Raw genomic sequence first — 57671 nt, 5'->3', positions numbered from 1 at the left:
GAAAATTTGCCCGTGCTGCTAGTACCTTTTGACTTTAAAAATGCCACTCAGCGACCTTTGTCAGAGTGGAAAAAAGCAGAAGCACCGAAAACAGAGAAACCGCAAAAACCCTCTCCCATGCCAAGTCCTGAGAATCAATAGATGGCCGATCGATCTGAGATGTTGCACCATTCTCAATAAGCCTTTGATGAAGAGGCAAGATGCCTGTTCCACAAAGAGTGCATTTTCTTGTGGAACAGGCTAGGGAAGCCTGTTGCTGACAATGGTGCGCTCTGGGATAGAATTTAAAGAACAAATCCCAAAACCTGTTACATCCAACATTCCTCACCTAAAATACAGAAAAGTCTAAACTTAAACTGTATTTAAGTGGCGTGCATTACCCCCAGGAAAGGGCGAATATGTTTCAGACAGCACTCAACCAAGGTACGACAGCAACGGATACAGCGCTTGACGTTGAACTCCGCAAGGTCTTTAAGGTATTTAACGGCGAAACCGCAGTCCGCGGAGTTGACCTCAACATCCGCCGAGGAGAATTTTTTAGCATCCTCGGGCCCAGTGGCTGCGGCAAGACTACGACGCTGCGCTTAATCGCTGGGTTCGAGACTCCCTCAGCGGGCGAATTGATGATTCGGGGCCAGTCGATGACCAACACTCCAGCTTACCGCCGTCCGGTAAATACTGTTTTTCAAAGCTACGCTTTGTTCGGACACATGAATGTCTGGGACAATATAGCTTTTGGATTGCGGATCAAAAAGCTGGGGAAAGCAGAAATTGAAGAACGGGTACGGGAAGTTTTGCAATTGGTGAAAATGGAATCTTTCGCCAACAGGTTTCCCGGTCAAATGTCGGGCGGTCAGCAGCAGCGGGTGGCTTTGGCGAGAGCTCTGGTCAATCGACCGGCGGTTTTACTGCTGGACGAGCCGTTGGGTGCTCTGGATTTGAAGTTGCGGAAGCAGATGCAGTTGGAACTGTCGAATTTGCATCAAGAATTGGGTTTGACTTTTGTGATGGTGACTCACGACCAAGAAGAGGCGATGAGTCTGTCTGACCGGATTGCGGTGATGCACGAGGGGAGGATTGAGCAAATTGGCTCTCCTGAAGAAATTTATGAGTGCCCGCAGACGGCTTTTGTGGCCGATTTTATTGGCGATACGAATTTGTTTGGGGGTACGGTAGAATCGATCGACCGATCGACTATCACAGTTCGCACATCAGCCAATCTGAAAATAGTCGTTCAGCAGTCGGATATGTGGAGTGGCGTCACAGGCGACTCTGTGGTGGTCAGCGTCCGGCCCGAAAAAGTATATTTGAATCTCTACCAGCCGGAAGTGTCGGTCAACTGTTTTGAAGGGCGGCTCAAAAATACTATGTACATGGGCACGCACGTTCATTACGTGGTTGAGTTGGCGTCGGGCGATAAAATTACTGTACGCCAGCCAAATACCGGTGGCTCTTTCCCAGACCCGCACACGCCGATTTACGCTTATTGGGGAACTACTGATTGTCTCGCTTTGACCGATCGAGCATAATTACGAAGGAAGTTCGGCAACGAACCCGCGAGATTTAACGGATGTCACTGAGGTCGGGAAGTTCGGCAACGAGCAGTGTACGGGATTTAAGAGATTTAACGGATGGATGTTGCAGGGAAGTTCGGCAACGAGCAGTGTAGGGATTTAACGGATTTAATCGAATTTCCCCATCCCTAATTCCCCAATCTAAAATCTAAAATCGAATTTCCCCATCCCCAATCTAAAATCTAAAATCTAAAATCTAAAATCTAACTGTGCCTCCGACTAACTTACCAATTTCCAGGATTTTCCCGGCTAATTCTACACGCCGTCAGTTCCTAAAAAATTCGGCGGCCACAATTTCCGGTTTAGCTCTTTCGAGTTGTGGCTGGCGACTTGCAGACGTACAATCTGCTCCTCCCGTCAAAGGTGCGGCAGACAAACTTTTCATCTATACTTGGGCAGGCTATACCGATGAAGCTTTGCTCGATCGCTTTGCCGAAAAAACCGGCATTCGCGTAGTGGCCGACGTGTTTAGTTCCAACGAAGAGATGCTGGCGAGAGTTCAAGCCGGTGGCGCCCGCGCCTACAGTATCATTTACCCATCTGATTACATGGTGGTTCAAATGACGGAACTCGGGCTGTTGAGCCCATTAGACCATTCGGTTTTGGGCGGGCTCGATCGGCTAAAAAAACAGTTCCAAAACCCTGTCTATGACCCAGGAAACCGCTACAGCGTGCCTTTGAGTTGGGGAACCACAGGCTTGATTTACAACACCGAACAACTCAAAGAAGCTCCTGAAGATTGGGACTATTTGTGGCAGCACAAACAGGAGTTAGCAAAGCGAATGACGCTGGCGAGTGATGTTCGAGAAGTCATGGGCGCTGCGTTGCGGATGCTGGGCTATTCTCTGAATTCTACAAATCAAGAGCAAGTGAAACAAGCTTACCAAAAGTTGGTGGAACTCAAACCGGCGATCGCATCTTTTACTACTGATGCTTGGCGGCCTCAAATGCTGACGGGGGATTTGAAGGTAGCTATGTGTTATTCTTCTGATGCTAATGAAGTAATTTCAGATAACGATAAATTGAAGTATATCGTCCCTAAAAGCGGTTCTTCTCTATGGACTGACACTTTAGTAATTCCTCAAGGTGCTCCCAATCCCGAAGCAGCTTATAAATGGATTAACTTTCTCCTGCAAGCCGATGTCGCTGCTTCTTTAGTAGAGCGGCTCAGTTTTTCAACTCCTTCGGAAGATGCTTTTAGTTTGTTGACGCCGGAAGTCCGCGAAAACGAGATTCTTTTCCCTTCGGAAGATATTTTGAAAAAGTGCGAAGGTGTGGCTCCTGTAGGGAAATTTATGGAAGTTTACGATCGCTATTGGACTCAATTAACCAGCGGCTAATCATCAAACCGAGGGCGGGTTTTACACGCAATCTCTAATTATAACCCAATATTTACACAAACTCGCCCCCGCACAGCAGATCGCCCAGTCTATCCGTATTATATCCGCGTTAATCCGCGGTTAAAAACTCAAAAAAATTGATCTATGGCTGTTTCAACTAGAACTCCCCCTCCTATTCCTCCCAATTCTCCATTGAAGGCTGAAACTGTTTCCCCGTGGTCTGCTTGGGCGGGGCCACTGGCATTGTTGGGCCCTTCTGGCTTGTTGCTGCTTTTATTATTAGTCATACCAACCCTGGTGATTTTTCAGCTTAGTTTGGTGCCGAATATTAAGCCAGGAGATTTGGTGAATCCTTCGGGAATCGGCAATTACCTGCGAGTGTTTGAGCCGCTAAATTTGCAGGTGATGGGTCGATCGCTCTTTTTCGCCACGGGGACTACTATTCTGTGTTTGCTGCTGGGATTTCCCGTCGCTTACTGGATCGCCCTCAATGTCCCGAAAAAGTGGCGGAATTTAACTTTGTTAGGCTTTGTGTTGCCGCTGTGGACTTCTTCACTGTTGCGATCGTATGCTTGGATTACAATTCTGCGTCCTACAGGGGTTCTCAACTCGCTGCTGGCACTTGTAGGCATTCCTCCTCTGGAATTACTCAATCAAAGTTCCGCAGTTTTAATCGGCATGGCTTACAGTTATTTGCCTTATATCGTGACAATTCTCTACGCTTCTTTGGAAAAGTTAGACCGTAGGTTGCTAGAAGCATCTCAGGATTTGGGCGCCAATCCAGTGGAAACTTTCTGGAAAGTGACAGTACCTCAGACGATGCCAGGAATTGCTGCGGGTTCTTTGCTAGTATTTATTAGCTGTTTGGGCGATTTTGTCGATCCGGAGTTGCTCGGTGGAGCTTCTAGTATGACGGCGGCTCGTTTAATTTACAATCAGTTTTTGGGGGCGACTCAAAATTGGGGTCTGGGTTCGGCTCTGAGTATGGTATTAATCTTTGTAGTGAGTATAGGAATTGCCCTTTTGCTGAAATATGGCGATCGTAATGCAATTTAAGTTAGTTGACTGTTAACTGTTGACTGTTGACTGTTGACTGTTCCATAACCAATTACTAATTACCAATTACCGATTACCGACAAATGGAAAATACCGCCGACAATCCACAGGAGGAAATACAAGCCGATATGTACTTAAAACCTAAATTTAAGATTTCTTGGCAGGTAATATTTGCCGTTTTGATGTTTTTTTATATGTACCTGCCTATCCTGGTACTCACATTTTACAGCTTTAACAAATCGCGTTTTAGCGCCGGTTGGGAAGGATTTACTTTAGATTGGTACGTTAAATTATTTAGCGATACGCGGATTTTAGTTGCCCTGAGAAACAGTTTAACTGTTGCTGTTTGTGCAGTTGCAATCTCGGCTGTACTCGGCACTTTGATGGCCGTTGGTTTAGCCCGCTACCGCTTTCCTGGCAAGAGTTTATATCAGGGAGTTTCCTACTTGCCGATTATTATTCCAGATATTGCGACCGCAGTTGCTACTCTGGTATTTTTAGCTGCGCTGGCTATTCCTCTGAGTTTGTGGACAATAGTCGCCGCTCACATTGTGTTTTGTCTGGCTTACATCGCCCTAGCTGTTTCTACTAGATTGGCTGATTTAAACCCGTATTTAGAAGAGGCTGCCTTGGATTTGGGCGCAACGCCTGTTGAAGCTTTTATTCAGGTTTTGCTCCCTCAATTAATACCCGGAATTGTTTCGGGTTGTCTGCTGTCTTTTGTCCTCAGCATGGACGATTTTTTAATTGCGAGTTTTACCGCAGGTAGCGGGACTACAACTCTGCCGATGGAAATTTTTAGCCGGATTCGGACTGGGGTAAAACCGGATATTAATGCTTTGAGCGTGCTCTTAATAGTAGGTTCGGGAGGATTGGCATTTTTAGCGGAATATTTGCGCGGCCGGGGCGAGCAAAAACGGACTCATTAGTCCTTAGTCCTTAGTTCTTATTCCTTGGTGATTGGTTATTAGTCAATACGGTTCAGTTAGTGCTAAAAAAACAGATGGTGCGTAGTGCGTAGGTTGGGCCCGGAGGGAACGAACCCTCCGTTTCACTCCGCCCAACATTTTCGCTACAATTTTCCTTAACCCAAGCGTATTGGTCTAGGAATAGACCGAATCAGGATTGTAGACCTTCTTCCCTGTTGATAAAAACGACGTTTATTTCGAGTTAACTTCATTAATTCTTGTACGAGTTCAGAATGTCGATCGAGATAATTTATCCACTGCTCTCCATCTCAGCTAACGCCAAATGTACTCTGTCTACGGTATCTTGCTCTTCCTGCGGGGGAGATATTTTACCATCTTGAATATCCTGTTTTGGATACTTGTCATGGCTCCACTCAGCAAAAATCTTAAGTGCTTAAAGTTTTTTGTCGTTCCTCAAATAACTGTTTTGCAAACTGATAAAGCTCTATATCTAGCAGATTTTGTTCGGCAATTAAATGTAAAGTTTGCTGATTAATATTAGAAGTTTTCGGTTTGTTTATCCCCACATTTTCTGCAACCATTTGAATTTGCGACCAACCCAGATGTCTGCTGAAAGTTCCTAAACTTTCAGCAAACCGCTCTTGAATGCCAAAATTATAGTAGTGAAGTAGGTTGTGTTTAGCTTGTTCTAGCATATTACAGGAACAATGACCGTAAGGTACTTTCCAGCCAGCTCCGGATAGCATTCTCACCTGCAAATTGTCAAATTCTATTGATTGTTTCCAAGAGATTAAACTTTCAAGGGTGTGTTCCGTTCTGCCGAATACGTGGTAGTAAAAAGAGATGACTCGCTCTATTGGTTCGCGCAAGAGCGTGATATAATGAAAAGTATCGACAGGCAATAAATTATGAATCCCAAAAGGTTTATGTCCGCTAATGGCTCTCAGCTTCACCAAGCCATTAAAGTTTTGATCGTTTACGTCAGGAAGATACTGAAAATAACTTCTCAGTTCATTAAGTAATTCATCTGCATTTTTTGTCGTTACCGTTGGATCATCATAAAACATAAATACAGCATCTTTACCATACTGTTGCATGAGAATATGACGCAATGATGTCCCTGCTGTTTTGGGAATATGCGTAAAAATAATTAAACCTTTCTGGAGATTTTGAGCAAAATTTTTGGCAGCTTCCATTTTTGATTATCTACTTTCAAGTATCAGATGTCTGGCAACTAAGTCAACGAGTAATTTCAAGAATAAGGGAGTTGCTTATTATCGGACATTAGGAGTATGTTTTTTATGTTTACGGGCTAATAAAATCCCATGAACTTGTTTCATATTTACTGCTATTTTAGATTCCTTGATATTTTTTAATTGATTAAACTTTTCTCAGTACAGTTATGAATTTATTGAGATTTTTTTGAGCTAACTCTTTTTCAAGCTTGATCTGAGCTTGCTCATACCGATAGAGGAAGAATTTTAAAAATTTTTTTGAGTCCACAGGTGAAAGTAAATCCTGTAATCGATAACAAATAATTGCTGAATAAGTTTTTCGAGTTTATTTGTCTAAATTTTTGCTATTAATATACCCTTTCAGTGATTGCCCTGTCAAGAAAAATCCAAATAGCTCTCAAACTCTCTCACAATCAAGTTTTCAGCATTTGTGTGTGCCTCGCATAGGTACAAATCACTGCAAACCCACCCCTAGTAAAGCTTTCAGGCATTAAAATTCACCCCTTCTCTCCCCCACCTATAGCCCACTACGTTTCAGTTAGTGCTAAAAAAACAGATGGTGCGTAGTGCGTAGGTTGGGCCCTTGGAACGAACCCTCCGTTTCACTCCGCCCAACATTTTCGCTACAATTTTCCTTAACCCAAGCGTATTAGGTTATTAGTCATTAGTAATTGGTGGTGAGTCACCAAAAAACCCGGTTTCTTTGAGAAACCGGGTTTCTCAAGCGGTAAGGTGCGTGGCCCGGCGCAGCCTACAGCCTAAAGAGGTTCTGCGTCTAGGACCCAATTGCTGCTATTTTGCTGCTGGTAATTTCACCTTAGTAGCCAAACCTACTGCTTCCAAAAATTGAATTGTCATCCAAGTGAAGTCAATTTCCCACCTTTCCATCCCGTGACGCGCAGAGTATTGATAAGCATGGTGGTTGTTGTGCCAGCCTTCGCCGTAAGTCAAAAGCGCAACCCACCAACAGTTAGTAGAACTATCCTTTGTTTCGTAAGTGCGGTAGCCAAATTTGTGAGTGGCGCTGTTCACAAACCAGGTGCAGTGATAAACGAAAACTAAGCGGACAAAAATTACCCAAACTACAAAAGGCCAGCCTGCTGCTAAGTAAAGCAAGACGCCAAAGGCGATTTGAATTGGCAGAAAGTAATTTTGCAAAAATTGATAAAACGGGTCGCTTGAAATGTCTTTTGTGCAGCGGGAAATTTCAGCGTGAGCTGGACCTTTATATAGCATCCAGCCGATGTGACTCCACCAAAAACCCTTTTGGGCATTGTGAGGGTCGAGGGCATTTTGGTCAGAGTGGGTGTGGTGCAATCGGTGCAGCCCAACCCAATCAATTATTCCTCCTTGGCAGGCAAGGGCTCCGCAAAATGCTAGAAAGTATTCTACGAATTTTGGTGTCTGAAAACTGCGGTGGGTGAGCATACGATGCCATCCGAGAGTTATTCCCAAACCGCCGGTTATCCAGTGCATAAATACTGTTAAACCAACTGCTGTCCAATTGAAGTTACTGGGTAGCAGGGCGAACAAAGCGCCGATATGAAGTCCTGCTAAACTAATAACGTGCTTCCAATTGTAGTGGAGTTTTTCTTGCGTTGCTATTGTCATTCTTTTTTTGATTTCTGATGAGATGCCGACCGGGATTCACGCATAATAGTTTGGATTGAGCAGTGAACTTTTTTTGCTGCACACTTGCCCAAACTAATAAAGAATCAATGATAGATTTGGGATTAGGATTGAAAAAGATTTACGGTTGTATTTTGAAAATAAAAAATTTGGCTGCCAAACAAAATTTTTTGTTCCCAATTATATTATAACGGATTCTGGTTTTGGTTGGGTCGATCGCACTAGAAGATGCGAGGTTACTTCAACCCAACCTGTATTCGATCGCAAAAAACAGGATTAGGCATTGGTCACTAGCCATTAGTCCAGAACTGATGACCTACAACCAATGACTAATTGCCGATCGCTATTTTTCTGCTAATTTCACTTTGGTTGCCAAACCCAGCGATTGCAGCAGTTGAATTGTCATCCAGGTGAAGTCGATTTCCCACCATTGAAGACCGTGGCGAGCTGAGTATTGAAAAGCGTGGTGGTTGTTGTGCCAGCCTTCGCCGTAGGTAAGCAGGGCAACCCACCAGCAGTTGGTCGAGCGATCGCCCGACTCGTAGGTGCGGTAGCCGAATTTGTGGGTAGCGCTGTTAACCAGCCAAGTGCAGTGGAACACCACCACGATCCGCATAAACACTCCCCAAACCACGAAAGACCAGCCGCCTAATAAATAAAGCAACACACCGAAGACAACTTGGATGGGGATAAAATATGCTTGGAGAAACTTGTATACTGGGTCGTCGCCGATGTCTTTAGTAAAGCGGGGGATTTCCACTCTGATCGGAAGATCCGAGAGCATCCAACCCATGTGGCTCCACCAGAAGCCTTGATTGGAATCGTGGGGATCTGTTTCGGTGTCGGAATGTATGTGGTGTAACCGGTGCATTCCTACCCAGTCGATCGGGCCACCTTCACAGGAAAGGGTACCGCAAATAACTAGAAAATACTCTAGCCATTTCGGTGTTTGAAAACTGCGGTGGGTGACTAGGCGGTGAAATCCGAGAGTAATTCCTAAACCACCTGTTACCCAATGCAGGAAGACTGCTAGCCCGACCGCAGACCAGCTAAAATTACCCGGCAGCAAAGCAAATAAAGCACCGATGTGCAGAAAGGCCATAAAGCCTACGACAGGCCAATCAGGAGAAGTTTTTTTGGAAGTTGCAATCGTCATGAATATATTGTGTTTACAAACTAGGGGCCGCATCTACGCCATAATGAACAGCGCGCACGCAAAGGGTGAGCGAGGTATAGATGAATAGCGTTTCACGGCTACAGGAAGCAGAACAGGCACTCTTTCAGATTTTTTCTGGTATTGACACTACAGTCAAGCAAAATCTTCAACGAGTCTTAAAAGCTTTTCGCAGCCACCGGGTTGGAGTCCACCATTTTGCAGGGGTTACGGGTTACGGCCACGATGATTTGGGTCGGGAGACTTTGGACGGGGTGTTTGCCGAAGTGGTAGGGGCCCAGGCTGCGGCTGTCCGGGTACAGTTTGTTTCGGGTACTCACGCGATCGCCTGTGCTCTTTTTGGCATCTTGCGTCCTGGTGACGAAATGTTGGCAGTGGCTGGTTCTCCCTACGATACTTTAGAAGAAGTGATCGGCTTGCGGGGGCAAGGTCAAGGTTCACTGCTTGAGTTTGGCATTAGTTACCGTGAGTTGCCTCTAACTCGCGAAAGAAGTGTGGATTGGCAGGCATTGAGCTCTACTATTTCAGCAAAGACTCGCCTGGTTTTTATCCAGCGCTCTTGCGGCTATTCTTGGCGGTCGAGTTTGTCTATTTCTGAGATCGAAAAAATCGTCGCCATAGTCAAACATCAGAATCCTAACACAATTTGCTTTGTTGATAATTGTTACGGAGAGTTTGTTGATGATTGCGAACCTACTGCTGTGGGTGCGGATCTGATGGCTGGTTCTTTAATCAAAAATCCGGGGGGTACGATCGTCCCTGCTGGAGGTTACGTTGCTGGGAGGGCTGATTTAGTAGAGGCGGCAACTTGTCGCTTGACGGCGCCGGGAATCGGCAGCAGCGGCGGCGCAACTTTTGATTTGAATCGACTGCTGTTTCAGGGTTTATTTATGGCTCCCGGTTTTGTGGGGGAGGCTATGAAGGGAAATCATTTGACCGCTTATGTTTTTTATAAGTTGGGTTATCGAGTGAATCCTATGCCTTTGGCTAGAAGACGAGATGTGATTCAGGCAATCGAATTCGGTTCTGCTGATAAGTTAGTGGCTTTTTGTAAGGCCGTTCAGCAAAATTCTCCCGTGGGTTCTTATTTAGACCCGATCCCAGCTCCGATGCACGGATATGAAAGTCAGTTGGTGATGGCTGGGGGTACTTTTATTGATGGGAGTACGTCGGAGTTTTCGGCTGACGGGCCTCTGCGGGAGCCTTACGTGGCTTTTTGTCAGGGGGGGACTCATTGGACTCATGTATCGATCGCTCTTGAGGATGCGATCGAGGCTGTGGGCCCAGCAGCTAAGTAAGTTGTAGGGACGGTGCGGTATAGGAGATCCCTGGGTTTGCATGGTGATTTTTGGGGATTTTTTGACCACGAATTTCTTGATGGTACCCGCCACGTGATTTATCCGTGGAATCAATCCAAAATCTAAAATCGAAAATCCTCAAGCCCCCCGCATTTATCCGTGGGGTCAATCTAAAATCTAAAATCTAAAATCTAAAATCGATTGACCGCAGATGCAGGCAGATTGACGCTGATGAACGCAGATTAGAAGATGTATCCGGGGTCGGCTGCTGGGAGTGGGTTCGCCTTCGATCGCGCCGGAACCGGTACACAGGATCGGAGTTAAAATTAATATCGCTGTATTTGCGAGTTTACTCAGCATTTTTGAGTGATTGAATATCCCCTTGCATAATTATGCTGACATTGCGCGAAATCTTGTCTATTTCCCAATCCCACCACCTAATTTCTAATAGTTGTGCAACTTCACGATCGCTAAAACGCTGTTTGATTGGATGGGCGGGGTTTCCACCTGCCACGGTATAAGCGGGAATGTCTTTTACTACAACGGATTTGGCAGCAATGACGGCACCATCGCCGATTTTTACTCCGGGCATAATCACGGATTCATAGCCGATCCAAACATCATTGCCAATGACGATATCGCCTTTACTTGGCAGTTCCATTAATAAATTCATCGCTGTTTCCCAACCATTCCCAAAAACCGGAAAAGGATAAGTTGAAATACCGTCTAGTTTATGATTCGCACCGTTCATAATGAATTTGACGTTGGTGGCGATCGCACAAAATTTACCAATAATTAACCGATCGTTTCCGTAGTTATAAAGTACATTTTTTTCAAAGTTTTCTGGATCTATTGGATCGTCGTAATATGAGTAATCGCCGACGATAATGTTGGGGGATTTAATAAAGTTTTTGATGAAGCATACGCGCCGCTGATCGGTCATCGGATAAGGTCGGTTTGGATCGGGCCCAATTTCTGTCATAAATTTCCATCCTTATTCGTTAAGCTGCTGGATTGATGTAGTGTTAATTCGAGTTAGGTTTGCTTATGCTTCATTAACATAGAGTAATAGAGTTTGTCAAGGGGTGGGCGAGAAAATTGGGGTCGATCGCCCTGCAAGAAATGAGACAAAATGGTAAAAGCCAACATCCATCCGCGTTCCGAAGCGGTTAAAAATCCCAAATTAATATTAAAGAAGCGATCGCAGTGAGATAATTTATGAGAATACGAACCTACGAAGTCGGTGATACCCAACAAATTGTAAAACTTTTTTACGACACCGTACACGAAGTAAACATCCGCGATTACACAAAAGCACAAGTAGATGCTTGGGCACCAGCAGATATGGATATCGAAAGTTGGACTAAAAGTTTAAGCAGTAAATTTACTTTCGTAGCAGAAGAGGGCGATCGAATTGCTGGTTTTGGGGAGTTGGAAGCAAGCGGCCATATCGATCGCTTTTACTGTCATCAAGATTTTCAAAGACAAGGAGTCGGTAGGTTAATTTTAAAACAAATTGAGTCAAAAGCCAAAGACTTAGGAATTAACAAGTTATTTACCGAAGCCAGCATTACAGCTCGACCTTTTTTTGAAACCCAGGGATTTATGGTGATTAGAAAACAAGAAGTAGAACGGAGAGGACAAAAATTCATCAACTTTGTCATGGAAAAAAATATATAAACAACGATTTGTGTAAAATTAGATCGAAGAGTTTTACTCAGGAGTTGCGATGGTGACGGAAGCTACAAATGTGCTGGGCGGAAAGTTAGAGACTTGCTGCACTTCGCCAATGACAGGATATTATCGGGACGGCAAATGCAATACAGGTGGTGGCGACTTTGGGGCTCACACTGTTTGTGCTCAACTGACAGAAGAGTTTTTGCAATTCACCAAGTCGAATGGAAATGATTTGAGCACTCCGGTTCCCGAATTTAACTTTCCCGGTTTGAAGCCTGGGGATTGCTGGTGTTTGTGCGCTTCTCGCTGGAAGGAAGCAATGGATGCGGGAGTTGCGCCGCCTGTGGTTTTGGCTGGGACTCACGCCTTGACTTTGGAATACGTTTCTTTGGATGAATTGAAGCAGCACGCTGCTGATTTGTAGGAGGATGTTGGTGTGCGATCGCTTTTAGTCAATAAGGGCGATCGTGCTTTTATGATGAACATCAAGTCAATAAATTTGAGATTGGAGATTTTAGAGCGATCGCCACTCAAATATTTAAGTGCGATCGCTCGTCATTTCGATGTTTTACTATTAGATGAACTTACGGCTTTACTCGATCCTGATTCTCAGTTAGATTTGGTGTCCGCGGTGCAGCGTTTGGTCAAAAATTGCGGGCTGACGGCTTTGTGGGTGACTCACGGTTTGGATGAGTTGAATTATTGCGATGGGGCTTTTTTGTTGGAGAAGTGTGAAGTGGTAGATGGGGGCGATGCACCAAGGTTAAAGCAGCGGTTGATGCAAATTCAGGAAGTTTAGCGGCTGAAGTTTGGCCAGAATTAGCGATCGCATTTCATCGGACGTGATATTAAAGGTAAAACAAGGATGACTAACGGGACTCAGACAAAAACTGAAGCCATTTTGGCTAAAACCCAGATAGAGAAATACTTTTACCTCGAATGGGTATTAATTTAGTTATACCAAGGGTTTCAGACATTTTTAGGTTATGGATTTCTTTTCATTTCCTAGAAGGGGTTTCAGATTTTAAAGGGCTGGAAAAGGTTTAAGTCCCACTAAAAAGCTTGCTGTGTAAGCCTTATTGCTTCTTCCTTGTTCCTTCTTTCTTTTACTTAACGATCGATCGCGATCGCGATACTGTATAATCCTGTGAAGGCTATTTTGAGCCGCCACAGTCATTATTAAACAACAACACTTCATATTTTCCCTTATGTTAGACGCTAAAACTCTATTTCAAGAAAGCTACTATCTGGCTAAAAACTTAGAGGTGGGCGCCGCTGTTACCAAAGGGAACTTCCAAAACGGATTTGAACACTTTAGCAAATTTGGTCAATTTGAGGGCGGCAACCCTAGCGCCCTATTCGATACTAATTATTATCTCCTAAATAACCCTGATGTTGCCACCGCTGTCAACAGCAAAGCTACCACAGCAATACAACACTTCATTAATTTTGGAGAATCAGAAGGCCGCAATCCTAGCCCATTCTATAACAACAGCTATTATCTAGGGAAAAATCCCGATGTTGCTGCGGCTGTCGATCGCGATGAAATTACTGGTATTGGTCACTTCATCCAATTTGGTGAATCGGAAAACCGCAGTCCTAGCCCTTTATATAACGTTAGCTATTATCTGGCAAAAAACCCAGATATTACTGCTGCTGTTGAGCGCGACGAACTTACTGGCATTGAACACTTTATCAAGTTTGGCGCTGCTGAAGGGCGAGATGTCACCCCATTTATTAAGTCTGGTGACTCAACCTTGCCAAATGGTGTTGCTTCTGGAGATACCACCCAAACTTCAACTGTTTTGTGGACTCGCAGCACAGTTCTGGGTAATGTTGTCTTTGAATACTCCACCGATCCAAACTTCAGTAACAGTCTCGGCACTCTCACAGATACCGTCACCGATGTTACCGTACCCGTGAAAGCCGAACTGACGAATTTAAACCCTGGTACTCAATATTTTTATCGAGTGCGCGATGCCGCTGGCACTTCAGCAGTTGGGCAATTCCGCACTGCTGCTGAGTTGGGAAATCGCCAGGGTTTACGATTTGGGGTAGCAGGCGACTGGCAAGGTCAACTTACTCCTTTCCCGGCGATCGCAAATGCGCCGGAACGCAATCTCGACTTTTTTGTTCGCATCGGCGACTCCGCTTATGTAGACGATCTGTCGCCGGATTTGCCGGGAGTCAGACAACCTAAAACTTTTGAAGAGTTTAGCACCAAATATAACGAAGTCTACGGTCAACGTTATGGCCTCAATACCTGGGCTGATTTGCAGGCTTCTACCACAATCTATGCTAGCTGGGATGACCACGAACTCACGAATGATTTTGCCGGGGGTGCAACGCCTGCTGAGTCGCCGCAAAAAGAAGGAATTTTTGGGACGGGGGGAGGCTTTGTCAATGATACGCCTGTATTTGACACGGCTTTACAAGCATTTCAAGCCTACAATCCCGTGCGAAATGATTTTTATGGCAATACGGGCGACTCTCGCACTGCTAATGAGCAGAAACTTTATCGGTCTAATACCTTCGGCAGTGATGCAGCTACATTTGTTTTAGATTTGCGCTCTTTCCGAGATAATTCTTTGAAAAGTATCCCAGAAACTTCCGACCAAGCTACTGTTAATAAGTTTCTCAATGATGCCTTTACGCCGAATCGCACGATGTTAGGGGGGGCGCAACTTCAAGACTTGAAAAATGACTTACTGAAAGCTCAACAAAATGGCATAACTTGGAAGTTTATTATGTCAAGCGATCCGATACAAAATTTTGGTATTGCGGTTGCAGGCGATCGCTGGGAAGGTTATGCTGCTGAACGAACAGATTTGCTGCGTTTCATCAAAGAAAACAACATCAAAAATGTTGTTTTTGCGACCGGAGATTTTCACGGATATGTCGTGAATAATGTCACCTATCAAGAAGCCCCAGGTCAGCCGCAAATCCCTACGGATGTTATTGATGTAATGACCAGTCCTGTTGCTATTCAGTTGAACATCGGGCAAGGGCCGTTTGCCGCCCCCTTTGGCCCCGCAACGGTGGCTTTTACGCCCGCCGCTTTGCTGCCACAATCGGAAAAAGATCGCTATAATTCATTGCCGACAAGGGAACAAAAAGATGCCTTTGTCCGCAATATTCTGGATACTCGGACAGCGCCGCTAGGATACGATCCAGTTGGTTTGGAAGGTTCTGGGATTGACGCTAGACTGATTCAAGGAGAGTATTTAGGAGTGCATACCTACGGCTGGAATGAGTTTGAAATTGCTCCTGAGAGTCAGCAGTTACGGGTAGTAACTTATGGTATTGAACCTTACACGCAGTCGCAACTTGATGCTAATCCCAGTGCGATTATTAATCGAAAGCCGTTTATTGTCAGTGAGTTTGTTGTTAATCCTAAGTGATTAAATAGACTTCTTGCAAAAATATCCAGGCGATTGAAATCGCGGTGACACAAACTAAGTCCGCCTACGCGGACTTTAAAATGATAATTATGGTGATTTATGTCCTAATTTGGTAGCTAGAATTTTCGTAGTTTAAGTTGTGGTTTCCACTTACAGATAGACTCTGGCTTGAGTGGGCAAGTTTTGGGAGCGATCGGATTTCCGCTGAGTTGTAACCAAGTCAGGTTAGTTAAGGATTGCAATGGTTTGATGTCATTGATTTGATTGTTTTCGAGATTGATCGCAGCCAGTTTAGTCAAAGATAGCAATGGTTTGATGTCGCTGATTTTATTATTGTTGAGGTCTAACCAAGTCAGTTTAGTCAATGATGCTAGGGGTTTGATGTCACTAATTTGATTGTTGCTGATGTCTAACCAAGTCAGGTTAGTCCAAGATGCCAGCGGTTTGATGTCGCTGATTTGATTGTTGTTGAGTTGGAGAGTAGTCAGGTTAGTCAAGGATGCTAGCGGTTTGATGTCGCTGATTTGATTGTTGCCGACGGAGAGTGTAATCAGGTTAGGCAAAGATGCTAGCGGTTGGATGTCACTGATTTGATTGTTACTAATGTGGAGTGTAATCAGGTTAGTCAAAGATTCTAAAGGTTTGATGTCGCTGATTTGATTACCCCAGAGGAAGAGTGCGGTGAGACTCGAAAGTTTCTGATTAGCCGCATCGCACTGAGTAGTTCCTGCTTCCTTCAAGAGCACCTCAACAGTATGTTTACTTTCATGACTCAAAGAATCTTTTTCGCGACACCATTCAGCAAATGTTTTGTTTCCCGATCGCACTTCTGCTGCTGCTTTCACCGACTCTCCATTTCCAGATAATGCTAGAAGCACACAACAAGCAAGTGCGATAGACCTGCGTAAATTGATATATTTCTGTGCCACTATAAGGGTCATAATCTTATATATCTAATTGAAAGTTAAAGCCATCTTTCACAAACAAAACCAATAATTAATTCAGTCCTTTTCAAAGGACTTAAGCTTTGAGGCAGGGGTTTAAACCCCTGCCGGACTGAAGGAAAGAGGCAATATCATGTCCCTGCAAAATACCTCTTAAAAACTCTCCGAATCACCTCACTCAGGCAACTTATACTGCCCCACAATCCGCTTAGCATATTCCGGTACATGAGCCTCTAATTTCTCAGGATAATTGCGCTTCACATACAGATAATTGCGAGTGAAATGAGAATCAATCGAAAACCGAGCATATTCCAAACCCTTTGGCCCAATTCTCTCAATAAAAACTCCCATTAACTTCGCCGCCCACATCGGCAAAGTCACTCCTTTTTCGTAAGCGGGAATGCTTTGCTGAACGGCTTCTTTTCGGTTTCCCTTAGACATCACCGGCTGAGTATTTAACTGATCCGTTACCAAGTCTAACATCTCTTGCCCGGTGTCATTTCGCACCACAATCCACTGCCAGCCAAAAGGTGCGCCCATGTAGCCCACAACTAAATCTGCTAAAGAATTCACATAATCAAAACAGCTCAAACAAGAAGGAGCAAAAACATCTTTCAATTCTTTAGTATTCAACCCAAAGAACGGCACTTTTTCTTCCGAACCATCTTCGTGTTTGAAGTGAACGTTAAAGTCTTGCATAAACTCGTAAGAAACCACCGTTTCGGGAGAACGGCTAGTCGTGTCTAGAAATTTCTGCAAGCCTGCACGGCTGACATTATCCACGCACGGAGTTCCCAAAACGTAGAGCTTCTCTAAACCGAGTTTTTTCTCAACTGTTCGCAAAGCTTGAATTTGACAGCCGACGCCAATTACTAACAGCCGCTTCATCCCCGATTTTTCGATTTGTTCTAATACTGAAAGATTGGGAGAGAGAGTTGGTTTGTTTACTTTGGCTGCGAGAATTTCTTCGCGATTTCTAGCAATTATCGGCATCGGTTGAAAACGGTCTTCTTTAGTATTTTGGACGCAAACAACGCCTTCTACAATTCCTTTTTCGAGCATTTCAATGGCAATTGTGCTGACGATTCCCGTCCACTGAGCGCCCTCGATCGGCTCTTTTTTTCGAGCCGCCATCATGTTTTGACTGACTCCGAAATACCAATCGTCGGGATTATCGAGATTGCGCGATCGCCCGTGAATTTCTGCTTCCAGTTCCGCAATGTGCTGTGTTAAGAAAGCACAAGATTCCTTGACATAATGAATGTAATATGTATCGCACAAACCGCACTCGCTGCAAAGTTCTTTAGCGGGGCGGCGGCTACCCGGTTTGAGGGCCTTGGATTTTTGGTGCTTAGTAGAATCTGTTGCGGTCATCTAAATTACTTATTTTATGCAGATATGGCTTTTGTTAGGATATCACAGCAATTTCCCTTGATTTACCTACTTTATTCTTTCTTTCAGTCCTCGCAGGCGGACGCAAGCTTGTGCGGGAGCAAATTCGGTGCGCCCGAAATTGGCGGTTTTCAAAGCTTAAAAAATATTAGTCAGGACTTACCTAGGTGGCGCTACAAACCCGGTTTCTTGCTGAATACGTCGCTGTTAAACCTAAGATTTATGGTAACCGGGTTTCTTTTTGTAGTTTTGGTAAAAAAATTCGGTTTCAGAGCAGCGCAGTGCGTCCAGGAGTGTTGGTGTAAGTCCTATTAGTATCAATCCGGATCGAGCGGGCGATCGCGCGAATACATTGCCAAATAAAGCTATAAAAAAATGGTAAAAATATTTGTGACAACAGCCGTCGCTGGCATCATGATGAATCTCGCAATTTCGAGCTTAGGATTTGCTGCTTTAGTTCGTCCTATTCCTGCTATGAATCAAACTGTTGCGACTCTAGAAAGAATGCTCAGCGCGACACAAAAGCCGACGGCACTGAACTATTCGCGCCTGGGGATTGGCGGCGTTCGGTTGGGGATGCCTGTAGAAGAGGCAAAACGCAAGTTGGGAAAACCGCAGCGCGACGAAACTAAACCTGCTGGACCTGGCATTGGCGGCAAGATTCGCACGCTAACCTACTCAGGATTGACGGTAACTGCATGGGATGGCAAAGTTTATTTGATTTCTGCTACCAAGCCCAAGTTCGTGACAATTGATGGTGTGAAGGTAGGAGATAACAGCCAAAAAGTTGTTAAAACTTACGGTTATGGGTCGCAATCTGTTCAGGGTGGAGTGACTCGGTTGACTTACAGCAATGACCAAAAGCCTTCTAATTTGATTTTGGAAATTAAGGGCGATCGCGTGCAAAAAATTCTTGTGAACACGCAGCTAAACTGAAATATTAAACCACAGTGCAAAAGTCCGGGTTCACAAGTTTGTAATAAGGACTTTATTCCTTATTACTGAGAATTTTTAGCCTTTCGGTGAGTTGACTGGAGGGCTTTTTCCTGATGTGCGTGAAGCGTAGCTATCCCGTAGGGAATCGCCCGCGTCTCCTTAATCCTCTTCATCCTCATCCGACAATTTGGCCATTTCTTCAGCGACTAGCGTCTGAAAATCCTCACCGCAGTGAACGTTCAGATGAATTGCAGCACTGAGGAAGTCTGCTAGAATTTCAGCTTTTTGTCGATCGCTCAAATCAGGTAACTGAAGCTGATGGATTAAAGTAATCACATTTTGACACTCAGTACCCAATTCATCAATTAACGTTCTCAGTGTAGAATTAGTTACAGAAATTGTCCGATCTCTAACTTGCATATTGACTTATGTTGTTTTGGAATAATTAAACCGCAGAGAGCGCAGAGGGCACAGAGGAAGAGAAGAGAGAGATGAATAATTCCGATCTCAACGGATTTGATATTACCCATAAAAAAAAGTAGAGGTGCGATCGCGATCGCATCTCTACAAAAATTCTAAATAAGGTGCACATTGTGCACCCTACCAATTAGCTGTTCTGGGGAACAGGAGCACTCGGTGCTCCAGAAAAAGTCGGCGCTACAGAATTACTTGGCGTAGGAGTCTTAGCGCGTTTCTTGATCAAGATTGGCTTGACGCTGTTTTCTGCACCAATCGGGGGATCTTCTTGTTGAGCGTAATCAGCGCCCATCCAAGCAGGACGGCTTTGATCGAAAGCCATTTGCAAAGCAGCAGCGGCGATCGCGTGGGAGTCGTACTCCTCGGATAACTGAGACACCAGAGGCAAGAAAGATGCCATCCGTTCGCCAGCCAAAGCTTCGCGAACTTTACCCTGCATCTTTTCCAACTGACGAGCTTCAATTTGCGCCCGTGTCGGAATGTTTCGCACCGTCAAGCTCGATCGCACGTGGCGTTCAATCAAGCGCAGTTTGCGGCGATCGACCGGTTGAATCAGCGTAATCGCCGTTCCTTCGCGACCAGCCCGGCCCGTGCGTCCGATCCGGTGAACGTAGCTTTCCACACTGTCGGGCAAATCATAGTTAATTACGTGAGTCAAGTGATCCACGTCCAGACCCCGCGCCGCAATATCAGTCGCCACTACCCAGCGCACCTGACATTGGCGGAACCGATGCAACAAGCGTTCCCGCTGTGCCTGATTCAAATTACCGTGATACTCGTCAACGCTGTGACCTGCTGCTTGAAGTTGGCTGGTGAGTTCTGCAGCCGACTGCCGAGTCCGCACAAAAATCAGTGCAGATTCCGGGTCTTCCATTTCTAAAATTGGCTGTAGGGCTCTTGCCTTCGACCAGCCGCGGGGAATCATGTACACGCCTTGGCTGATGCGCTTTGGCGTTGCTTTTGGCTGTTCTACGGTGACGTTGACTGGGTTACGCAAATGCCGCGCCACCAATTTGCGAATGGAAGCTTCCATCGTCGCCGAGAAAAATGCCGTTTGACGTTCTTTTGGTGCAGCATCCAAGATTTTTTCCACATCTTGGATAAAGCCCATGCTCAGCATTTCGTCAGCTTCATCCAAAACCAGCCACTTTACCTTGTCGAGTTTCAGGCTGCCACGGCTGAGCATATCCAATATGCGTCCGGGTGTACCGACAACGACGTGAACGCCGCGCTTCAAACGCTGCATTTGACGCTCGATCGATTGACCGCCGTACACTGTCAGAACTTGCAGAGAGCGACCCACTTTTACCGGGCCGTCGCTGCTGATGCCGCTCAAATCACGAATGGCTTCAGTTACTTGCATCGCCAATTCGCGAGTCGGCGTCAGCACCAGTGCTTGCACCGCAGTTACATCTAAATCAATCCGCTCCAAGATGGGCAACGAGAATGCTGCCGTTTTGCCTGTCCCTGTTTGGGCTTGACCCACAACGTCGCGACCTGCTAGCAAGTGCGGAATTGCTTGTACTTGGATGGGAGTAGGTTCTGTAAAGCCTAGTGTTTCCAGATGGAGAACGAGTTCTTCCGAAAGACCTAAGCCTTCAAACAATAAATTCATTAATGCTCCTAATAACGAGTCTTAGCCTTCTAAGTTGCCCAACTCGGATGCGGATTTCTGCTCTAGGGCAGGAACTCATAAGAGTTCTTTATGGTGCTGCGCCTGCGCGCACCTTCTTAAATAGCAATCGAGTATAGGGCAGCTCCGTCGATGGTGACTAAATTTACCAATTCGACAGCCGTCTTTGATTTTGTGACATCACCGATACCAACCGCCAGGGGTCGGGTTATAGGCTTCCAACATTCTTAAAACAGGACATTGGACTTCCTTTGAGGTACTTGCAAGCTTTCCCTCTGAGGCATTTTATAGTGAGGATCATGACCAGCCCCACTTCACTACATAGTAGTAACAGGTTGTTTGGTTCAGGCGCTATCCCGCAATCCGTCGCCTGCGGGATTGAGCGGGGGATGGGGCGACCGTTACCGCCTATCCATCTCAACACTCTTTCGGGATACCGTTGTGGTGTAGGGCGGACGGCGAAGCAATCTCAAATTATCCCCGCTTATTTCTGGCTTGTTATCATCATAACTCTTTACATTCAGAAACAAAACATTAAATTCGTTAAAATTTTCCGATGTTCTGTAGAGATTACCGCACCCCGACGGGGAGGGTCGATTGCCAGATAGGGGCTAAAAAAGTTTAGAACCCCTTTGCTACATATCTTTGCACAATTGTGTACTAACCGTTACTTTTGTTGCACAATCCGCTAATCATTTTTGGCTCGTGTCCGGTTTTTGTTCGCCGCACCGTCTCAGGCAACAGTTCCAGCAATACTTACACTTGACCGTAGAGGTCGTAGACATCTGCACCAGTAATTTTCACAGATACGATCGATCCCAGCCGCGCTTCTCCTGTCACATAGACGAGTCCATCTACTTCTGGGGAAAACCGAGCGGATCTACCAATCAACTCGCCTGTCTCTGGTTGTTCTTGTTCTATCAGGACATCAACTACCTGACCGACAGACTCTTGATTCTTTTTCAATGATATAGGTTGTTGTGCCGCCATTACCAAATTGCGCCGCATTTCCATTATTTCTGCAGGTATTTGCTGGGGCAAGCTGAAGGCTGGGGTTCCTTCTTCTGGCGAAAATACAAAAACTCCTACGTGATCGAATTCGTGGCGCTTGACAAATTCCAGCAAGTGTGCTGCGTGTTCGTCGGTTTCGCCGGGGAAGCCAACAATAAAAGTTGTTCGCATCACGGCGCCGGGAAGTGCTGCTTTGAGTCGATCGACTATGGCATCATTGATCCCAGCTTGAAAAGGCCGATTCATCGCCCGCAGAATTTCCGGGTGCGAGTGTTGCAGGGGTAAATCCAAATACGGCAAAACGTTGGGCGTTTCGCGGATGGCTGCGACAACTTGCGGAGTCAAACCTGTAGGATAGGCGTAGTGCATCCGAATCCAAGGTACATCTACTTCACCCAAAGCGCGCAGTAGTTCGGCTAGTTTCGGTTCGCCATAAATATCTTTGCCGTAGTTGGTGGTAATTTGAGAAATTAAGATAATTTCTTTTACCCCTTCGGATGCTAATTGCTTAGCTTCGGCGACGATAGATTCGATCGTCCGCGACCTTTGATTTCCGCGCAAGTGCGGGATAATGCAAAATGCACAGCGATAGTCGCAGCCTTCTGCTATTCGCAGATAAGCGACACCTTCCGATGTCGTGCGGTAGCGGGGAGTAGTTTCGTCAGCGATGTAAGTAGGTTCTGAAGAGACGAGGGAAACTCGATCGCCCTTTTCCACCTGCTGCATAACATTGACGATTTTATGATAGTCGCCAGTGCCGACAATTGCGACTGCTTCTGGCAATTCGTCCAGCAATTCCTGCTGAAAATGCTGTGCCATGCAGCCGGTGATAACTACTTTTTTATTAGCTTCTGCCAATTCTACCAAGGTGCGGACCGACTCTTCTCGCGCAGCTTGGATAAAACTACAAGTATTGACTACAACATAATCGGCTAATTCTTCATTAGAATCGACTTGATAGCCCGCTTGAGCCAGCAAGCCAATCATGTGTTCGGTATCGATGCGATTTTTTTCGCAGCCGAGGTGAGTAAATGCGATCGTTGGCTTCGTTGCCATGCAGTAATAGTTAGTGTTGCGCTATTTCTAAGAACATTTTATGATATCACACTCATTGCCTATTGGCAAGGTAATGGTCTAATTTGTGGCTCGGCGGCGACCAGTGGAATTTTTACCTTGGGGGCGGGCATAATCACCACCCCACAAGAGTCTTAAGATTTTTCCCGATGCAAATCTTGATGTTTTTTGAGCTTAAAAATACTCCTAGCCGAACTTACGAGGGGATTTGATCCGACGATACATCCGGGGCGATCGCCAGATTGGCTTCGCCCGAAAGCACTTGAGCAGCAGATCCACTAGCTAAGTGACCGTAAGAGTGTGTCCCCAAACCCTTAACTTGGCGCATCAAAGTGCCCATTTCCAAAGCACTCATCGCATAATTCCAGCCCAAATTGCTTTTAATTCCAGCCCTTTCCAAAGCTTGCTGCATCGTGTCAGTCGTCACCACCCCAAAAATCACCGGCACCCCTGTCTGAAAAGCAGCAGCAGCAATTCCCTTAGCAACCTCACCAGCCACAAAATCGAAATGAGGAGTTTGGCCCCGAATTACCGCACCCAGACAAATTACCGCATCGTAGCGGTGAGAAAGAGCAGCTTGGCGCGCCACCAAAGGAATCTCAAAACTTCCCGGCACCCAAAAAAAGTCAACCTGAGAGCCATGAGGATTAATATCAACCCCGTGGCGTTTCAAACAATCTTGACATCCCTCCAAAAGTTTGTTAACCACCAAATCGTTAAAACGACCGATGACAATAGCAAATCGCAAAGATTCGGTGTGAGTAAAAGTTCCCTCGAAAACAGTCATAGTGCTCTATTTTAGATTTTAGGTTTTAGATTTTAGTTTTTTTTGTGAGAAGGCAAAAGTCAGAAAGCAGCAGCATCTCATCTGAATCTCAAGTGCAAAAACATACAGGGTCGCGCGGTCTGGAAAATTCCTAGCTTCTGCCGAATGCCTTTCAATCGCTGGTAAATGCCTTCAGCCTTCTATCTTTTACCTTCTTTCTTCGAGAGAGTTGGGTGAAATTAAACGACTAAAAAGTTCAATACACCCACTGCAATAACCAGCAAAAACCAGAGACCCGACCCGACATAAATCAGGGATTTAGACTGATTCCAGTTTTGGGGAGAGGCATAAGCAACTGGTACGCCAACGACCATCACAAAAGACAGCAGTACCAGACCCAGTAAAACCACTTGAAACAGAATTGATAACATCTTTTCTCCTTTCGATATAACCGTGCGTTGATCCGAAATAGTTTCCCAGAACCGAAAAAAATCTTCCAAATTCTAGTTGTTGACAGTTTCTCGATAGTCGATCGAGAGATTGTCGGTTGATTGATAGGAAAGAACCCGTGCAAATTCGGGCATTGCGCGAACAGGCGTCAGCGGCTCTTGAGATTTCGATCAATTTTATCATTGTTCGCTACAGGACAGAAAACTGGAAAGGTTAAGTTAAAGCCCGATCGACACATCCGGTTTCAGAGGGCGAGAAATTGCTACTGTTTGAGTTAGAGATGCGGGATTTTCGGCTATGGACTTAGTTTTGTGCCACACAACAGCAGATTTTGACGCCTTGGGGGCGGCGGTGGGACTTTGCGTGCTGCGCCCCGGTAGCAGGATCGTATTGACGGGCGGGTGTCACCCGACAGTGCGGGATTTTTTGGCGCTACACCGCGACGAGTACCCACTGATTGAACGCCGATCGGTCAATCCCCAACAAATTCGATCGATTACTATAGTTGATGCCTCCGGGCGCGATCGTTTGGGAAAAGCCGCCGAGTGGCTGGATTTGCCACAAGTGAGCGAAATAGCGGTTTTCGACCATCACCTACAGGCCGATTTAGACATTCCCGCTACTGTTACGCAGATCGAAGCAGTCGGAGCCAGCACGACATTAATTGTCGAAAAGCTCAAAAATCAAGCAGAAAACAGCGACATACCCTTCCGCCTTCTGCCTTCGGAAGCAACAGTAATGGCCCTCGGCATCCACGTCGATACAGGTTCCCTCACCTTTGAGGGCGCCACTGCGCGAGATGCAATAGCTTTGGCGTGGTTGATGGAACAGGGAGCGAGTTTGGGGGTAATCGCTGAATATGTAGAACCCGGTTTGTCTCCTCAATTGCAAGATTTGCTTAGAGAAGCGCTGAATAATTTGCGATCGGAAACTTTGCACGGTTACAGCATAGCCTGGGTGCTGCTATCTACTGAATCCTACGTTCCGGGACTTTCTTCGCTGGCTTCTCGCTTGCTCGATTTAACTGAAACTGATGCTCTGCTTTTAGGCAATGTTTATAAATTTGGCGAAAACGAAAACAACCGCAACATCGCTCCCGAATCGCCAGTTTCCAATCGATTAACTATTATCGGTCGATCGCGCATCGAAGGAACAAACCTCAGCGAATTGTTCAAACCCTTCGGTGGCGGAGGCCACGCCCGCGCCGCTTCCCTCGCCACCCGCGATGTTGACCCCCTGCTGACTTTAAATCAGTTAGCTGACGAACTCAAAGCTCAAATTCCCCACCCTCCAACAGCCCGCGAATTAATGTCATCTCCAGTGCGGAGTATTCGCCCGGAAACATCGGTGGGGGAAGCTCACCGTATCCTCCTACGTTACGGACATTCCGGGCTTTCTGTGGTCGATGCGGGCGATCGACTCGCCGGCATTATCTCGCGCCGCGACATTGACATTGCCCTGCACCACGGTTTCAGTCACGCCCCCGTCAAGGGTTACATGAGTCCGCAGTTAAAAACGATCGCCCCGGATACCTTGCTGCCGGAAATTGAATCTTTAATGGTGACATACGATATCGGGCGCTTGCCAGTATTGGAAAACGGTCAACTCGTGGGAATTGTTACCCGGACTGACGTGTTGCGGGAATTGCACCAGCAAAAAGCGCGAGACAGGGGAAGCAATGCAGAATTGTCTTATTGTGCCGTGCCCGAATCGGTTGAGCAGTTGTTGCGATCGCGCATCAGTCCCGAATTATGGCAATTATTGTCGATCGCCGCCAATATTGCCCAAAACCGCGGCTGGCAACTTTATATTGTGGGTGGAGCAGTCCGGGATTTACTCTTAGCCACGGATGATACACTGGCCCTAACAGATATCGATTTGGTTGTGGATGGAAAGTGCGGTTCCGACGATTCCGGTGCTGGTGTCGAGTTAGCTTCATCGCTGCAAAAACTTTACCCGGAATCGCGTTTGGACGTTCACGGTCAATTTCAAACCGCTGCGCTTTTGTGGCACAAAGACTCTGCTTTCGGCTCGCTGTGGGTGGATATCGCTACGGCTCGCACTGAATTTTACCCTTATCCGGCTGCAAATCCTGAAGTTGAAGCGAGTTCAATTCGCCAAGATTTGTACCGCAGGGATTTTACAATTAATGCGCTGGCTGTGCGGTTGGGTATTCCTCGCAGTGGCGAATTGTTAGATTTTTTTTGCGGTTTGCTGGACTTGGAATCGAAGCAAATTCGAGTTTTGCACGCCAATAGTTTTATCGAAGATCCGACGCGAATTTATCGCGCTGTGCGGTTTGCGGTGCGGTTGGGATTTGAAATTGAGCCGCAGACGGAAGGATACATCCGCAACGCTTTGGCCAGCGGGATTTATTACCGAATTCAGGGGGAAAACGGCCGAGCTCCGGCTTTGGAAACTCGGCTCAAAAGCGAATTAAAATACATTTTGCAAGCTCCTTACTGGAAAGTTGCTTTGCAAATGCTGGGAGATTTGCAGGCTTTGCGCTGCATTCATCCTAGTTTGGAGTTGGATCGGGAGTTGTGGCGGCAACTGCGTTTGCTCGATCGGTGTTTGAATGGAAGAAGGAAGGAAGGTTCGGCAACGGATTATGTAACGGATGTAACGGATGTAACGGATGTCAGGAAGAAGGAAAAAGGAAGTTCGGCAACGGATTATGTAACGGATGTAACGGATGTAACGGATGTCAGGAAGAAGGAAAAAGGAAGAAGGAAGAAGGAAGAAGGAAGAGACAATTCCCTATTCCCTATTCCCCATTCCCCATTCCCCATTCCCCATTCCCCATTCCCCATTATCAATATTCCCGATTGGCAGATGCGGCTGGAAGTTTTGATAGCTTATTTAGCACCGGAATATCGCGGCAAGGTGGCTGCAAATCTTCAGTTACCTGCTGACAGCATTAAGCGGCTGGAAGTGTTGGAAGCCGGAAAGAAGCAGTTAGCAGAGAATTTGCCTAAATGCGAGTTGCCGAGTCAATTGGTGTTGCTGTTGAGGAATTATGAATTGCCGGTGTTAATTGCGATCGCCCTACAAAGTCGGCGAAGTGCACGCCGCCAAATCTGGGAATATCTCACCAGGTGGGCGAATGTTGAGCCGCCTTTAAATGGCAACGATTTGAAGGCTTTGGGTTATAAGCCGGGGCCTGGGTTTAAACGAATGTTGGATGATTTGTTGGCGGCGAGGTTGGATGGCGATTTGGGCGATCGGGCTGCTGCTATCTCTTTCTTAGCACAACGTTATCCTCAAACTTAGTAAGGTGCGTCAGCAGCGCGTTATTTTTGATATAATAGACTAGCTAATTGCTGACGCACTCTACTAAAATTTAATTTTTAAATCCTAAACAGCCTAACCAGGCGATCGCACATTATTGATATTTTTTCTAGAATTAAGGTGAAGAAACATCACGCTCCTGCTTTAATCGCAATTGTCTTTTACAAAACATTTGTGGCTTCGCTCTTGACAGTAACTTCGATTGCTTTGCTTTTCGCCTTAAAAAATCATCAAGCTTTAGAAGAATTTTCGCAATCTTATTTGTTAGAAAGCAAACTAAAAATTATTGAATTCATCTTAGACAAACTTCTAATTCTTAACCCCAAAAACTTACTAATTAGCGGACTCATCGCAGCACTTTATGCAGTTTTAACTGCTGTTGAAGCCGTTGGTTTGTGGTACGAAAAAGACTGGGCAACAATCTTAGTTTTAGTGCTTGTAAGCATCAGTATACCCCCTGAAATATATGAATTAGTTCACGGGGTCACGGTACTTAAGTTAGCGGTATTTATCACAAATGTAGGCATCTTATGGTATTTGCTCCACCACTGGCCGAAGCATGGTAAAGGAGCTTAAAATTTTGATTATTCAGAGGAAACTCACTTGATTTTATAAATGTCAGCATTTTCCATTTTAATTTCATAAAACGGCTGTTCAGTCAAATAAAAACCTCAATCTTTACAAAAATTTTGTGATTGTAAAGATTCGATAAAGCTACGAGGGGTTATACCCCCTATGAGTTATACTGACATATATATAGATGCACCCTGATGGCTTTCCCGTTCCACAAGAGCGGGATTTTTATTGGAAAAATATTGTATTAAGTTTTAAGACTCCTGGTGGAGATAGAATTGGTGGACAATTTCAATAAAACCATCGCCAGATGCAAAAATAGCACAGCTAAAAAGCAAAAACGATGGTTCGGAGCGATCTAATATCCGCCCTAACTCTGCGAAATAACCCAAAGGCGGTAGCATAGTTTGGGAAACGGCATCAAGGGAAGATCGACTTAGCGTACACAACAGCGCGGCAACAGGGCGAAGACACCATAATTAATAGTTGATTGTGCTTTAATTTTTGAATTTTTATGGATTAAGAACATTTCACTCATAATGTTAGGTTAATTTTCAGCAATCCCCAACTGGATGATGCTGAGTTTCACAAACTTTTAATTTTTTTTACTGAGTATTGTTTCCGATAATCAACCCTCTTTCTCACTTAAACAGTGTATTTGCCAGTTGGGAGTAACGAATGTGAGTTATAAAACAATTAAAAACCCGGTTTCTTTAAGAAGAAATCGGGTTATTGAAATCGATGGTGAAGCGCAATTTGCTGTCTAAACTATTCGGAAAATAAAAGGGTAGCGGTAAGGTTGGTTAGGATTTTGCAAAACGCTGAGGATAGCCATTATTGTCAGTCCCCAGTGCAGCAGATAACCTAGGGGCACTAGGATAAAGCCGGCGAGACCGAAAGTGACGACAGTTAACGCCACAATTACGGCGCTGTACACCCATACATTAAGGTGAAAATTGATGGCTTCTGTGGCGTTTTCTTTGACAACGGGGTCATCTGATACTAACAATACAGCGATCGGCGCTCCGATCGAGAACACTAACGTACTGAAAAAAATCGCCCCGTGGCACACCAGTGATAGCAGCTTCCGTTTGTCAGAGTCGTACATATTATTTTTCTTCGTTGACTTTATTGATAATTTTACCTTTAATAGCAACTGTAGCACAGGCTATAATGGCGATCGGGTGATGATTCCCCTACCTAATTTGTGATGACAACAGAACTCGAAACTGAATTGCTAACTGCTGTTGAGCGCCGGCGCAACTTTGCTATTATCTCCCACCCAGACGCGGGTAAAACTACTTTGACAGAAAAGCTGCTGCTGTACGGAGGTGCAATTCACGAAGCAGGTTCTGTGAAAGCGCGGCGGGCCCAGCGACACGCTACCTCTGACTGGATGGCGATGGAACAGCAGCGGGGAATTTCTATTACTTCTACTGTTTTGCAGTTTGAGTATAAAAAATATCACATTAATCTGCTCGATACTCCGGGACACCAAGATTTTAGCGAAGATACTTATCGCACTCTGGCTGCGGCTGACAATGCAGTGATGCTTGAGGATGCTGCTAAGGGTTTGGAACCGCAAACTCGGAAGTTATTTGAAGTTTGTAAGCTGCGAAGTTTGCCTATTTTTACTTTCTTTAATAAGCTCGATCGCCCTAGCAGAGAACCTTTGGATTTGTTGGACGAAATTGAGAAGGAATTGGGGTTGCAGACTTATCCGGTAAACTGGCCGATAGGTACGGGCGATCGCTTTAAAGGTGTTTTCGATCGCAGGGCGCGCAAAATTCACTTATTCGAGCGGGCTAAACACGGTTCTCGTGCTGCTGTTGATACCGTCATCGAATTGGGCGATCCGCGCATTGAAGATTTGTTGGAACAAGACCTTTACTATCAGCTTAAAGAAGAGTTAGAACTGCTTGATGAGTTAGGAACTGAACTCGATTTAGACTTGGTTCGGGCTGGAAAAATGACGCCTGTTTTCTTTGGCAGCGCGATGAGCAATTTTGGGGTAGAACTGTTTTTAGATGCGTTTTTAGATTACGCTATGAAGCCGATCGCCCGCAAGAGCAGCGCCGGAGACTTGCCACCAACTTATGAAGACTTTACCGGGTTTGTGTTTAAATTGCAAGCGAATATGGACCCGAGACACCGCGATCGGGTGGCGTTTATTCGGGTTTGTACGGGCAAGTTTGAAAAGGACATGAACGTGACTCACGCTCGCAGCGGTAAAACGGTGCGTTTGTCAAGACCTCAAAAGTTATTTGCTCAGGATCGGGAGTCGATCGAGGTTGCGTATCCGGGTGATGTGATCGGTTTGAACAATCCGGGGGTATTTGCGATCGGCGATACTATTTACACCGGCCAAAAACTGGAATATGAAGGGATTCCCTGTTTTTCTCCTGAACTTTTTGCTTTTTTGAGAAATCCCAATCCTTCTAAGTTTAAGCAGTTCCGCAAAGGCGTTTCTGAGTTGCAGGAAGAAGGCGCAGTGCAAATTATGTACTCGGTTGATGAGTCGAAACGCGAGCCAATTTTGGCCGCTGTCGGACAGTTGCAATTTGAAGTTGTGCAGTTCAGAATGCAGTCGGAATATAATGTGGAAACGACCATCGATATGTTGCCTTACAGTGTAGCTCGTTGGGTTGACGGCGGTTGGGAGGCGCTGGAAAAAGTTGGGCGGCTGTTTAATACCGTGACGGTGAAAGATACTTGGGGAAGGCCGGTTTTGCTGTTTAGAAATGAGTGGAATTGCCGCCAGGTGGAAGGGGAGCATCCTGTGTTGAAGTTAAATGCGATCGCCCCTGTGGTTTCTGGTTTGGCTGTTAGCGAGGAGTAGGGCTTACGCATGGAACCCAGAAACCGGGTTTTTTTACGAGAAGACGCATTACACACCGTAAATTCGGTAAAAAACCCGGTTTCTTTGTCGGAGTGCGTAAGTTATGTGAATGATTAAAGAGATGAAGGAGGCGATCGAAATTATCTCGAAGAAAAGGAGGAAGAGTGATGCACAAGTACATTATTTTTCAGGCTGAGTCAGATGAGGATGAAGGCTGGAGACAGAGAAAACTCCAACACAGCCAAGCTCTAACTTTTATCATTGCAGAAAACTGGGACTCTTCTAACGAACCGATTCCTGAACCGGGATATCGCCCTGTAGAATTTGTGCGGGTGGAGTCAGAACACGATCCAAAGGAACACGCACACAATACTCACTATCGCGTCAGCAATTGGGAAGTTGTGCGGGTGCAAACATACACGCCTGACATTCCAACTCCGATGAGCGACTATGACGTAATTGTGATGTGTTACTGTCGGTACAACCCGATCGAGGCTCCTCTCAAACCGATGCCGAAACGACAGGTATCGATCGATTCTTTTGGTGGCGATGAGGTGGCTTACAAGCAATACCTGGAATCGGAAAAGGGCAAGAATTATGCGCCATCAGGTATCAAGTCTTAGGGCTGACGCGCGGGTGGTCAGAAACCGGGTTTTTCCCTTGAATAATTCGTTGTGATGCGTAGATTCTGCCAAAAACCGGGTTTCTTTGTCGGAGTGTCGCCCAATTCGTAAGGTGCGTCAGTTGGAAAACCCTAATTTTTATGAGTAAACTGAAGACTGATGCACCCTACAAGCTTATCTCAAACGTTCTAATAACTCTTTAGGTGAGAGAATTGGTAAGGTCGCGCCGGCGAAATCTCCTGCATCGCGGGTTACAATCACCTCCAAGTTATCTGACAGCGCACAAGCTAACTGCACGGCATCTTCAAAATCGGTTAAATTAGATGCAAATGCTATTTCCAAAACGTGGCGATCGACGGCAGATACTTTCATTAATGCTAGTGTTTCAGCAATAGCTTGCCTAGCGCGATCGAGGCTGCGAGTTTGCCTTCTGACTATATAGAAGATATTTGTTAAAGTTGTTGCCGTTACATATCCCTCAATTTGCTCATTTTCGATCGCCTCAAATAAAGCATCAGCATCCTCTACAAACGGTTCTCGCTCTAGCAAACTATCGAGGATAATGTTGGTGTCTATTAATACCTTCATTTTAGGTATTTCTCCACCAAACGTTCTTCTAACATGGCTGCAACTTCGGCATCTGTTGGAGGTGGCGTATCGGTTTTTGCTAGCCCTCTGAGTCGCTTTGCCGCACCTTTGCGATCGCGGGGCAATCTAATTTTAACTTCTGCATCTGTTGCGGGTGGTGCATCAGTTTTTGCTAGCCCCGTCACGGGTTCCACAAAGTCATCTAGCAGAGGTTGGCGGGGTCTGAGTTCCTGTCTGATGGACTCAACAATCGCGTTGACTAGAGCTAATCTGTCGGTAACTGATAGTTTGTGGGCTTCTCGGCTTAATGGCAGCCAAGGAATTTGGGGTATTTGGGATTCGTTCATATTTATATTTTGATATTTTTTGGGTCTATTTTAGCAAATTTAGGACTGACGCACGGGTAGCCGAGAAACCGGGTTTTTTCCTTGAATAATTCGTTGTGATGCGTAGATTCAGCCAAAAAACCGATTTGTTTAAACGTTTTTATTAAAACAAACTGATAATACCGCTATTAGGAGTGTCACTTAAAACTGCGATCGCACCATAGTTCTCTCTGAGTAGCCTCTCGATATCCCGCGTCGAGCAATTTCCGCGCCGTATCCAAATTACCTTGGGAGGAAACCCCAACAATAGACTCAATTCGCTAAAATCCGCATCCTTGGTAACGACAATATAGTCATGCTGACGAGCATACTCCCAAACTTCGCGATCTGGTGCGGTAGGTAATCCAATTGCATCAACATGAGCGGAATCTGGATAAATATCAGCAAGGAGATTGACAAGACGAGGAGAGAGATTTTGGTCAAATAACAGTAGTTTCATCACCCAACAACTAACATAAACTGCTCTCGTTTAGCTGCGAAACTCAAGCAAGCTAAAATATCCTGTTGCGTGAGATAGGGAAAATCCTCTAGGATTTCTTGATAAGTCATCCCAGAAGCGAGATATTCCAACACGTCATAAACCGTAATTCTCATACCTCGAATACACGGTTTACCACCTCGCTTACCCGGTTCGATCGTAATAATCTTAGCGATGTCTTGTTCTGACATGGCATCTTTCCTTTAGCTACTGTTTTCAATTTTAGCATCAAAAAATAGGAATTGATTCACCGATCGCACGGGTGGCCAGAAACCGGGTTTTTTCGATAATTCTTGGTTGTGATGCGTAGATTCGGCCAAAAACCCGGTTTCTTTGAAGGCTGAGGCGCTAATGACCAGAAACCGGGTTTTTTCGAGAATATTTCGTTGTGATTCGTATATCTGGTAAAAAACCCGGTTTCTTTGTCGGATTCACTCGTTCCCATCAAGCTACCAAAGAACTTGCAACAATACCACCACCTAACACGCGATCGAGTTCTTCATAGCCTGAAGGCGATCGCGCTTGGTCGTTGTCGGTAATTTGCGAAACCACAGCTATTACAAACATATCGACTTTTTGCTTTTGCCATTATTTAAATATATCGCCTACCTACTTACATGATTTTGTCTGGCTAATTATCTAAATGGGTGATTAGGCAGAATTTTTCTGTATAACTACCCCAAAATGGTGTGTTAGCAAGAAAGTTTCTGCATAACATGACATATGGGGTGATTAGGCAGAAATCTGACTTTCGGGCTAAATCGCCTATAGTCAGATTAGATGGAAATTTTCCGTCTAATACATAGTTAGCCCGCTGAGTTATCGGTGGGGATATACTGCAAAGCTATCTGCTTGTGTTCAGGGCCTAGTTATCGCCATATCTCGTGTATGGGAAAAAATACACTCATGTTGCTACAATAGAGCAAAATCGCTCAATCAAAGTTCAAGGTTTCCCAGATGCCTCAACAAAGCCCGCTCGAACTTGCGAAACAAGGAAATCCCAATGCCATCGCTGTATTAATAAATCGTAATGTTAAGCCCAAAGGGATAACTGCAAAAGTTAGTCGCAAGGATGACTGTCTGAGGGTCATGCTCGAATCAAATCAAGTCCCCAACCAGGACAATCTGAGCGAGTTTATTCGCAATGCCATCCTAAAACTAGGAATAGCTGAACTTAATACTCTTCAGGTTCTTGGGCGACAGGTAGGTGATAAAGCTCCCGCATGGAGCCAGACAATTAACTTGAAAATGCCATCATCACCCCTAACCAATCATGATGTGATATCAGAACCGCAAGATCTGCGCTCCCAACGCGTACAAAGTCCTATATCCTCTTCTCAAAACAATAATATTCTAACGGCTCCAAATAGTAATTTAGTCCCTCATTCTGGCAGCGATGCTAATCCAGAAGTAATTCTGCTTCGAGAAGCAGCACAAAAAGGAGATATTCAGGCTATTTCTAGTCTTATCGGTCGAGCAATTGCACCTCGGAATATAACAGTGGAGGCGACAATGCAACATGGTGTTATTTTGTGGTTGAAGATATATCCCCTAGCGACAATGCAACCTCAATCCTGCATCCAGGCTGTAACTGGCATACTGAATGATATTCAGCCAGATAAAGTACGTTCAGTAAGAGTTTCAGAGATTGCATCAGATAAAAAAACGGAAGTATGGAACCGATTTCTTGCTCTTAAGAATGGGAAATTTGTAGACAACACAACTTCTAGTAACATAGGTCTTGGCGTTTTTGTTGTCTTAATTATTGGTTTAGTTGGCTATTGCGCTCTCCCGAAACAGCCTACTACATCTCCCACTGCCACATCTACTGCGCCTACATCAGGTCAAGAGCAAAGTCAGTTGCAGCAAGGTAAGTGGTATGAAGGGGGCACGTTACATAACGCTGGTGCACTCGAATGGCAACAAGCAAGTTATGAGAATAAGTTGGCCACCTGTGCAGACATTGTTTCAGCTATGTGGCAGAAAAAATCACTCAAGCCATCGATTCAGAACCAGATAAAGTCTATGGATGATATAAGGGTGCTTGCCCAAGAGCTTGTGACACAAATGGATGCAGTGATGAAAGAAAAATCAAATCCAGAGGAGAACAAACAGATTTATACAAATCAAAAAGTAAGTGATATTGCTGCTCTATTAATGCTATCGATGGGTTGGGTTAAATGATACGGCAAAACCTAATTGTTTTGCATACACCAATTCTGACGCACCTTATACCAGTTGCAAAAAGTAATCCTACAAAATAAGTGTTGTTTGTTTTGTGAGTCCTGTTTTCCCGGTGCGTCGCTATGAGATTCTCGATCACATCCAGGGATTTTTCTAAGGCGACGCACCCTACGACTAAAGATCCATCCGTTACATCCCGTAGATTGCTAGTTGCCGAACTGCCGGAGGGTGAGGTTATCTTGGAAAAGACGCGATCGCCAGCACTGTAATGGTATCTCCACCTAATTCAAATCAATCGGGTTCATCTTTGAAACAGTCTCTAGAGGCTGGGTTAGCTGCTTTGAAAGCGCGGGATTACGATCGGGCGATCGCCCTTTTAGAATCCGTTACTCAAACCGCAGCTAATCAGCCGTCGGGAATCCGCGCGCAGATGGGGTTAGTGGCTGCGTACAAAGCAACCGGTAATGTCAAAAAGGCGATCGCCCTGTGCTCTTCCCTCGCCAAAAGTCCCAACTCTCAAGTCAAAACTTGGGCCGATCGCGCTTTAACAGAATTAACCCCCCCTCCCCCCCCAAAACCACCGGCAAATAAATCAAAATCCGCAGAAACTCCCCCCGAAACAGGCTTTGTCGCCTTTGATGCCGGAACAAAATCGCCGAAAAAAACGATTGGGGGCGATGGCTTACGCCCCGCTTCGCTACGACCGACCGCAGATAAAAAAACAGGATTTTTACCTTTAGAGCCTGCTTTAAAGCCTGGGAACGCCAAATCGCAACATATTTCCCCGCCACCTCCACCCCCCACAAGCCAGACTTCAGAACCGGAAAACTCGACAGAAACCGCACCCGATACCGCAGAAATTAGCGGCGAAAATAGTTCCGGTTCCCCAACAGATCTCCCCGGAGTCGCCAGCCCAGATACTTACCAACTCACTTGGCGCGAAGCAGGGCGCACCGCGAAAAGCCCGCGCCCGCTCAAACCGCTGAAGTTGCTGGAGTTTCGGGTGGAAGCCGTTGCAAGTGCGATCGCCCTATTTTTCCTAGCCCGGTTTATCCTGCAATTCCTGCTGACAAACACTAATTCTCTGTTGGTTCAGCTTTACATATTCAGTAGACTGCCTATTTTCGCGCCGATTCAGCTTTTTTACCGCGATCCAACTCCCTTTGTTCAGATGGTTTTTGGATTGCTTTTGGCCTCGTCTCCCTGGCTGATAGACGCGCTGCTAAAACTTTTTTGCGGCATCGAAACCCTGCGCGGGTCAGTTTTATCCAAGCACAGCAAGGAAGCTAGTCGGATATTGCGAAGTTTTTGTACGAAGCAAAATATGCCGGTGCCGGTGCTGAAACTCTTGCCGCTGAATGTTCCTGTAGCTTTCAGTTACGGCGGTTTGCCCCGTTTTGCTCGGATTGCTGTGAGTCGGGGGCTGTTGGAACAGTTGACGGATGATGAAATTGCTACTATTTTCGCGCGGGAGTTGGGCCATATCTCTCACTGGGATTTTGCGCCGATGTCGCTGGCGCTGCTGGTGATTCAGATTCCTTACTTGATTTATTGGCAGGTGGCGCACTGGCAAGAGCGGTTGTGTGATTTAATGACGATCGAGTTTTTGCGTTCTGCTGTTAAATTTGTGGCCGCTGCAATTTCTGCTACGAGTTATGGGATTTATAAGTTGTTGCGCTGGCCGATGTTGTGGGTGTCGCGCCGCAGAGTGTATTTTAGCGATCGCACTGCTGCGGAAATTACGGGCAATCCTAACGGTTTGACGCGGGCATTGTCTAAAATTGCGATCGGCATTGCTGATAATATCGAACAGCAAAAACAAACTAGCTTTTTCCTCGAAAGTTTCGATCTATTGTTACCCGTAGGTGTTGGACAGGCTGTAAGCCTTGGTTCTGCTGCATTACACGCGCCGCTGGAACAGATTTTGTTGTGGGATGTTAGCAATCGCGAGCGCAATTGGTTGACGGTTAACCGCACGCATCCTTTGCTGGGAGAGCGTTTGAAGCTGTTGGCTCTTTATGCTCAATTCTGGAAGCTAGAGACAGAGTTAGATTTGGCAAACGCGGGAGTGCAAGAACAACCCAGGAAAGGAAAATTGTCTCTGTTTAAGTCAATACTCGAATTTAAAGACTCCAAACTATTTTTACAGGGTGCGCCGTTTTTTGGAATTCCGATGAGTTTGGCGATAGTCGGGGTGCTTTGGCTGATTGGGGGGATTTTTTCGAGGACGAGTATTTGGCAGTTGGATTGGCTTTGGGGCGATCGATCAATTCTTTGGGGCTGTTTGCCGATCGGATTTAGCATCGGTACTTTGATGCGGATCAATTCTTTCTTCCCGGATATTATACCCCGAGAAACCGCTTCGCCGAGTTTGCCGGAAATTTTGTCAAATCCCGATAGTTTGCCGCTGGATGCTGAACCGGTGCGGCTGGAAGGGCAACTTTTAGGTCGATCGGGTATGAATAATTGGCTGGGACAAGATTTGATTTTGCAAACGGCGACGGGTTTGGTGAGGTTGCACTATGTTTCGAGGTTTGGCTACATTGGCTCTTTGTGGCCATTTTTGTTCAAAGAGACTACTCGCCCTAGCGATTTGATCGGAACATCTGTTGTGGCGACTGGTTGGCTGCGCCGGGGTGCTACTGTGGCGATCGACCTTGAAAGTCTCCGCAGTCAAGGAGGGAGAGTCAGTGACAGCGGACATCCGATTTGGTCGGCGGTTTTGGCTTTTGCTGCTGCTATTTGGGGCGCATACATCATTATCCAGGGCCCTAGGTGAGGAATAGCGATCGGATTGCCACGCGAGTTGCGAACAACGCGCAGCCTCGATCGGTTTTGAGTTAAACAGCGGATAGGCGATCGGATTCTGGAGTTGCTCCCTACGCACCCTACAGTCTATCCGTTACATCCGTTACAAAATCCGTTGCCGAACTTCCTTCGTAAAGAAAAGTTGCTTTTTTGCCAGCAGTCTGTTACATTAGTTTACAGGAATTAAATTGAACCAAACAGCGCGATAACTTCAGTTGGCTAAAATCCCTTAAGGCATTGCGTAAAAATTGTCAACATCCCAACACAGCAAGTACAGCCAGCCGCTTGTCGGCTGTTTTTTTTCGACCGCTATTTTTGCTGGGCGGGATGAATTCTCAAAAGTGATTCAGATGTGGTTTCCGTTAAATTCAGACTGAAATCTTCCTAAATAACTAGCTCTGTTACCAAGGCTGTGATACCTTTAAAGAATGCTCGGACTCTGCCGGGCCTGATTTAAGGGATAGCGGGTAAGTGAGTAGTTCTCAGCATTAGGAGCGACATTAGGAGCGAGGTAAGATTACTGGCTGAAAAAATGTTAGCCATTTTATCCATCACTGTATTAAACTGAATACTGGCATTCCGATCGCTTGCAATTGACATCCTTGGACATAAATTTCTAGACGGCGCTGGCTATAAACATTCTGAATCAAAACCGGAAGCAAGTAATACAGAATAGCCAATAGCCTAAACATTTGAGTGATGACTAAAAGTTTACACAACAACCTGAGATTTAAAAGCTCTCTGCATCGGCGGTTAAGTTCCGGCCTTATCAGAGTAAATCATCTTTTTGTTCTAAAAGGTGGGGGGAGCTGTCAAGGTTGGTGGGAGGAATGCGCCAATTCTCGGGTTATGTGCTGTTTGTCTGAAGTCAATATTCAGTTGACTTCAGGTGATTCTGTTCGAGCAAATTAATTAAAATCCAAGTCGGGAGGAATTTTTCATGTCTATTCGTCTTTATGTTGGCAATCTACCGAAGGAACTCGATCGCCAAGAATTGCAAGAAGTTTTTGCGCCGGAGGGCGAATCTGTTACCACCAAGGTAATTACAGACCGCAAAACTGGAAAATGCAGAGGATTCGGTTTTGTGACGGTGCTAACCGACGAACAAGCCGACCAAGTTATTGAGAAATACAACGGCTTGATGTTCAAAGAAAACCCGCTGAAAATAGAGAAGGCATTGCCGCGCTCTAAGGGTAAATCAGAGAAGGGCGAAGACGATCAGCAGCAGTCGCCGCAGTCACCGCAATTGGTGTCGGCGTCGGCGTCTGTGCCTATGCCTGTACCTGCGCCGCAGCAACAGCAGCGCTCGGCTCCCCCTACCCAAGGTGGAGGCGGTTCCAGCAAAAGCAATCGCCGTCGGGGTGACAACAACAAGTCTCGCCGCAATCAGTCAGCAGCAACGGTGTCGAGCGCTGATTCCGGCTCGGTGCAGCCAGATCCGCGCTGGGCGAGTGCTCTGGAAGAACTCAAGCAAAGATTGGTGGAAGCTCAGACTACTAATTAGTCGCAAATGGCGGCTAATTGCTGCTGCCTCTCGACTGTGGTTAACTGAATGTATCTGGAAGTGCGATCGAGAATCGGTCAAAAAAGCCTGTTGTCGATCGCACAATTTTATTGTAAAAACCTCTAAGGATCGTGAATTAAATAATTTGCATAAGCCTGTGGGATGGGCGTCTCGCCCGTCTATAAAGGACGGGCGAGACGCCCATCCCACAAGAATAATCACGCATTGCAGGTTATTTAATTCTTATTTCTAATATCTAGCGCAGTGCGGTAAAATAACCACGCTCGCGCAAGTAGTGAGGATTTAATTCCTACCTAGAAAGATTTTGATTTTGGTCGATCGACCGGACACGATGTAATATAGTGAGAATGGTTGGCAAAAAACCCGGTTTCTGTGAAAATATAGGGTTGAGCAGCGAAACATCTAGAAAGAAACCAGGTTTTTAGCGCGTCTAAACAAGTCATCTTTATTCGATTGGCCCGAATTCGATTGTCTCAATAAACTCAAAAATCTTGTTCATAATTCCCTCAACTTCAGACTCCAGGGAACCCAACTCATTCCCCTCCTGATAAATTCGCTGACAGCTTACCGTATAGCAAAAATCGTCAGCAATAAAAGCCATAAGTCCCCGGTAAGCATCCAACCGAGTCAGAGGGCCATCGTTTTTCTGCACGCTGATAGTTGCACCCGCAGGCAAATCTAAAACCACGAAATAAGCTTCTTCATCTTCTAAATATTCTGCGTGGAGTAACTTAGAATTGGGAACATTAGCAAGAATTGCCTGAGAAACAAAATTGTCGAGAAAAGACTTGAGATAACCTTCCTCGCCAACCGACTCGATTGTTTCTTCCACTTCACCAGCAACAGGGAAATAATCAATTTTCAGGAAAACGCCAAAGTCGTCTGAAAATGCGACACAACCTTCTTGATCATCAATTTTACCGCCTCGTTCCTCGTCAACAGGAATGGGAACGCTAAAATTGCCTTCAGGAGATACGTACCATGCGGCATCGAAATCAGACTCTTCGCCCTCTACTTCCGAGTAAGCAGCAGTTACATCCTCAATAATTTCTGCTGCTTCCTCGTCTTCCACACCTAATGCTTGCTGGAATTCTTGGAGAAAAGCCTCGTGCTTCTGGGATATTTCGCCATCTGCGACAAACATTGCTGCGGTTATTGCAAAAGTATCCAAAACTAACTCATCTGGCATGGATTCCCAAGCAGTATTAAATAATGCTCCTAAACCGTCTTGGGCCACAATACTGGCGAGTCTTTGAAACATTGCTGACATATCATCTTCCGAGTATTCAGCAAATATTTCGGATTCCCAAAGTATGCTTTCTAAGATATCAGCATCCGTATCAGGGGAATTGGCCTCCGCTGCCACCAATGCTACCGCTGCTACGCATTCTTCTAAAGTCAAGCTTGCTTCGGATTGGTCTTCTGAATTGAATATTTTATCAAACTTGCTCACAGGTTTTGCCCCGCTAGTGTTTAGTTTTGCTATTCATAGCAAATTTATGACATAAAAAGATAGTAGTCAGGGATACATTTACTTTTTGCAAAATCCCGCCAGTCAATGTAGGGTGCGTCTAGCCTTACACCTTACCACTGGTGAATATCAAATCTCCAATTAATTTACCAAGGACTGCCAATTATTGTGAATCCGGCCCAAAAGTTCGGGTGAGATAAATCTGCATTTGCTGCTTGTGTGGCTTGATTAATGTCGATCGCGCCTTGAGTTCCCCGCAATTGACCGTCTTTGACTACAATTTGTTTGCGGATCATTGCCAGTTGCGCTTTTCTGAGGGCTTCAGCTTTAATGTTTTCCGATCGCAAATTGCCATAAAACTCGGTCATCAACGCCAAAGTGCCGATATCATTAACTTTCCACAAACTCGCTACCGCTGATTTGACACCGCTGCGGACGGCCAGTCCAGCAAATCCCATTTCTGCTGTATTGTCGCCGATCGCAGTTTCGCACCCACTCAGCACTAATAACTCGACTTGTCGGCTATCGTACCACTTCGCCAACCTAAATTCATCCAGCGCCAAAGAGCTTTCCCACAAATCAATCTCAGCTTCTTTTCTTCCATTTTCGCCTTGAGGAAAACTGGCGTGAGTAGCTAAGTGAACGATTCCAAATGCCTGTTGTTTTCGCTGTTTTCTCAGGTTTTCTAGGGTAAATTCTTGATTGAGAAAAGAGCGGCCTTGCCACAAGGGAAATGCTGCTTGATTTTGCGTTTCTGTTCTCCTCCCGGCGATCGCAGATAATTCGAGCGGCACTGCAGGCAAAGGATCTTTATCGGGAAACTCTGAAGCACCCATCGCTAAAACTCGAGCGTTTTTCAAACTTTGATACTTTGTGTTACTCAGGCTGACACTGGGAATTGAGCCGAGGCTGTACTTTTCTACTAGAAATTGCTTGCCGTCGTGCAAAGCGGATAGTGGCAGTTGGCGCAAACCTGCATCGAATGAAAAAATTAGCGTATCGATATTTAACGATTCCAATTCTTTAGATATTGGTGAAATTAACCATTGGTAAAGTTGCTGCGCGTTTTCCAAATATGCTGTATCTTGGGAATTTTGTGGGTTCGCCAAATAGCCCTGAAAAATATTCACAGTTTTTAGCAGTGTTTTGCTGTTAACGGGCGCTTGTTTGAGAATAGGAGGCCCGTCGGGAACTACTAACACTAGCGACACTTCTTTGAGCCGGACGATGGCGTAAACAATTACAGCTTGCTTTCCGGTTTCCTCCTTGATTTTTTTCAGAGTTTCTCTCAGATATTGAACGTTGATTTTTTTATCCGTGAAATTTTCCCCATAATAATTTTCGTAGTCTTGTTCAAAGAGTTGGTCAATTAGAGCAACAGCATCGTTAGCATTGTTTTGGTCTAAAGTTTGTTCGACGAGCGACCTGCTAATTTCTGAGGGAAAGAGATTCGGGATATCTGCGGGTGCGGGATTTTCTGCGATCGGAGGGGGAGTGGGAGTTGGTGCGGGAATTGGTGCCGGGGCGGGAGTTAGTGCCGGCGCTGGAGTTGGTGCGGGAATTGGAGTTGGTGCGGGAATTGGTGCGGGCGCTGGATTAATAGTCGGTGAATCTTGAACTGGCGCTGTATTTATTGCAGCTATTCTATTCCATAGATCTGAAAGATTGACATCAAAGGGTTCAGAATTAGCAATCGGTACACTAGGAGTTTGAACGATTATTTCCGGCGGAGTTTCTGCGACTGAAACAGTTAAATTATCAGCAGATGTCTGTGTGGAGATCGGGTTATTTGCTTCTGCTCCGGCAATGGTGTTAACTGACGGGGTGTAAGGAAGTTCTAGGGAGATAATTGTTTCGTTGTTACGCTTCCAATCTAATTCGGTATTTCCCGTTTCAGCATTTTGGCCGATCGAGGTTTCAGCACCCAATAAATCGCCAATTAAAAAAGCTAACTGCCGCTGGGGAGTTTGGCTTGGGCTGACAGCGGGCGCGGGTACGATCGCACTTGCAGGCGCGGGTACGATCGCACTTGCAGGTGCTGGCTGAATAGGAGCTAAGGGCTGGGTTACGGAGGCAAGAGGGGCTGTGGGCGCCGGATTTGGCGCGTTTGAAGGTTGGGGGGCGATCGCAGGTTGAGTGGCGAGGGAGGAGGTGATTTGGGAAACAGAGGGAAGGGTAGGTCTCGAAGCTATGCGGGCAGAAGCGTTTGGGGTTGTGGGTGTTGAGGGCTGCGTGGGGCGCGCGCGGGGTGGCAGTACGAATGAATCGGGCAATTCAGGTAGTCGGATGTTGAGGGGAAAACCAGGTATCGGATCGGGTGTTGCCGAAGGTGCGATCGAAGTTTGGGGAATTGGGGCAGGTGGGATAAATATTTGGGGAATTGGGAAAGGCGCGATCGAGCTTTCGGGTGTTGCCGAAGGTGCGATCGAGCTTTCGGGTGTTGCCGAAGGTGCAAGGGGTAAACGCGGTGGGAGTTGCGGTGAGGGCGTGCGTGCGGGCGCTGGAGTCGGTGTTGGGGAAGGCGCTGGAGTAGCTGCGGGTGTCGGTGCGGGCGATGGAGTATCTGCGGGCGTGGGTGCGGGCGTTGGAGTAGCTGCTGGTGTCGGTTCGGGCGTGGGAGTAGCTGCGGCTGTGGGTGCAGGCGTTGGAGTAGCTGCTGGTGTCGGTGCGGGTGTTGGAGTAGCTGCGGGCGTGGGTGCAACTATTGGTGTGGGTGCAACTATTGGTGGCGGCACGGAGATAATTTGAATGCGATCAACATCCTGTCCGTAAGTATAACGATAGGAGTTATCCCGCAAAATTGTTTGAATAGGATTAGAATTTCCCCTAGTAATTGCACCCGCCGTTCCATTTATGGCAGAATCACCGACAATAAACGGCGTTAATCCTGCGCCTCCGTGGCGGATAATTATAGTACCGCCGCTGCTATCTCCAGGCTTTCCAGCGGTAGAAATGCTAGCATTGATGCCGTTTGTGTCTGTGAAGGAATTGAGCGATCGAAAAAACCTTCCCATTTGAATCTCGACATTGCCTCCCGTACCCTGGCCGAGACTACTTTGAGCGTTAATTATACTCGCAGTAATATCGCCCGCAGCACTGCGGTTATAAGCCGTGACATTCCCTGCATTCCCCTGCGCCGAAGAGTCAATTTTACCAACAGTAATACTTCCGGTAGCGTCGAGCAAGATACTGCCGCCATTACCAGCAGACGAGGTATTGATATCGCCTGCAGCAATATTAGTTCCAGCGCTCAAAGCGATATTACCGCCATTGTTAGGGGAAGTCGCATCGAGATTTTTCGTTGTGATTTCTCCGTTCTCACTAAACAAAGAAATTCCGGTCGCTGACTTAATATTTTGGGCGGTAATATTATTCGTAGTAACAATGTTAATTGCAGCGGAACTTTTGGGAATATCATCTTGAATATTGACGCTGTTGAGGGGAGAGACACTGCCAACAGCACCACCAAAGTCAACACTTCCCGCATCGGGTTGAACAGTCAGACTGTAAGGCCCGTCAACAGTAGACTTAAAAGTAATATCGCCAGTCTCTAAAATTTTGACTGACAGGTTGTCACCTAATGTCACCGGAGCGTTAAAAGTAATGTTGTTGCGGTTAGTTTCGATCTTGCCACTGGCAGTAATAGAATCATTTGCCTTAACATCAATATTGCCGCCAGTCACAGTAATACTGGGAGCGAAAGTGCGGGAATTAATATCCGATGTCGAAACTGTTCCGCCAGCATTTATGGTGATATCTCCGCCCTTACCATTTGCTGCGGCGGTAATAATTGGGCCGGCAGTTGTGTCGATATTACCGCCGCTTTGAATGCGAAGATTCCCGCTATTGGCGTTGAAGCCGCTTAATAATAGGGCGCTACCAATCCCTGCCGTACTGATGTTGGTTCCAGCTTCGAGGGAAATATTGCCGCCGTTGTTGCCGCCGATCGCATTTATGATTCCGGCGGTAGTGTCGATCGCCCCGCCGCTTTTAAACGTGATTGAGCCGCCGTCTTGATTGCCGATCGCCCGGATGTCGCTGGTAGTAATATTTCCCCCAGCATTTAGATTAACATTTCCGCCTGTGTTAGTTTTAAGTCCGGGAAATGAACCGTCATAACTTGTCAATAACTTACCTGTAGTGATATTTCCCTTGCTATTAGTAAAGTTAAGATTTCCACCCTGTATTCCCGATACTAAAACATCGCCTGTATTAATGTCACCGCTGGCAGTAGATAAAGTAACATTGCTGCCATTGCCCTTAGCAGAATCACCTGCGATCGCGGTTCCTGTTGTCGGTGTTGTGATGCCGGTGCTGGCTTGAATGGTAATATTTCCAGCAGCGCGATCGCCCGTGGTATCGATAGTTCCGGTATTTATGGAACCGGCACTGCTCGTAAGTGCGATCGGGCCGCCGTTTTGATTCGCCGTTACGTTGAGATTGCCAGTCGTAATATTGCGATCGGCATTTAAAGTAATTGAGCCACCATTTTCAGGTCTAAAAATTGTATCATTTCCTGAATCCTGAGAGCTGCTTGCATTTAATTTCCCTGTAGTGATGCTGCCATTCGTGCTAGTAAAATTAACAATCCCGCCTTGCAATCTACCGTAGTTTAATACATCACCTGTTATAATATTTTCACTGGTAGAGATGGTGATATTGCCACCATTACCCCCATCTGAAGAATTATTTATATCGCCAAGCTCAATATTGCCATTTACGCTGGTAATATTGATAGTTCCACCATCGGCTTTCGATTCACCTGTACTATTTGAGCCTATAAGATCTACATTAATATTACCATTTGCCTGTAACGTTATAAAACCAGGACGGTCGGGGGAATCGCCATTTCCACTGCTGATATGTACTCCACTTGGAGAAAAAATAATAGCTCCTTGTTCGCTGATGATGGTAACGTTACCGCTATTACCAGTAGGTTTGAAGGTAGGAGAACCCCCAGCAAAACTCTCTATACAAACAGAGGGATTAGAACAGTTCATAGAGATATCGCCTTTTGCTTTGAGAGTAATATCACCCGCTCGACTTGGTGAGAAAGAAGCTATATTTCCTGTAAGAGTAAAGCTGCCACCTGCATTAACAGTAATATTACCGCCATTGCCATTAACAGAACTAACTATAGCACGAAGTTCTCCTGTTGAAATATTTCCTCCAGCAGTCAAAGATATAGAACTAGCGTCACCCCCAAAATTATCTGCTTTAATGTTTCCTGCTTGAATATTGCCTGCAGCTTGCAAAGTTATAGGGCCAGTTTGACCAATTCTTATAAAAATATTCGGATCGGGATATGTGTCAATGTTTCCTGTTTTAATGTTGCCACCAGATCGCAAAATTACCGATCGCGAATTGCCCAAGATAAATTCATCTGTACCCGGAGAAGCATTAGCATAAGTTGCATCGGGACTCGTAATTATGATATCTCCAGTAAAACTAATATTTCCCGTACCCGAAGTCGTATCGACCTTGATAGATGCACCCGTATGTCCTCCAGAACTATAGTCACCAGGTTGTGTATATATTGGGTCGTACAAGCTGATTAAATTAGCAGGTATACCCGATAAATCGACGATCGACGTATTATTACCGCTCCTAAAATGAGCATCTGTAGATATGATGCCATCACTCACTAAAGTCAAATTTCCGCCGCTAACAAATGGCGTTTGCGAAAGATGATTCAGCGCCAAAATATCGATACTTTGATTTCCCTGAATGTAGAGATTACCGCCAGCATTAGCCACAAACGGATTTGCCACACTATCGCGCACCCGCACTGTATTGTCAGCAAGCAAATTCAAATCGCCAGTTGTACGCAACTGACTTTCAACTAATGTCAAATTGCGACTAGCTGACAGCGTTGCATTCTCCGCAGTTACTTCTTTAGCAGCGACATCTCCATTCTCTACCTGCAAACCAGAACCAGTTAATTCTATTTGCCCTTGAGCGTTGACTGTCACCCCCGTTGCACTTCCCCCGCCACCCGCCAACAACTGGGGCAAAGATGCAACTGGCAACACCCAATTTTGAGGCAAACTTCCGGCTGCTGATTGCGGCTGAATCTCCAAACTCAACAGATTTCCCGGTTGACTAATTCTGACTAAACTCTCACCCGGTACAGCCGCAACAGTAATATTTCCTCCCGGTGCAGAAAGTTGTCCCGTACTCAAAACCGTGCCGCCCAATAAAGTTAAATTTTGCCCTTGTCCCACAGCCAAATTGCCTAAATTGACAATTCCTCCCGGTTGCGTATTTGTAAAAGCAAAACTATTAGGATTTCCAACTAATTGAGTATAATTATTAGTACCAGCCGCACTAAACCAGTTATTGCCAAAACCGATGCCCGTCGCAGTAGTCGCGGTGAAAGCAGCAGGCACGTTCAAACTGGCATTTGTTCCGAAAACAATCCCCGCCGGATTCATTAAAAATAAATTGGAATTGCCGCCCGTTATTTGAATTAATCCGTTAATCAGCGAAGCATCGCCGCCGACAACTCGCCCTAAAATATTGCGAATATTGGGGTTTGATATAAAATTGGCAGTTTGTCCTTGAGTTAAACCAAATTCTTGGAAACTGTGAAATAGATTTGCACCGTCGCTGGATTGTTGGCCGCCGTTGATGTTGAATTGGTTGCCGCTGGGAGTAATTTGAGTATTCGTGCCGTCGGTTGCGGGGGTGATTTGGGCTGTGGCTGTTTGAGATGCGGGGAAAAGTCCTATTTCCCACATTGCTAAGGTGGTAAATGAGAGGAAGGTGAGGAAAAAGCGGGTTTTTTTGTGTGTTGATTTCATGGTTTTGTTAGTAGATGATATCGATTTCACTCTGATAATTGCGAAAGCCCACCAGCGCCCTCTGACAGTCCCAAAGTCCGTCAATCCGCCAGGGAATGAATTCCCTGGCTAATAGCGAAAGTCCATTGAAGAGGACTGTAGAAAAAAGTTTGGTATTAGTCCACTGAAGAGGACTGTATAAAAAAGTGTGATATCAGTCCACTTCAGTGGACTTTTGCTTTGAGGCAGGGAATTCATTCCCTGCCGGAATTAACGTCACAACCCCTGCCGGAATTAACGTCACAACTCCTGCCGGAATTAACGTCACAACTCCTGCCGGAATTAACGTCACAGCCAGTTACTATTTCCTGTCTTCCCTCCTTTGCAAATCCCGCAATTGCTTCTCTACCTTTTCCGCCATTGGCAAATCTCCCAAAGTTGTATATCCATCTTTTGCCATTCGCAAATATTTCATAGCTTCCAGATTATTTCTCATGGCTGAATGAACTTGTCCCAATCCGTATCGAGCCGCTGTCAACTCCTCAATATCGTCAGGTTTCGCCGTATTAATCACCTTGGAATAGTAGACTTCAGCCTGGGGAACCAGTTGTAGCTTTTCCAGATAGATATCGCCCAATGTGCGATAAATGGGCGGTGTTTCTACGCCTGTTTCTTTTAAGTTTTCTAAAATTTCTCTTGCTTCGGCAATCAAGTTTGTGTTAAGATAAACGCTAGAAATTGCTAATTTTTTGGCGTTTTCGTTAGGTACTTGTTTGTCGATCGCCCCAACCTCACTTTTCACCCTTTCCACCTCAGTCTCATCCAGCAAGCTAAACTCGATATCCCCCTCCCCAACAGCGCTTTCCGATGAAGCACCTGTATTTGCCTCGACAATCAATCGGTACCTAACACCGGGTTTCAGCGCTGGTTCCCCTGGATAGACAGCCTCAGTACCGCTAACAGTCATTTCCCAGTTTAATTTCGCTCCATTTTCGCGGAGGCTCAACTTATAGCTAGTCGCACCAGCAACCGGATTCCACCGCAAAATTGGCTTGCTGTCGAGCAATTTCGTGCGCCGCGGACTGATAATATAAGGAATTGGCGCGCTATTCCAAGCAATTTTACCGTCGCCGCGATCGGGACATTTAATCAAGTCGCGGCTGCAATCAGATTTCGACTCTTCTTTGGCTAACAAACAGCTATTCAATTGATTTTCACCAGGTGCGATCGACTTTATCCCCAAATCTGCACATTGGATCGTCAGTTGGGCGTTTTGTGCTGTTCGCAATTTGTCTCCCGGATAAATCGGCGTACCGCTGGTAGGGCGGACAATTAGCCCGTTTTGGCGCTCGATCGCAACTTCCCCGCTACTATGGATAATCAGTCCGTTGGAGATTCTGTTACTGGCTGCTAGTGCGGTAGTTGCGATCGAGCTTAATGCTATAAAAGTTGCCATCCTGATTTTCACTTGATATTTCCTTTTATTCGTAAATGTTGTTTGGCACTTTGGATACATTGCTCTTGTTCTGGTACGCTAGATTTAGAATATTTAATCGTTTTTTTCCAGTGATATAACGCTTCATTTGGCTTACCTTTAGTTTCCAGAACCCGTGCTAAAAAACAGTGAGCTTCAGGGCTATTTTCTGTCAATCCAATTGCTGTCTTGAAATCTATTTCTGCATCATGATATTGCTGTTCTTTAAAACGTATCCAGCCTCGATTTTTGATACAAGCCGCTTTTACTCCATCGTATTTAGCGTGTTCTAAACAAAGGTTGATCGCCTTTAAAGCGGGTTGATGTTTATCCTTGCGGATGAATAATTTAGATATTTGAGCTGAAGCATCAGGAAGTCCTCGCAATACAGCATTTTGCATTGCCTCTAACGCACCTCGCTCGTCATTCAATTCGTCGCATAACATAGCTAAATTATAGTAAGGTTGTGCATAATTCAGGTTAATTAAGCTTGCTAAATTGTAGAATAATTTAGCAATTAAAGGTTTATTTTGACGGTGGTTTTCCATGCCAATTTGATTCGCAACTGGGGCAAGTATCGGGCCCATTAACATATAACTGCTAGCGGTAGTAGCTAAACCGATTCCCAGGCGCTGCATCAAATTACAAATAAAAATAGAGATATCGTTGTTTGGGCGATCGCCCCCAGTATCACCTACAAGAGATCCCACAGCAACAAGCGGGCAATTCCCTACGGGATAGCTGCGCTTCACGCGCTTTAATTGCAGTAAAGTCAACCCGTCAAAAGTGGGCTGCTGACAGAGCACAGGTATCGCACTCGCACCGGGAAACTCAGATTCCCACTTCTGTAAATAATCCTTAGCTTTTCGTACTGCTAAAAACAAAGGATATTCTTTGCTTAAATATCCGAATAAAGACTTAACAAAATCGTGAGCAATTTTATCTGGTATCGGCGCACGCATCACAATCATTGACGGTAAAGGCAAGCCTCCCGCCACTAAATCTGCTGCCAATTGGATGCTCGAACAAGAGTTTAAAATTAGCAACTCCAATCCTTGAAAAATTGATTTTTCTAAGCCCTCTTTTAAATAGTCTATTGTGACATTATTATCACAATTTGCTTGATTTATCTGGAGCCATCCATTGACAGAATTGCTATCGCTATGTCCGCCGTAATATAAAATTTGCCAGTTTTTTTCATCCTCTGAAAGATGAGCGCGCAACTGTTGAGGGGTTGGTTGCTGAATAAATTGTAACTCGCAGCGATCGCCAAAAGACCTTTGAAGACTTTTCTCATCTTGTCGCAGATCGAGTCCGTCACTATTACCGGATACACATAAAATTCTACCTCGCGAAGGCAGAGGCATTCCTCCTGTAGTTGCCTTTTTGAGAGCTTTTCTATACTGGGACGGACTTTTGATTATCTCACAATTCTTGTAATCTTCGCGAAATTTCCACGCATCCCAAGGCAGATGCCAATTTTCCGAATCTTTGATTTCGAGAAATACTTCAAAGCACTGAGTTCTGCCACCAACTGCATCGACTACATTTCTAAAATTTTCCTCAATGCCCGCATAAAATTCCTCACTACTCAGCCACAGCCTCATAGATTCATTCAAATATTGATAGATCAATTGAGGATTATCTTCAGAAATATTGGTGATCCCTGTAGCCTTAACTTTAATTCTAGAAAGGATGTTGCTAGATTGTCCCGCACGACAAATAAGTTGCCATCTTTTTTGCAGATCGTCAACTTCCGGAGCTGGTGGCAAACTTCCTTTAAATTTATGAACTGTTGTTCGGCTTTCTTGAAACTCCCCTGTGATGTCGGGAAAACCCTTGTGTAGATCCCCCATCCCTAAACCCAAGATAAATCTTAAGCTCATAAATTAGACGCGAGTAGAGTTAATCGAGATATCATACCACAAAATTTTCTGTGACGCTGAAATCATCTAAAGCTACTCGAATACTAAAGCTCTCGTCTCGATCGACCTCAATATCCTTCAGCAAAATGTACCTCTCCTGAATCCTTGATTGTGACTCGGTTAGATTTTTACCGATGTCGGATATTAAGGAAAGTTTAATATTCTGGGGCAGGTAACGTTCTCCGATCGCCGGATGCAGTTGAACGTGAACTCTGACAGTGCGATCGCTCTCTTCAGCAATCGCCACCAACAAAGCAACAGTTGTCCTTCCCAGGCGCATTCCCAAGTCAATCAACTTAGCCCGCGTGACATCGGCTTCGGGAAACCTATTGATGCTACTTTGACTGCCCTGTAACGCAGATTCTTCTCTCGAATTTCCACCTCCTCGTAATGCAAAACTGGGGGTTTCGTCAGGGAAAATCAGGTTTTTTAACTTTTGTTTAGCTTCCTCCAATTGCTGCAAAAATATTTCTGCAAAATTTGGCAACCAATTACCTAAATTAGATTTAACCGGATTTTCAATCTCAACAGGAGAAGTTTTTGCTTGCGGGTTAAATACCGCTTCAAAAGGCTGCCAATCAGCCGTAAATACATTCATGAACCACTGACTGAGGTTAATCTTAGATTCCAACAAATGTTCTAGATGCCCTAAGAAATTATCCAGGGAATGCAATTCGCTCAATACTAATTCCCCCGCATCCGCAGTTGGAGAAAAACCAAGCAATCTCGCTTCCTTTTCCTCCTCATCAATTTCTACTGCAATATAACCAATGCGTTCTGCCCTTGCTTCCACCGGCACCGGGCAAATCTCAGGCGGAGGTGCAGATGAATCCTGGTTGCCATTTTCTTGATTTTGATGCCTATTGTTAATTGGACGGCATTCGATTTTTCCCAATCCTTTAACATACAAATCTCCCGCATCTGCAAACAGGCGAATTACGGGATTCCAGCTATCGCATTGAGTCAAATCAGTTTCAATATCGATAATTTTTAGATAATCGCGAACGGCCAGCACTGCCAAAGTATTGAGATAAACTTGCTCGTGCCTTTGCGGGTGGCGCTGTTGGGTGGCAAAATGCTGAGCAACTTGCAGTGCCTTCTGAGTAATTGGCATCGGCAAAGATTCGATTTCCCAAAGATTGCTATGGTTCATTGTTTTGGTACACTCCTGGTATATTTAAAGTTTGATATCCTTGGTCTTCGCAAAATTTTTGCAGCAGATAACGACAATCATTGTTGAACAATTGATATAAAGTAGAATGCGCGCAGCCAAACTCTTTTGCGAGTTCTTGAAGACTTTGACCGTACAAACATTTGCGCTGCAATAAAACTTGGCAATTTATCTGCGGTTTGCCTCTAACGTGTCTACTTTTTAACTCGTTATTTGGATCGGTTTCTATCCATGCGAGAACTTCGTCCACATAGAAAGTTACATCAGGATCGGCGGCGATATCGTCCCTGCGATTGATAGTTTTTTCATCTTGTTTTCCTTCTGAGGACGCTATTCGACGGCGGTTTGGTGTGTCACTTTCTTTTATTGGGGCCTGACGACAATCTAACAGCCGCATTTGGAGATAGCGATTTAACCAAGTCGTAATCAGGCTTTCTTCGGGATCGTAAGGTCGTTTTGCTGTGGTAGCTTCACATAAATTTCGATTTAGATAGATCCATGTTTCTTGCAATGCCTCTTCATAGTAAGGTGTTTTTTGTTTCCAGAGTTTGCCGGATTTGAGAATCTCTCGAATTAGTTGATTCAAGAAATGACCTCGCTGGAGACTGCCGGGGGGATGCTGGCAAGCTTTGGTGACGAGTTCGAGGATGTGCTGGTGGGCGGGAGCTCGATCGAACTTTTCCGATTTTACTGAGCACCCAACAGCATCGGATTCGTCGGATAAGTGGTCTTCCCCCTCGGAGGGGTTGGATTTATCAGTCATAGTTAAGTGCGGCCGCAACTTTGTTCCTACATTTACTTATCAGGTTGAGTAAGGAAATTTTTTGCGAACAGCCAAAGTTTTTTTGAGCGGATGCTTGAAAGTCTTGCTGTGTCGTGGATTTGGCTGTTTGAGTGTAGGTTGAGTTTTGTAAACAGGACTGGTGCTCGTAAACTCGGTTTATAGACACGCTGTGGCATCGATCGCCCTTAAATCCCGAAAACACCCGTTTTTCCCTATTTTTACCCAGTGTTTGCAAAAATTTACCAAAAAAATCGTAGAGTTTGCATAAAACCACCGAGTTCACCCTGATAAATATACAGAAGGGAAATTGCGAAGTTCGTGAAGCGAGACTTCAGTTTGAGTAAATGACGGATATACGGCAGCTAGAGAATGCGAAAGTGCAGAAGTGCGATCGGGCTTGTTAATAGAATCGCCTTGTTAATTTTCAGCACACATTTTATCTACAACGCGAGGACAAGAATCCTGGTTACTAATTCTAACAGTTAGCTCTGAAATAATGATGTAGCTATGAATCAACTGATTGAATAACCTGCCAAAAACACAGTTATATTTACCACAAAAATGTAGACCACTGATTCATGCTTTAGCAGTTAACCCATGAATGTTGAAAAATTTTTGTTTTTTTATATCCAAGGTGGCAACGATTTTTTTGGACAAAAAAAAGATATAATTCTTATTTATAGCGTGAATTAATTGTAGATAATTGAACTTCTATCGAATACATAAAAATCAGGTTTTTTAAAAAACCTGATTTTTGTTTGTGATAATTTTATTTAAGTCAGTTTGGGACGCACACCGAGCCAAAAACCTGGTTTTTACCTCAAAATATCTCGAATCAATCCACAATTTTTGCGATAAATCGGCTTTTGTGCGTCCAGGACTGACTGAATTAATCACCAATGTAAAATATTATTACAAGTGACTTGACACCAGCGTTCAAATCTATTATCCAAAGACTATAATTGGTAAACATAATTCTGTCATTCGCCCTTGGTTGCGAAGAGGCTCAAACCCTTGCCAAACAGCCATTGATTGCGTCAGTCCTGACTATAAACAAACCAGAAAATTCCATGCAGAAACTAACTAGAATTTTATTCACTACAGCTTTAACCCTAAGTATCTTGTGTTCTCCTACAACAGCTTTCGCTAAAGCAAAAATTCAGATAGCCATCCTTTTAGATTCTAGTAATAGCATGGATGGATTGATTGACCAGACTCGTACTCAACTTTGGCAAATTGTTAATTTTTTAACTAAAGTAACCAAAGATGGCGAAGTGCCAGAGTTAGAGGTTGCCCTTTACCATTATGGTAATGACACTTTACCTTCTTCGGAAGGTTTTGTGAGATTATTAACTGGATTTACTCCTGAATTAGATTTAGTTTCCGAAAAACTATTTAGTATCAAAACCAACGGCGGTCAAGAATATGCTGGCTGGGTAATTCGTTCAGCAATGCAAGAATTAAACTGGAGTAAAAATCAGGAAGATTTTCGCGTGATTTTTATTGCGGGTAATGAACCCTTCGATCAAGGCCCAATAGTTTGGAATCAATCTGTCAATCTCGCTGTCAAAGGAGATACTCTCGTTAATACAATCTACTGTGGTTCAGCCGAAAGTCAGGAGCGACAACTTTGGGCATCAGGAGCAGAGTTAGCAAAAGGCAGTAGCTTCAACATTAATCAAAACCAACAAATTGTGGTAATTAAGTCCCCTTACGACGACGAAATTTCTATTTGGAATACTAAACTCAATCAAACCTACATTCCCTACGGTAGAGAAGGAAGAATAGGACAACAACGTCAGGCTGTTGAAGATAGTAATTCTGGCGCCAATTTTGCTTCGCGTAGTGCGTCCAAAGCTTCTGAATACTATGATAATGCTTCTTGGGACTTGCTGGATGCTCTCGAAAACGGTACAGTTAAACTAGAGGCAATATCAGATGATAATTTACCAGAAATCATGCGAGGGATGACGCTAACAGAAAAGAGAGCATATGTTGCTGGAAAGAAAACCGAAAGAGAAGCGATTAAAAAAACGATCCGCGACTTATCTCAAAAGCGTACAGCATATATTGAACAACAGCGCAAATCTAGTACCAATAGTGGTGAAAATACTCTCGATCGCGTGATGATTCAGAGTCTCCGCCAGCAATTAGCCGCTAAAGGATTCAAGCTTAATTAAAAGAACGCAGACAAAATTTCATCTGCGTTCATCTGCGTTTATCTGCGGTTAAAAAATCAGGAATTATGCAAGTGTCACAATTAGTAAGGTACTCTACTATCCCAACCCCTCGATATTTCGTTGATCGTGAAAGTAGTAGAGCACCCTACAAGTTGATTGTCCTGATGCCCATTGCATAAGTGCTGTTGAAAAAACCGGGTTTTTATTATGGGTTGTTTTCAAGCGCAAGCGATTGTCCGATTAAACTATAAAGTTCTCTGAGTTGCTCAGAGTCCAAAGCTTTAATTAGCGCCTCTCCAGCTTTCTTCGGGTTATGACGAGGAATCTTTACATATGAAGGGGTATTTAGGCTACTAGATGGAACTTTTTCTGACCAATCTTTCACCAGTTTCCGCCCCAAATCGGTGATTTGGTAATAACCACGTTTATTACCTGATAAGGGTTCAATCCATCCCAATTCTAGCCAACCTTTCCTCCAAATGTGTGCGTTACTTAAACAAGTCCGCAATACTCGTTTAATCTTAACTGCATTTATAGGCTGCTGATCTGGACAAGCTTGAAGCAGCTTAGAAAATTTTTCCAAATATTTTGACGAACTTCCCTGCTCTTGAAATTGATCTTGTTCAGGCTCAAACGTCTTTGCATTAGGTGATGCTAGTTCCTGAATAATTTTATCAATATCTGACGGCTCATAACCCAAACCAAATGGTGGTTTAGCCTTGCAGAGTTCCTCATAAGTCTTGAATGGCTGTCCACGCTCGTCAACAAGCTGATGATAGCCAGAGAATTGCTTCATCAAATCGCGCCATGCTTTCAATTGTTGAGCATTGAATGCAGCATCATGTAAGGCTGATTGCAGTTCCAGCCTTACAGCGATCGCCCAAGGGCGCGATCCAGGAGGTGCATTGAGTTCGCCTGCATTGCCGAGAGTTTCGATGTGAGTTTTCAATCGTTCATTGGATATTTGCTTTGTAGCCATGCCCACACCCGCCTCAATTCTTCAAGTGCCATTGCTTTGCGTGACTTGCCAAATTCTTTGACAATTTCCCCATTAATGGTTTTGAACTCCATACCATTCTTGGCTGTATAGTAACGGACATAATTTTCAATTTTGTCTCGTATAATAGACAGCTCTTCACTTGGGGTTAAGGATTCTTGGTTTGATGAATCTGCATAACCTTCAGTGCTAGTTCGTCGTGTATTATACGACTCCATAAAACGTTTCAGATTTATAGTGCTGCCACTAATTCCAAACTCCTGTGCGGTTGATTGAAGTATAGCGGTTTCAGCATAATCAACAGTTTCCCCGTTACTTGAATCAGATGCTCTTGAGCGTGTCAAGCTTGAATTTAATGCGATAATACTATTATATCCCAGTTCTTTGTTTTTAGCATCATTATCCCCATTGCCACCATTGCCATTTTCACGTTTATTTAATTCTCTTTCCCTAAGAATTGGAGCTTGTTCCGCCATGATTTTTTGTACGCAATCCACGGCTAATTTGTCATCTGGAAGATAAATCAATCCTGTTTTTTTCAAAACTCCAGCTTCTCGATCGACTCTCGCAGCCCTTGCCCATGATTGTTCAAGCCAAGGCTTACTTCTGATATTAGTTAAACACGCAACATGGGTAATTGCCGGAACATCCAGTCCTTCATAGGCCATTGCCACTGTCACTAGAGCATCAACTGCTTTTGCATCGCCGTAATTGTAGTGTTTCTTAAATCTTTTAATTGCTGCCTGCGCTTCTTTTGATTCATCACTTGTGGCTTTTAAGGCTTTGATTCCTAACTTTTGCAGCCACTCCAAATATTGATTAGCTATTGGTATTGAGGGCGCGAGTACCAATAGCTTAGATCGGTGGTTATTTTTTTTATGTGACTTCCAATTATCAACACACTTTGTGAGTAACTGCTCGGCGTATCCGGTACTAAGCGCTGTGCGAAGTGCTAAGCTGCTATAGTCTCCAGCCTCTGCTAAGCTTTCGACTGAACATTCTTGCCCTTGTTGGTCTATCCATTTAGCCTCCCCATCACCCCATTCAAAATGGAGAGGAACGATCGCACCGTCTTTGAGTGCTTGTCCTCGCGTATATTCAATAACTACGGTATCTTTACTACTTGATAAATCTGGAGTAGTACCGCTAGGATTTGCTTTATAGGGCATAAAAGCAATTGGTTGCGCATCTCCTCGATCGCCAGTTCCTGTTACTAAGATGACTAATACAGCATTATCTACCAATGGCTGTAATGCCCTATGCCATGCTCCATCTTGCTTGACATGATGAAACTCATCTAGCACTAGAATATAGCGCTTGCGTCAAATTTATTGAGCATGAAGATCGCGACCTTCTAAAATAGCCTAGTATGTAGCTGCATAGCCAGACATTCCCTTGCATGGATTAGGCTCATTGTTATTTGCCATAATTCTATGCTGATGTCCGAGCAGATGTCTGAAATACCAATCTTCAAAATTTTCTTCTGCTTGTTTTTGGAGATTTAGTCGGGGAACAATCCGTAACTGCTCAATAAGTGCTGATAAGCAAGTATCGCCAAAGTAACTCAGACAAGGCCTGATGGCCTCAAGCTGAGAA

The 57671-nt window shown here is 45.1% G+C and carries 45 protein-coding genes and 1 pseudogene (1 of these 46 running past the window's edge); 19 read left to right on the top strand and 27 right to left on the bottom strand.

Annotated features, from left to right (window positions below):
- The 5 genes from QUA33_RS07190 to QUA33_RS07170 all read left to right on the top strand — a co-directional run.
- Positions 1 to 141, top strand: partial view of a DUF4340 domain-containing protein gene (locus QUA33_RS07190; protein WP_333147633.1) — the final stretch only. 498 nt of this gene lie to the left of the window's left edge; only the last 141 of its 639 coding nucleotides appear in the window; its start codon lies off the left edge, out of view; its stop codon occupies positions 139 to 141.
- Positions 142 to 398: 257 nt separating this feature from the next.
- Positions 399 to 1529: an ABC transporter ATP-binding protein gene (locus QUA33_RS07185; protein WP_333094573.1), complete on the top strand. Its 1131-nt coding sequence runs from the start codon at positions 399 to 401 to the stop codon at positions 1527 to 1529.
- 254 nt (positions 1530 to 1783) lie between these two features.
- A complete protein-coding gene (locus QUA33_RS07180) occupies positions 1784 to 2914 on the top strand; it encodes a spermidine/putrescine ABC transporter substrate-binding protein (protein WP_333094572.1) in 1131 nt (376 codons plus the stop codon).
- Positions 2915 to 3058: 144 nt separating this feature from the next.
- On the top strand, positions 3059 to 3970 hold the full coding sequence (locus QUA33_RS07175; RefSeq protein ID WP_333094571.1) for an ABC transporter permease: 912 nt from the start codon (positions 3059 to 3061) through the stop codon (positions 3968 to 3970).
- Between the two features lie 83 nt (positions 3971 to 4053).
- A complete protein-coding gene (locus QUA33_RS07170; protein ID WP_333094570.1) occupies positions 4054 to 4899 on the top strand; it encodes an ABC transporter permease in 846 nt (281 codons plus the stop codon).
- A gap of 425 nt (positions 4900 to 5324) precedes the next feature.
- Here the strand turns inward: QUA33_RS07170 and QUA33_RS07165 are convergent, their stop codons facing one another.
- From QUA33_RS07165 to QUA33_RS07155, 3 genes are all read right to left on the bottom strand, one after another.
- Positions 5325 to 6095: a sulfotransferase family 2 domain-containing protein gene (locus QUA33_RS07165; RefSeq protein ID WP_333147631.1), complete on the bottom strand. Its 771-nt coding sequence runs from the start codon at positions 6093 to 6095 to the stop codon at positions 5325 to 5327.
- Between the two features lie 831 nt (positions 6096 to 6926).
- Positions 6927 to 7745 carry a fatty acid desaturase gene (locus QUA33_RS07160; protein WP_333147629.1) on the bottom strand — a complete coding sequence of 273 codons (819 nt, stop codon included), beginning with the start codon at positions 7743 to 7745 and terminating at the stop codon, positions 6927 to 6929.
- A gap of 361 nt (positions 7746 to 8106) precedes the next feature.
- Entirely contained in the window at positions 8107 to 8919 is an 813-nt protein-coding gene (locus QUA33_RS07155; RefSeq protein ID WP_194063518.1) for an acyl-CoA desaturase, read from the bottom strand.
- A gap of 80 nt (positions 8920 to 8999) precedes the next feature.
- Here QUA33_RS07155 and QUA33_RS07150 point away from each other — a divergent pair, with 80 nt between their 5' ends.
- Positions 9000 to 10235 (top strand): methionine gamma-lyase family protein, encoded by a 1236-nt coding sequence (locus QUA33_RS07150; RefSeq protein WP_333147627.1) that lies wholly within the window; start codon positions 9000 to 9002, stop codon positions 10233 to 10235.
- Positions 10236 to 10584: 349 nt separating this feature from the next.
- On the opposite strand, the gene QUA33_RS07145 is transcribed toward QUA33_RS07150, so the two are convergent.
- Positions 10585 to 11217, bottom strand: a complete 633-nt coding sequence (locus tag QUA33_RS07145) for a Vat family streptogramin A O-acetyltransferase (protein WP_333147625.1) — start codon at positions 11215 to 11217, stop codon at positions 10585 to 10587.
- Between the two features lie 236 nt (positions 11218 to 11453).
- Here QUA33_RS07145 and QUA33_RS07140 point away from each other — a divergent pair, with 236 nt between their 5' ends.
- From QUA33_RS07140 to QUA33_RS07125, 4 genes and pseudogenes are all read left to right on the top strand, one after another.
- Positions 11454 to 11915 (top strand): GNAT family N-acetyltransferase, encoded by a 462-nt coding sequence (locus QUA33_RS07140; protein ID WP_333147623.1) that lies wholly within the window; start codon positions 11454 to 11456, stop codon positions 11913 to 11915.
- Positions 11916 to 11964: 49 nt separating this feature from the next.
- Positions 11965 to 12336 carry a DUF2237 domain-containing protein gene (locus QUA33_RS07135; protein ID WP_333094563.1) on the top strand — a complete coding sequence of 124 codons (372 nt, stop codon included), beginning with the start codon at positions 11965 to 11967 and terminating at the stop codon, positions 12334 to 12336.
- Between the two features lie 117 nt (positions 12337 to 12453).
- Positions 12454 to 12711 (top strand): annotated as a pseudogene (locus tag QUA33_RS07130) (ABC transporter ATP-binding protein); the annotation flags it as partial.
- Positions 12712 to 13120: 409 nt separating this feature from the next.
- Positions 13121 to 15313 (top strand): alkaline phosphatase D family protein, encoded by a 2193-nt coding sequence (locus QUA33_RS07125; RefSeq protein WP_333147621.1) that lies wholly within the window; start codon positions 13121 to 13123, stop codon positions 15311 to 15313.
- Between the two features lie 116 nt (positions 15314 to 15429).
- Here QUA33_RS07125 and QUA33_RS07120 read toward each other — a convergent pair whose 3' ends face one another.
- Together QUA33_RS07120 and QUA33_RS07115 are read right to left on the bottom strand one after the other, a co-directional pair.
- Positions 15430 to 16191 (bottom strand): leucine-rich repeat domain-containing protein, encoded by a 762-nt coding sequence (locus QUA33_RS07120; protein ID WP_333147619.1) that lies wholly within the window; start codon positions 16189 to 16191, stop codon positions 15430 to 15432.
- Between the two features lie 240 nt (positions 16192 to 16431).
- Positions 16432 to 17631: a Coenzyme F420 hydrogenase/dehydrogenase, beta subunit C-terminal domain gene (locus QUA33_RS07115; RefSeq protein WP_333147617.1), complete on the bottom strand. Its 1200-nt coding sequence runs from the start codon at positions 17629 to 17631 to the stop codon at positions 16432 to 16434.
- Between the two features lie 408 nt (positions 17632 to 18039).
- On the opposite strand from QUA33_RS07115, the gene QUA33_RS07110 reads away from it, so the two are divergent.
- A complete protein-coding gene (locus QUA33_RS07110) occupies positions 18040 to 18585 on the top strand; it encodes a hypothetical protein (protein ID WP_333147615.1) in 546 nt (181 codons plus the stop codon).
- Positions 18586 to 18744: 159 nt separating this feature from the next.
- Here QUA33_RS07110 and QUA33_RS07105 read toward each other — a convergent pair whose 3' ends face one another.
- The 5 genes from QUA33_RS07105 to psbZ all read right to left on the bottom strand — a co-directional run bounded on the left by QUA33_RS07105 (position 18745) and on the right by psbZ (position 23977).
- Positions 18745 to 19005 (bottom strand): hypothetical protein, encoded by a 261-nt coding sequence (locus tag QUA33_RS07105; protein ID WP_333094557.1) that lies wholly within the window; start codon positions 19003 to 19005, stop codon positions 18745 to 18747.
- 187 nt (positions 19006 to 19192) lie between these two features.
- Complete coding sequence (locus QUA33_RS07100; protein WP_333094554.1) at positions 19193 to 20677, bottom strand: DEAD/DEAH box helicase; 1485 nt, start codon at positions 20675 to 20677, stop codon at positions 19193 to 19195.
- A gap of 774 nt (positions 20678 to 21451) precedes the next feature.
- Complete coding sequence (gene rimO, locus QUA33_RS07095; RefSeq protein ID WP_333147613.1) at positions 21452 to 22762, bottom strand: 30S ribosomal protein S12 methylthiotransferase RimO; 1311 nt, start codon at positions 22760 to 22762, stop codon at positions 21452 to 21454.
- Positions 22763 to 22976: 214 nt separating this feature from the next.
- Entirely contained in the window at positions 22977 to 23567 is a 591-nt protein-coding gene (gene ribH, locus QUA33_RS07090; protein ID WP_333094553.1) for a 6,7-dimethyl-8-ribityllumazine synthase, read from the bottom strand.
- 218 nt (positions 23568 to 23785) lie between these two features.
- Entirely contained in the window at positions 23786 to 23977 is a 192-nt protein-coding gene (gene psbZ / locus QUA33_RS07085; protein WP_190735314.1) for a photosystem II reaction center protein PsbZ, read from the bottom strand.
- Between the two features lie 316 nt (positions 23978 to 24293).
- Between psbZ and QUA33_RS07080 the strand changes: the two genes are divergently transcribed.
- Positions 24294 to 27269, top strand: a complete 2976-nt coding sequence (locus QUA33_RS07080; RefSeq protein ID WP_333147611.1) for a CBS domain-containing protein — start codon at positions 24294 to 24296, stop codon at positions 27267 to 27269.
- 138 nt (positions 27270 to 27407) lie between these two features.
- Positions 27408 to 27863 carry a DUF2127 domain-containing protein gene (locus QUA33_RS07075; RefSeq protein WP_333147609.1) on the top strand — a complete coding sequence of 152 codons (456 nt, stop codon included), beginning with the start codon at positions 27408 to 27410 and terminating at the stop codon, positions 27861 to 27863.
- Between the two features lie 760 nt (positions 27864 to 28623).
- Here the strand turns inward: QUA33_RS07075 and QUA33_RS07070 are convergent.
- Positions 28624 to 28968: a DUF4870 domain-containing protein gene (locus QUA33_RS07070; RefSeq protein ID WP_333147607.1), complete on the bottom strand. Its 345-nt coding sequence runs from the start codon at positions 28966 to 28968 to the stop codon at positions 28624 to 28626.
- A gap of 102 nt (positions 28969 to 29070) precedes the next feature.
- Between QUA33_RS07070 and prfC the strand changes: the two genes are divergently transcribed.
- On the top strand, positions 29071 to 30699 hold the full coding sequence (prfC, locus tag QUA33_RS07065) for a peptide chain release factor 3 (protein WP_190735310.1): 1629 nt from the start codon (positions 29071 to 29073) through the stop codon (positions 30697 to 30699).
- Between the two features lie 167 nt (positions 30700 to 30866).
- A complete protein-coding gene (locus tag QUA33_RS07060) occupies positions 30867 to 31322 on the top strand; it encodes a hypothetical protein (RefSeq protein WP_333147605.1) in 456 nt (151 codons plus the stop codon).
- A gap of 174 nt (positions 31323 to 31496) precedes the next feature.
- Here QUA33_RS07060 and QUA33_RS07055 read toward each other — a convergent pair whose 3' ends face one another.
- The 5 genes from QUA33_RS07055 to QUA33_RS07035 form a co-directional block, all read right to left on the bottom strand.
- A complete protein-coding gene (locus QUA33_RS07055; protein ID WP_333147602.1) occupies positions 31497 to 31910 on the bottom strand; it encodes a PIN domain-containing protein in 414 nt (137 codons plus the stop codon).
- Positions 31907 to 32257: a hypothetical protein gene (locus QUA33_RS07050; RefSeq protein ID WP_333147600.1), complete on the bottom strand. Its 351-nt coding sequence runs from the start codon at positions 32255 to 32257 to the stop codon at positions 31907 to 31909. Before QUA33_RS07050 ends, QUA33_RS07055 begins: the two co-directional genes overlap by 4 nt.
- A 142-nt stretch (positions 32258 to 32399) precedes the next feature.
- Positions 32400 to 32735 carry a DUF5615 family PIN-like protein gene (locus tag QUA33_RS07045; RefSeq protein ID WP_333104333.1) on the bottom strand — a complete coding sequence of 112 codons (336 nt, stop codon included), beginning with the start codon at positions 32733 to 32735 and terminating at the stop codon, positions 32400 to 32402.
- Positions 32735 to 32965: a DUF433 domain-containing protein gene (locus tag QUA33_RS07040; RefSeq protein WP_242725088.1), complete on the bottom strand. Its 231-nt coding sequence runs from the start codon at positions 32963 to 32965 to the stop codon at positions 32735 to 32737. Before QUA33_RS07040 ends, QUA33_RS07045 begins: the two co-directional genes overlap by 1 nt.
- 253 nt (positions 32966 to 33218) lie before the next feature.
- Positions 33219 to 33341 carry a hypothetical protein gene (locus QUA33_RS07035; RefSeq protein WP_333147682.1) on the bottom strand — a complete coding sequence of 41 codons (123 nt, stop codon included), beginning with the start codon at positions 33339 to 33341 and terminating at the stop codon, positions 33219 to 33221.
- 390 nt (positions 33342 to 33731) lie between these two features.
- On the opposite strand from QUA33_RS07035, the gene QUA33_RS07030 reads away from it, so the two are divergent.
- From QUA33_RS07030 to QUA33_RS07020, 3 genes are all read left to right on the top strand, one after another.
- Positions 33732 to 34958 carry a hypothetical protein gene (locus QUA33_RS07030; RefSeq protein ID WP_333147598.1) on the top strand — a complete coding sequence of 409 codons (1227 nt, stop codon included), beginning with the start codon at positions 33732 to 33734 and terminating at the stop codon, positions 34956 to 34958.
- Positions 34959 to 35226: 268 nt separating this feature from the next.
- Positions 35227 to 37737: a zinc metalloprotease HtpX gene (locus QUA33_RS07025; protein ID WP_333147596.1), complete on the top strand. Its 2511-nt coding sequence runs from the start codon at positions 35227 to 35229 to the stop codon at positions 37735 to 37737.
- Positions 37738 to 38706: 969 nt separating this feature from the next.
- Entirely contained in the window at positions 38707 to 39270 is a 564-nt protein-coding gene (locus QUA33_RS07020) for an RNA-binding protein (protein WP_333094544.1), read from the top strand.
- A 466-nt stretch (positions 39271 to 39736) separates the two neighbouring features.
- On the opposite strand, the gene QUA33_RS07015 is transcribed toward QUA33_RS07020, so the two are convergent.
- From QUA33_RS07015 to QUA33_RS06985, 7 genes are all read right to left on the bottom strand, one after another.
- Positions 39737 to 40744 carry a tellurite resistance TerB family protein gene (locus QUA33_RS07015; protein WP_333147594.1) on the bottom strand — a complete coding sequence of 336 codons (1008 nt, stop codon included), beginning with the start codon at positions 40742 to 40744 and terminating at the stop codon, positions 39737 to 39739.
- Between the two features lie 164 nt (positions 40745 to 40908).
- Positions 40909 to 47502: a CHAT domain-containing protein gene (locus tag QUA33_RS07010; RefSeq protein ID WP_445251072.1), complete on the bottom strand. Its 6594-nt coding sequence runs from the start codon at positions 47500 to 47502 to the stop codon at positions 40909 to 40911.
- Positions 47503 to 47758: 256 nt separating this feature from the next.
- Entirely contained in the window at positions 47759 to 47896 is a 138-nt protein-coding gene (locus tag QUA33_RS07005; RefSeq protein WP_333147590.1) for a hypothetical protein, read from the bottom strand.
- A 9-nt stretch (positions 47897 to 47905) separates the two neighbouring features.
- The gene (locus QUA33_RS07000) at positions 47906 to 49000 is read right to left on the bottom strand and encodes a hypothetical protein (RefSeq protein WP_333147588.1); all 1095 of its coding nucleotides are present in this window, start codon (positions 48998 to 49000) and stop codon (positions 47906 to 47908) included.
- Positions 49001 to 49008: 8 nt separating this feature from the next.
- On the bottom strand, positions 49009 to 50904 hold the full coding sequence (locus QUA33_RS06995; RefSeq protein WP_333147586.1) for a CHAT domain-containing protein: 1896 nt from the start codon (positions 50902 to 50904) through the stop codon (positions 49009 to 49011).
- Between the two features lie 31 nt (positions 50905 to 50935).
- Positions 50936 to 52096 carry a DUF1822 family protein gene (locus QUA33_RS06990; protein ID WP_333147584.1) on the bottom strand — a complete coding sequence of 387 codons (1161 nt, stop codon included), beginning with the start codon at positions 52094 to 52096 and terminating at the stop codon, positions 50936 to 50938.
- Entirely contained in the window at positions 52086 to 52877 is a 792-nt protein-coding gene (locus QUA33_RS06985; RefSeq protein ID WP_333147582.1) for a sigma-70 family RNA polymerase sigma factor, read from the bottom strand. Before QUA33_RS06985 ends, QUA33_RS06990 begins: the two co-directional genes overlap by 11 nt.
- Positions 52878 to 53968: 1091 nt before the next feature.
- Between QUA33_RS06985 and QUA33_RS06980 the strand changes: the two genes are divergently transcribed.
- Complete coding sequence (locus tag QUA33_RS06980) at positions 53969 to 55078, top strand: hypothetical protein (RefSeq protein WP_333147580.1); 1110 nt, start codon at positions 53969 to 53971, stop codon at positions 55076 to 55078.
- Between the two features lie 205 nt (positions 55079 to 55283).
- Here QUA33_RS06980 and QUA33_RS06975 read toward each other — a convergent pair whose 3' ends face one another.
- From QUA33_RS06975 to QUA33_RS06965, 3 genes are all read right to left on the bottom strand, one after another.
- Complete coding sequence (locus QUA33_RS06975; protein WP_333147578.1) at positions 55284 to 56057, bottom strand: hypothetical protein; 774 nt, start codon at positions 56055 to 56057, stop codon at positions 55284 to 55286.
- Positions 56024 to 57379: a helicase-related protein gene (locus tag QUA33_RS06970; RefSeq protein WP_333147576.1), complete on the bottom strand. Its 1356-nt coding sequence runs from the start codon at positions 57377 to 57379 to the stop codon at positions 56024 to 56026. The genes QUA33_RS06975 and QUA33_RS06970 overlap by 34 nt, the downstream gene beginning before the upstream one ends.
- A 60-nt stretch (positions 57380 to 57439) precedes the next feature.
- Positions 57440 to 57671: hypothetical protein (locus QUA33_RS06965; RefSeq protein ID WP_333147574.1), on the bottom strand; the 232-nt coding region annotated here is incomplete at its 5' end.

Source organism: Microcoleus sp. Pol14D4, from assembly GCF_036701245.1.
Lineage (GTDB): Bacteria > Cyanobacteriota > Cyanobacteriia > Cyanobacteriales > Microcoleaceae > Microcoleus.
The sequence above is the reverse complement of the archived record's forward strand: the minus strand, read 5'-3'. Positions and strand labels throughout refer to the sequence as shown.

Coding starts and splice junctions, on each gene's coding strand:
- QUA33_RS07185 (WP_333094573.1), top strand. CDS start 399: ATGTTTCAGACAGCACTCAACCAAGGTACGACAGCAACGGATACAGCG.
- QUA33_RS07175 (WP_333094571.1), top strand. CDS start 3,059: ATGGCTGTTTCAACTAGAACTCCCCCTCCTATTCCTCCCAATTCTCCA.
- QUA33_RS07170 (WP_333094570.1), top strand. CDS start 4,054: ATGGAAAATACCGCCGACAATCCACAGGAGGAAATACAAGCCGATATG.
- QUA33_RS07165 (WP_333147631.1), bottom strand. CDS start 6,095: ATGGAAGCTGCCAAAAATTTTGCTCAAAATCTCCAGAAAGGTTTAATT.
- QUA33_RS07160 (WP_333147629.1), bottom strand. CDS start 7,745: ATGACAATAGCAACGCAAGAAAAACTCCACTACAATTGGAAGCACGTT.
- QUA33_RS07155 (WP_194063518.1), bottom strand. CDS start 8,919: ATGACGATTGCAACTTCCAAAAAAACTTCTCCTGATTGGCCTGTCGTA.
- QUA33_RS07150 (WP_333147627.1), top strand. CDS start 9,000: ATGAATAGCGTTTCACGGCTACAGGAAGCAGAACAGGCACTCTTTCAG.
- QUA33_RS07145 (WP_333147625.1), bottom strand. CDS start 11,217: ATGACAGAAATTGGGCCCGATCCAAACCGACCTTATCCGATGACCGAT.
- QUA33_RS07140 (WP_333147623.1), top strand. CDS start 11,454: ATGAGAATACGAACCTACGAAGTCGGTGATACCCAACAAATTGTAAAA.
- QUA33_RS07135 (WP_333094563.1), top strand. CDS start 11,965: ATGGTGACGGAAGCTACAAATGTGCTGGGCGGAAAGTTAGAGACTTGC.
- QUA33_RS07125 (WP_333147621.1), top strand. CDS start 13,121: ATGTTAGACGCTAAAACTCTATTTCAAGAAAGCTACTATCTGGCTAAA.
- QUA33_RS07115 (WP_333147617.1), bottom strand. CDS start 17,631: ATGACCGCAACAGATTCTACTAAGCACCAAAAATCCAAGGCCCTCAAA.
- QUA33_RS07105 (WP_333094557.1), bottom strand. CDS start 19,005: ATGCAAGTTAGAGATCGGACAATTTCTGTAACTAATTCTACACTGAGA.
- QUA33_RS07100 (WP_333094554.1), bottom strand. CDS start 20,677: ATGAATTTATTGTTTGAAGGCTTAGGTCTTTCGGAAGAACTCGTTCTC.
- rimO (WP_333147613.1), bottom strand. CDS start 22,762: ATGGCAACGAAGCCAACGATCGCATTTACTCACCTCGGCTGCGAAAAA.
- ribH (WP_333094553.1), bottom strand. CDS start 23,567: ATGACTGTTTTCGAGGGAACTTTTACTCACACCGAATCTTTGCGATTT.
- psbZ (WP_190735314.1), bottom strand. CDS start 23,977: ATGTTATCAATTCTGTTTCAAGTGGTTTTACTGGGTCTGGTACTGCTG.
- QUA33_RS07080 (WP_333147611.1), top strand. CDS start 24,294: ATGGACTTAGTTTTGTGCCACACAACAGCAGATTTTGACGCCTTGGGG.
- QUA33_RS07070 (WP_333147607.1), bottom strand. CDS start 28,968: ATGTACGACTCTGACAAACGGAAGCTGCTATCACTGGTGTGCCACGGG.
- prfC (WP_190735310.1), top strand. CDS start 29,071: ATGACAACAGAACTCGAAACTGAATTGCTAACTGCTGTTGAGCGCCGG.
- QUA33_RS07060 (WP_333147605.1), top strand. CDS start 30,867: ATGCACAAGTACATTATTTTTCAGGCTGAGTCAGATGAGGATGAAGGC.
- QUA33_RS07055 (WP_333147602.1), bottom strand. CDS start 31,910: ATGAAGGTATTAATAGACACCAACATTATCCTCGATAGTTTGCTAGAG.
- QUA33_RS07050 (WP_333147600.1), bottom strand. CDS start 32,257: ATGAACGAATCCCAAATACCCCAAATTCCTTGGCTGCCATTAAGCCGA.
- QUA33_RS07045 (WP_333104333.1), bottom strand. CDS start 32,735: ATGAAACTACTGTTATTTGACCAAAATCTCTCTCCTCGTCTTGTCAAT.
- QUA33_RS07040 (WP_242725088.1), bottom strand. CDS start 32,965: ATGTCAGAACAAGACATCGCTAAGATTATTACGATCGAACCGGGTAAG.
- QUA33_RS07035 (WP_333147682.1), bottom strand. CDS start 33,341: ATGTTTGTAATAGCTGTGGTTTCGCAAATTACCGACAACGACCAAGCG.
- QUA33_RS07030 (WP_333147598.1), top strand. CDS start 33,732: ATGCCTCAACAAAGCCCGCTCGAACTTGCGAAACAAGGAAATCCCAAT.
- QUA33_RS07025 (WP_333147596.1), top strand. CDS start 35,227: ATGGTATCTCCACCTAATTCAAATCAATCGGGTTCATCTTTGAAACAG.
- QUA33_RS07020 (WP_333094544.1), top strand. CDS start 38,707: ATGTCTATTCGTCTTTATGTTGGCAATCTACCGAAGGAACTCGATCGC.
- QUA33_RS07010 (WP_445251072.1), bottom strand. CDS start 47,502: ATGTGGGAAATAGGACTTTTCCCCGCATCTCAAACAGCCACAGCCCAA.
- QUA33_RS07000 (WP_333147588.1), bottom strand. CDS start 49,000: ATGGCAACTTTTATAGCATTAAGCTCGATCGCAACTACCGCACTAGCA.
- QUA33_RS06995 (WP_333147586.1), bottom strand. CDS start 50,904: ATGAGCTTAAGATTTATCTTGGGTTTAGGGATGGGGGATCTACACAAG.
- QUA33_RS06990 (WP_333147584.1), bottom strand. CDS start 52,096: ATGAACCATAGCAATCTTTGGGAAATCGAATCTTTGCCGATGCCAATT.
- QUA33_RS06985 (WP_333147582.1), bottom strand. CDS start 52,877: ATGACTGATAAATCCAACCCCTCCGAGGGGGAAGACCACTTATCCGAC.
- QUA33_RS06980 (WP_333147580.1), top strand. CDS start 53,969: ATGCAGAAACTAACTAGAATTTTATTCACTACAGCTTTAACCCTAAGT.
- QUA33_RS06975 (WP_333147578.1), bottom strand. CDS start 56,057: ATGGCTACAAAGCAAATATCCAATGAACGATTGAAAACTCACATCGAA.